Origin of the sequence: Nitrosomonas eutropha, from assembly GCF_003201195.1 — a bacterium.
Lineage (GTDB): Bacteria > Pseudomonadota > Gammaproteobacteria > Burkholderiales > Nitrosomonadaceae > Nitrosomonas > Nitrosomonas eutropha.
Genome location: NZ_QICQ01000016.1, coordinates 1 through 55,686 on the forward strand (window position 1 = coordinate 1; position 55,686 = coordinate 55,686).

The following is a 55,686-nucleotide window of genomic DNA, read 5'->3' on the forward strand; positions in this document are numbered from 1 at the left end:
AAACGGTATTATTACGACTCACACGATCAGTTGAAGGCCCATCTCCATCGCTTTGTGATGGCTTATAACTTCGCCAAAAGACTAAAAGCTCTCAAAGGCCTAACACCCTATGAATACATCTGCAAAATCTGGAAAAATGAGCCAGATCGTTTTATCTTTGATCCATTCCAGCACACCGTGGGACTAAACAACCTAGGCCACGCATCAATCTGATACATGCAAAAGCTATAACGTAGCTCTATTCCATTCTCTTTATTTGCAATCCCCTCTACCACTCATCCTTCAGCATTAATCTTCCTGCACCAGGCGATCTCCCGCCCGGCTGCAGGAATCCTGTCCGGATTCAGATATTTTCCCGTAATTTCTGTAACAAAATAGTCATCAGGCTGTCACTAGCCTGTCACTCGCTATCAGGATAATTCCGACGACTGTATCAATACATCCTCACGATTTTTGAAACAGTCTACAAGAATAATTTTAATTACTATTCTCAGTCATGGTGATCGACGTATATTTCTATACTTTAATAAGAGGATAAAAATCAAACAAATGATGGCGAAAATTACAAGTATCAGGTCATTTGCATTACTCATATTTCTTGTATTACCCACCTTGTCTGTTCCGCTTCCGGTCTGCGCAGAAAAACTTATCCTCTACATGGATACCGTCACCAAACAGCTTTATGCAGAGCCGGGTGAAAACAGGATCAAGCTGGGCGTATTCCAGCAGGTGGAAGAAACAGTATCCAAATCCTCAGCCGAAGAAAAGTCCAGACCGGATGAATCACCCACCAGACATGCTGAAACCAGATCCGCACAAGATAGCGAACAGCGTGTAGAAACGCAGTCTAAACAAACAAACGAACAAATTAAACATGCATCGAGAACCCCTGTACCCTCTGCAGAAAAACCCAAGGAAGAAAAAAAATGGTACGAAAGAATCAGCATCAAGGGTTATACACAATTCCGCTACGGAAAAAGTCTGTGGGGAGACAATGATGGCGCATCCTACTGGCAGGACAAATCTGCCGGACCGGATAAATCATCCTTCTTGATCAAAAGAGCGCGCCTGGCTCTTTCCGGGGATATTACCGATTATCTCTATTTTTACTTACAGGCAGATCTTGCCAGTAGCGCCATCTTAAGGGATGCTTATGGTGACCTATTCTTCGATAAAGGCAAGGAATATCGGGTTAGGGTCGGACAATCAAAAATTCCGCTCGGCTTCGAAAGCCTACAATCCAGCTCAGAGCGTCTCGCACTTGACCGCACCGATGCAATGGACTGTTGTAATGAGCGAGACATCGGTGCATTCTTTATGTGGACGCCCACTCATGTACAAGAGCGGTTCAAAGCAGCGAAGAAACTGAAAGGCACGGGTGACTACGGTATGTTTTCCTTTGGTACTTTTGGTGGCCAGGGGCCCAACAATGTTGACCTGAATAACGGAGTGCACATCGTAGGCCGTCTCACCTATCCGTTCCAGTTTGGAAACGGCCAACTTATTGAAGTAGGCGCATCCGCTTACCACGGCCGCTATGTTCCGAAATATGATAAAACCAAGATTACGGATGTACCTGAAAAAGGTATCAGAGATGAACGTGTCGGGGTGCACGCTATACTTTATCCGCAGCCCTTTGGCTTACAAGCTGAATGGAACTGGGGAAATGGTCCCAGCCTAAGTGACGATAAGAAAACGATTGCCAACCATTCCCTCAACGGCGGCTATGTTCAGGCAATGTATAAATACGATGGATTTCGTTGGGGAACCTTACTTCCATTCGTCAAATGGCAACGCTATAACGGTGCACTGAGACTCCAGGATAATACCCCTCAGGATCGTGTAAGAGACTGGGAATTCGGGGTAGAATGGCAGATTTCACCGGCAGTTGAACTTACAACGGTCTATCATATGATGAACCGCACTGATCTAAAATATGACAAGCAATTCAAGTCTGATGTCGTGAGATTCCAGGTACAGTGGAACTATTTCTAATTTCTAAATAGATGGCCAAAGCGGGAGTTGCAGCAACATGCACTCCTGCCTCGTTTATTGTAGTAATCTTAAGAAGGAATAATTGATACCTGTTACCGAACCGAACGTTCAATCCCGAAAATTACGGAATTGTAATGGCAATTCTGTAATACCGCCTTTCACTAGCTGAATTACTTCCTGTAAAACATCACGTTTTGCACCAGTTACCCGTACAACCTCACCTTGAATGCTCGCCTGGACTTTAAGTTTGCTATCCTTGATCAGCTTGACAATTTTTCTGGCCAGATCGCTTTCCACTCCGGTTTTAACCGTAATTTTTTGCTTTACCTTGTTACCGCTTATTTTCTCAACCTGCCCCTTATCCAGACAGCGCACATCAATCTCTCGCTTGGTAAATTTGGCTATCAGAATATCCATCACTTGACCGAGTTTGAATTCATCATCCGCAAAAAGATAAAGCTCATAGTCGGTCTGCTCGGCACGTGCATCCGAGCCCTTGAAATCAAAACGGGCAGAAACTTCCTTGTTAAGCTGATCAACCGCGTTACGAATTTCTTGTTTATCAACTTCAGAAACGATATCAAATGAAGGCATAACTTCTCCTGGTCAGACTGAAGGATTGAAGAACTGAATGTCATATTATAAGCCTTGCATCCAGCTTCAGTAACACTCTGGAACTCTTGATAAAGCAGGCAGTGCCCTGGTTACCAGGGTAGATAAAACATGGCTTTCGCCAGGATGACAATTGCCAGTACGTGGCAGAAGATGCTCAGGTGTAAGCGCTGTGAACGCCGCCTGTTCAGCAGACCGCGCTTCCGCCATATCATGGCTGTCACGAAATGACCGAAAACGCTGATTGCCAAGATGATCTTGATACTCAATAACAGTCCAAAACTGCTGGCCAGAGGCTGTGCCAGGGTCGCCTGATGTTGCCAGGCCATCCCTATTCCGGCGGAATACAGTACCAGAAGTACCCAGGGCATGATCCTGACAGCACGGTTACCAATAGCGCGTTCAACCTCACGCATGATTTCGTGCGGCAGGTGCTTGCGTATACCTTCGATCATGACGACTTCAAAAAATACTGTTCCCGCAAAAGCGATCGCAGCCAGCAAATGCAGCGTTATCAACAAGCCATAACTCATTGCATGAATCCTCTTGGTTGAATATTCATACGTTCAACGATCAGTGAGGCTGTGCCGGAATATTTCCCGGCTTGATCACCGGAGGCGATTGATCTGCACGCGGCCGGATCAACATTGGAAGAAAACGCCAGAGGTAAAGTACAAAGGCCGATATCCAGATCGCAGACGAACCATGCAACAGGCCTGGCACGTAAGCAGTTGGCAACAGCGCCGCCAGTCGCAGTACAGCAGCCGTGATAATTAACATATACAAAATGACCATGCTGCGATCAGTACGTAATGGCCGCCCCAGGTGACCCAATGCAGTACGGGTAACCATGCCGATAATCAGTATCGCAAAGCCTGCCACGCCGATTACATGCACTGGCCAGGCAGCACGGGAGATCCAGCCTGCAGAATAAGCGGCTGCAACCAGCAAACCAATACCCAGCCCGGCGTATCCAGTATAAAGAATCCACAATAATGGCACCTGTCGAACGGCCCACGGCTTCCAGGCAAGCAGTTGCCACAGAGCAAGAGTCCCGGCGGCTGCCAGCGCGATTGCCGCTGCCGAGGTCCACCCTAACAGCAAGAACACAATGGCGAAAATGCTCGCTGCAAGTTGCCATTGACCACTGCCGGTAAGCATCGGGATCGTCAAACCCTGCACTGCCCGCATAGCGAAAAATGGAATCACCCGGCGTGCAATCAACAGTGCGATCACTGCCATGCACAGCAGGCCGGCATGAAAACTCTCCATCAACAAAGCATAATCCCCTGCCTGTATAAACCACAGAAACAGGCCATCAGCCACACCTAGCCCCAGCACAAGCAGTGGTATACCGTAATTACGCTGGCTGCGTTTTTGATAAATAACTCGGCCCAGCGCCAGTGCCGCTATGCCGAAAAACAGCAGCTCACAAAGTGTTGCGATACCAAATGCTATCGATCCCGGCATCAAAAAACCAGCTCGCGCCACAATCCACAACAGTGTCAACCCGCCTAGCGCACGACCGTGCAACGGATTGATGCCAGTCCAATTAGCACTAGCGGTCAGCAGGAATCCTACTGCAATAGTGGCGACGAACCCCCACAGCATTTCATGTGCGTGCCAGAGCATACCAGCTAACACACCCGTCAGCCATTGGGGTGCATATATCCATAGTGCTACCGAAATAGCTGCCCAGAAACAGCCTGCAATATACAGTGGCCGAAAGCCCAGGCTGAGGAAAGCAGCCCATTGCGGCGCTGGCAGCTGCTTCCTGATTTGTGATGACTCAACCATGAGGCAACCCCACAGGCATCACCTCAGGATGATGACTGATCTGATAACCCATCCACAGACTGCGGGCGATGCGATCAGCCATCATACAAATCTGTTCAGCCATGGCCTGATTCGATTGTTCAGCAGCGGTTTTATGGAACAGCTTGAGCCAGCGCTGAAACAGCTCTGCATTCAGATCAGGCAGGGCTATATGTTTGGGCATTGGCGTACCACTAAAACGATCAGTACCGCGCAAAATAGATGACCAAAAATCCACCATTCTGGTCAGATGGAGGCTCCAGTCATCAATATGTGCGTCGAAAATGGGACCAAGTGCTTCATCATCCCGTACCCGGGTATAAAAAGCGTGGATCAGGCGTGTGATATCTTCCTCAGTACACAACGTAGGATCAGGCATGAATACTTCTCCTGAGCAGAGTATTTATAAGATTGATTTTGAGTGTATCTTATATTTGAGTACCTCAGCAAGCCAGACCATCAGTAATCCTCATCAAGGTTTTCCTTGGCCCGTGACACTGTTGCAACGCATCAATCATGGTGAAATACAGTGGTTTTTCAGAGATTTCTCAAGTATTGCCTGCTGACTTGTCATGATACGATTCTGAATCAGGAGCAATCCAGTCAAGGCCACTTGCTGTCTATCAGGTATCCTTTAAAAGTATTAGTGAGGCAGTCAGCAAGGCAACCACAGGTGATGCAAGCAAAGCGCAGCGAACAGCCGTGAGGCCGGCCCGTAGGGTGAGGCGCTTACGCCGAGCAAATACAGTTTACAAGCAACAAATAAGTATTTTGAGCCTGTTTTTAACGCAGTGATGGCAACGTAGACAGTTTTTCAGAGGATTCCCAGGAAAACTGGTAGCATCAAAATTATCTTTTGGCAGATAAAGAAACCCGGGAAGTTTTCAAGGTTTACAATCCTGCTCATTGTCTCTGTCTCGCGGAAAAAATTATGCAGAAAAAAATTCATCTCATTGCTGGTGCACGCCCTAATTTTATGAAAATTGCGCCAATTGTCCGCGCTTTGCAGCAGCAGGATAAATTGGCCTACAAGATTGTTCACACCGGTCAGCATTACGACCGGGCAATGAACGATGTTTTTTTCGAGGAGCTGGGCATCCCGCAACCAGATATCTTTATGGCAGCCGGCGGTGGCAGCCATTCACAGCAAACAGCAAAAATAATGATCGCCTTCGAGGAATATTGCTTGGCAGAGCAACCAGATGCGGTACTGGTTGTCGGCGATGTCAATTCAACCCTGGCCTGTTCGATCGTCGCCAAGAAACTGCACATTCCGGTTGCGCATGTCGAGGCAGGGTTGCGCAGCGGCGATATGTGCATGCCGGAGGAAATTAATCGCTTGGTGACAGATAGTATTACCGACTGGTTTTTTGTGACCGAGCCGAGTGGACAACAGCATTTGTTACGAGAAGGAAAACCGGCCTCAGCCATTCATTATGTCGGCCATGTTATGGTGGATAATCTGTTCTACCAAGTCGAACAGCTTGTCCGAGTAGACACTTCCGGATTTGAGACCAATCCACTTAAAACGTCACTGAAAGATCGCCCGTATGGCGTTGTCACCATGCACCGACCAAGCAATGTAGACTACCCTGAAACGCTGCAACGTATCAGCCAAGCATTGCAACAGATCGCCAAGCAGCTTCCGCTCATCTTTCCGGCCCATCCGCGCACACAAAACAATCTGAAAAAATTTAATATCGATCTGGGACCCAACATTACACTGATCGGCCCACAGGCTTACATGCCCTTTCTTCATCTCTGGAAGGATGCCACCGTTGTTCTGACTGATAGTGGCGGTTTGCAGGAAGAAACTACCGCCCTGGGAATTCCCTGTGTCACCATCCGGGAAAATACCGAACGGCCAGTCACGGTGGATGAAGGTACCAACACACTGGCAGGAACCGATCCAGTACGAATACAGTCTGCGGTGGACAACATTTTACAAGGACGCGGCAAGCAGGGACGCCGGCCGAATTTATGGGATGGCAATGCTGCACGGCGTATCGTGGAAATACTGACCAGAGAATTGGATCGCCCCTGAATTCAAAATTTCGAATGGTCAGCAAAAATCTGCCCTATTCTTCATAACCAATCTGATGCAAGCATGAAACATTCCCTTACCCCAGTCATTCTTTCCGGTGGCTCAGGCACACGGCTATGGCCACTTTCGCGCCAGCAATATCCCAAGCAATTACTGCCGCTGGTTGATCAGCATTCCCTGCTGCAGGAAACCGTGCGCCGCCTGGATGGGCTGGATGATATCGTTATTCAACCGCCCATCATTGTGTGCAACGAGGAGTACCGTTTTGTGATTGCAGAGCAGCTTCGGCTTATCGGTAAAACCGGCAAGATCATTCTTGAACCATTCGGGCGGAATACTGCGCCTGCTCTGACAATCGCGGCATTAGCTGCTATACAAGAAGGGAATGATCCGATCTTGCTGGTGATGCCATCTGACCATGTCATCACAGATATAGCTGCCTTTCAGACAGCTGTTCACAAGGGTATACTGCTTGCCGAAAGCGGTATGTTGGTTACTTTTGGTATCACGCCTGATACGCCGGAAACCGGTTATGGCTATATTCAGTACGGTACTGCACTACACGAACCGGGTACTTTCCAGATCTCCCGCTTTGTTGAAAAACCAGATCTGGTCACGGCACAGAATTATCTGCAAGAAGGTTCCTATTTATGGAACAGCGGCATGTTCATGATGCGCACATCTGTCTGGCTTGCTGCCATTGATACCTGCCGTCAAAATATTCTGGATGCCTGCCGCGCTGCATGGCAGCCGGAATCAGTAGATGGTGATTTTCACCGGATTGATAAAACTGCCTTTGCTGCCTGCCCCGGCGATTCCATTGATTATGCCGTGATGGAATCACTTTCCACTCATCCGGATACCTTGCCGCCAGGCGCAATCATTCCGCTTTCAGCCGGATGGTCGGATATCGGCGCGTGGGATGCGTTGTGGCACACCCTGCCAAAGGATGAATCAGGCAACGTCGTACGCGGCGATGTGTTATTGCAAGAGTGTTATAACACTCTTGCATTCTCCGAGCATCGACTGGTTGCTTGTATCGGCGTAAATAACGTAGTCATTGTGGAAACTTCTGACGCGATTCTGGTTGCACATCAGGACAAAACACAGGAAGTCAAACATATCGTTGACACCCTAAGGCAGAAAAACCGGCCGGAAACCCGCTCACATCGCAAAATATACCGCCCGTGGGGCTGGTACGATTCGATCGATACAGGTGAACGCTTCCAGGTCAAGCGCATTGTTGTCAACCCTGGCGCCGCATTATCATTACAAATGCACCATCACCGCGCCGAACACTGGATTGTGGTGCGTGGAACCGCACAGGTTACCCGGGCAGACAAAACCTTTCTGGTCAGTGAAAATGAATCCACTTTTATTCCGCTGGGGACACCGCACCGGCTGGAAAACCCAGGACGAGTGCCGCTGGAAATGATTGAAGTCCAGTCCGGTTCCTATCTGGGAGAAGATGATATCGTCCGGTTTGAGGATAAATACGGCAGAAAGGAAAGTTAACAGGCTCGAGCCAGGCTGATACAGCCCGCGATCAGGCAAAGCCACCCGGGAAATTGCTCTGGCAGTCAAGTATAATGCCGTTTTCAAAGACTTTATTTAAAGGAGAAAAAGCATGCCGATCTATGAGTATGCCTGCCATGCATGTGGATTGGAAAAGGAGTATCTACAGAAAATGAGTGATGCTCCGATCGCAAAGTGCCCTTCCTGCGGCAGCACTGATTATGTCAAGAAAGTTTCTGCTGCAGGTTTCCAGCTGAAGGGAACTGGATGGTATGTAACAGATTTCAGAAACAAGAATACTGGCAGACCGGATTCAAAACCAAAAGAGGAATCCGGCACGGAAACTACCAGCACCGATAAGACTGCTGCAAATACCGCGGCGACAACACCGACCACAACCACCGTGCCGTCTGCGCCTGCTACAGACTAGCAGGATTTTTACACAGCAAGGTTATCTGAACCGTTTTTTCATTCAATCAACATTAACGTCACTTATGCGTACTGACTATTGCGGCGCCATCAACACACGTCATCTGGGTAGAACAATTACTTTATGCGGCTGGGTACATCGCCGGCGTGATCATGGTGGGGTTATTTTTATTGACCTGCGCGACCGCGAGGGAATCGTTCAGATTGTTTGTGATCCTGATAATGTTGCAGCTTTCCCGATTGCAGAAAAAATCCGTAATGAATTTGTGCTGGAAATTACCGGCCTGGTACGCCATCGTCCCGAGGGGACAGTCAACCGGGGGATTCCCAGCGGGGAAATCGAAGTATTGGTCAGCACTATCGAAATTTTAAATCCTTCGCTCACTCCCCCGTTCCAGATGGATGATGACAATCTGAGCGAAGCGATACGATTGGAATACCGTTATCTGGATTTGCGCCGCCCGGCGATGCAACACAACATCCGGTTGCGGCACAAGGTCACCATGGCGACACGCGTATTCCTGGATCAGCACGGCTTTATCGACGTGGAAACGCCAATGCTGACCAAATCCACGCCGGAAGGCGCGCGTGATTATCTGGTACCTTCGCGCGTCAACGTTGGCTGTTTTTTTGCACTGCCACAATCTCCGCAACTGTTCAAGCAGCTACTGATGGTGTCCGGGTTCGATCGCTACTATCAGATTACCCGCTGCTTCCGGGACGAAGATCTGCGTGCAGACCGCCAGCCAGAATTTACCCAGATTGATATTGAAACCTCTTTTCTGCAAGAAAATGACATCATGGATCTGATGGAGGACATGATCCGCCGCCTGTTTGCTGATGTGATCAATGTCAGCTTGCCCGACCCCTTCCCCCGGATCAGTTATGCTGACGCCATGTTCCGCTACGGATCAGACAAGCCAGATCTGCGGGTGCCACTGGAACTGACAGAGCTGACTGATCTGATGCAGGACGTACCTTTCCAGGTATTCCGCGATGCTGCACAAAAACCGGGTGGGCGAGTCGCCGCACTACGTGTTCCTGGTGGTGGGGAGCTGTCCCGCAAGGAGATCGATGAGTACACCCGGTTTGTCGGCATTTACGGAGCAAAAGGTCTGGCCTATATCAAGATTAATGACCTGACCAAAGGTATGGAGGGATTGCAATCCCCTATCCTGAAATTCCTGCCCGAGCCTGTCGTGCAATCGATGCTCGAACGCACTCAGGCACAGAATGGTGATCTGGTATTTTTTGGTGCGGACAAGGTCAAAACTGTTAACGATGCCTTGGGCGCATTACGGGTCAAAATCGGGCATGAACGCGGTCTGGCCACAAATTTGTGGCAACCTTTGTGGGTCGTGGATTTCCCAATGTTCGAGTGGGACGAAGAAGAAAAACGCTGGCAGGCCTTACATCACCCCTTCACCGCTCCCAGCCAGGGGCATGAGGATTTCCTGGCAACCGATCCGGGCAAGGCACTTTCCAGGGCATATGACATGGTATTGAACGGCATGGAAATTGGCGGTGGGTCAATCCGTATTCACCGGCAGGATGTACAAAGCAAGGTATTCCAGGCATTGAACATAGCGGATGACGAAGCAAAACTGAAATTCGGCTTTCTGCTGGATGCCCTGCAATACGGCGCCCCACCGCATGGCGGCATAGCCTTTGGTCTTGATCGTATCGTTGCCATGATGACCGGTACAGATTCTATCCGCGATGTGATTGCTTTCCCCAAAACACAACGCGCTCAATGTCTGCTGACGCAGGCACCCAGTACCGTCGAGGAGAAACAATTGCGGGAGCTGCATATCCGTCTGCGAAAGACCGATATCACAACCGATTAGCTGGATTTGTCTGTTGCAAGTCTACAAAATACCCATATCTGTTCTGGTCGTTATCCACACGGTCGATCTGCGGGTGTTGCTGTTGGAACGCGCTGACCACCCCGGTTACTGGCAGTCTGTTACAGGCAGCCAGAATCCGGGAGAAACACTGCAGCAGACTGCTGCGCGTGAAGTTAGAGAGGAAACCGGCCTGAATACTGCCAATTACATCCTCCGCAACTGGGAAATACAAAATCACTATAAACTTTTTGAAGAATGGCGTTGGCGCTACCCGCCGGGAATAACACACAATACCGAGCACATGTTTGGACTAGAGCTGCCGGAAACGATACCGGTTGTCATTTCTCCGCGTGAGCACTTGGGATATATCTGGCTGCCGTGGCAAGAAGCGGCTGACAAGGTCTTTTCTCCCAGTAACGCGCAGGCGATCCGCATACTGGCAAGTGAGCGAAAATCAAAGAAATTCCCGATCAATAGAACTCAAGACGAGACATAGAAAAAAATGGAGTTGGCCGAAGCGCGTGACGATAACAGATACCAGAATCCGATTGTCTTCTGGTAGGCGCGATTGGACTCGAACCAACGACCCCCACCATGTCAAGGTGGTGCTCTAACCAGCTGAGCTACGCGCCTGAAGAAAAAAAGATTCTAACTGAAACAACGATCCGCTTCAAATTTATTGACGACTTCCATTATCAACAATAAATAATCCCGGGAGTTTCCGGGTATTTACCTGTTAAAATACGCCAGAATTTCAATAAAACGAAATATTATGAGTTGTCTGTTTGTAATCAGCGCACCCTCTGGTGCCGGTAAAACCAGTGTAATCCGTACTTTGCTGCAAACGGATATCAATGTAACCCTCTCAGTTTCCTATACCACACGCCCCCCCAGGCGGGATGAAGAGAACGGTCGTGATTACTTTTTTGTTGATCACGCAACTTTCAGGGAAATGCAGGCACATGGTGAATTCCTGGAAAGCGCCGAGGTGTATGGCAATTTTTATGGCACCTCACGCAAGTGGATAGAAGAAACCATGGTGGCGGAACAGGATGTCCTGCTGGAAATAGATTGTCAGGGGGCGCAACAGGTGCGCGAACTCTACCCGCAGGCTGCTTCCATATTTATTCTGCCTCCATCCATGGAAACATTAAAAAACCGTCTGGAGCAACGCGGCCTGGATGAAAGCAAGACCATTGAACGGCGGTTGTCGGCTGCGTGCAGCGAGACCAGCCATCTCAATAGATTTGACTATGTCGTTGTTAATCACGAACTGGAGACAGCAGCACAGGAAATCTCCTGCATTATTCGGGCTGAACGGCTGAAAACAATCCGTCAGCTTGTCAGGCAGCGCGCTCTGCTTGCTGAATTTTCCTGATCAGCCTTACGTTTTTACATTTTTGTAAATTTTTACTGGAGTTATCCATCATGGCACGCATTACCGTAGAAGATTGTCTGAAAGTGATCCCGAACCGTTTTAATATGACACTGGCAGCGACCGTGCGGGCAAGGCAGATATCAGTTGGTTCCACGCCAATGATTGATGCCGGACGCGACAAGCCGATCGTTATTGCCTTGCGCGAGCTAGCACAAAAAAAATACAACGAAAACATACTTAATACAATACGTTAATCAGGCAGCACGATATCCACCAGCGGATACTGCTGTAACCTGCCTCATAGCTCCCCGCTCCCCGCCACATACACATACAAATAAAATCGGTACTACCTGATTGATTCCCTGCTTGAAGACAGCCCCTCTTCTGGCGACATCTGCACCCGTAACTGAATCTCGTTATAAAACGGCGTTATAATCGTTTTTTTAGCCAAATACAAAAAATATGACCACGATAGTATCAGTCCGGCGCGGCCGGCAAGTAGCATTGGGTGGAGATGGCCAGGTCACGCTTGGCGCAGTCGTTGCTAAAGCCAGTGCACGCAAGGTACGCAGGCTTTATCACGACAAGGTTCTTGCGGGATTTGCAGGCGGCACGGCCGATGCATTCACGCTATTTGAACGCTTTGAAGCCAAACTGGAAAAACATCAGGGACATCTCTTGCGCTCTGCAGTCGAACTTGCCAAGGACTGGCGTACTGACCGTATCCTGCGTCGCCTGGAAGCGATGCTGGTAGTGGCCGATCATGAAGCCACTCTCATCATCACAGGAGCAGGCGACGTCATTGAACCGGAACAAGGGCTAGCGGCTATCGGGAGTGGTGGCGCCTATGCGCAGGCGGCTGCACGTGCACTGCTGGAAAATACTAATCTGGGCCCTGCCGAGACCGTTGCCAAGGCGCTGACCATCGCCGGTGATATCTGCATCTATACCAATCAGGTGCATGTCATTGAGCAGCTCGATTAACACCAGGAATTAATCCAAGCCAGGAAAACCTATCATGTCACATATGACGCCACAGGAAATTGTCCACGAACTGGACAAACATATCATCGGGCAGGAAGCCGCTAAACGATCCGTCGCCATTGCATTGAGAAATCGCTGGCGCAGGCAACAAGTGGGTGAGCCACTGCGCCACGAAATCACCCCTAAAAATATCCTCATGATCGGCCCGACTGGTGTCGGCAAGACTGAAATTGCCAGGCGACTTGCCAGGCTGGCTGATGCGCCTTTCATCAAGATCGAGGCGACCAAGTTTACCGAGGTGGGTTATGTCGGTCGGGATGTCGATTCCATTATTCGCGACCTGGTGGAATCTGCCATCAAACAGGCTCGCGAGCACGAGATCAGGAAGAATAAGCCTCTGGCTGAAGATCGCGCGGAGGAACGGATACTTGACGCCCTGCTACCATCGGCACGTGATTCAGGCTTTGATGCCAACCCTAGCGAAGAAAATAACGCAACCCGCCAGAAATTCCGCAAGAAACTGCGCGAAGGTGAGCTTGACGACAAGGAAATCGATATCGAAATTACCATGTCACAAGCCAGCATGGAAATTTTTGCCCCGCCAGGCATGGAAGAACTAACTTCCCAGATTCAGGGTATGTTTCAGAACATGGGTGCCAGCAAGAAAAAGTCACGCAAGTTGCGTATCCGTGAAGCCAGAAAACTACTGACTGAAGAAGAAGCCGCCCGCCTGATCAATGATGAGGAATTGAAACTGAATGCAGTGCAGAATGTCGAGCAAAACGGCATCGTGTTTCTTGATGAAATTGACAAGATTACCAGCCGCTCAGAAGTATCCAGTTCCGATATTTCACGCCAGGGCGTTCAGCGCGATTTGCTGCCGCTGGTAGAGGGCACGACCATTTCCACAAAGTACGGCATGATCCGTACCGACCACATCCTGTTTATCGCCAGCGGGGCTTTTCATCTGGCCAAACCATCGGACCTAATCCCCGAACTCCAGGGACGTTTCCCCATTCGGGTGGAACTGGACAGCCTCAGCGCGGATGATTTCAAGCAAATTCTCACCAACACCGATGCCTGCCTGATTCGCCAGTATCAGGCACTACTGAAAACAGAGGGGATTGAACTGAATTTTTCAGAAGACGCCATCGAGCGACTGGCCGAGATTGCCTTTTCGGTCAATGAAATAACCGAGAACATTGGCGCCAGAAGGCTACATACCGTGATGGAAAAATTGCTGGAAGACATTTCATTCAATGCCACTCGCTACAGCGGAAGCACACATGTCATTGATGCTGCGTATGTTGATGAACGTCTTGGCAAACTCTCGCAGAGCGAAGATCTGGCTCGCTACGTACTGTAACCATTTTCAATGCGCAACGTTGTCATTCTGAGTGGCACAAGAACCGCAATCGGTGATTACGGCAGCGCACTGAAGGATCTGGCGCCCACCACGCTGGCCGCCATCACGATTAAAGAGGCCATCGCCCGTGCCGATATAGATCCCGCAAGCATCGGACACCTGTTTGCCGGGCATGTTATCCCCACTGAAGCACGGGATATGTATCTGGCACGCGTGGCGGCGCTGGAAGCTGGTCTGCCACAGCATGTAGCGGCACTTACTCTGAACCGGGTTTGCGGCAGTGGATTGCAGGCGATTATCTCTGCTGCGCAGGCGGTGCAGTTGGGAGATACCGATGTGGCTATTGCTGCCGGCGTTGAGTCGATGAGCCGTGGCGGGTATCTGTTGCCCGCACTGCGCTGGGGACAGCGTATGCATGACAGTATCGCAACCGACATGATGGTAGGCGCCCTGACCGATCCGTTTGATCAGGTGCACATGGGGATCACCGCTGAACACATCGCTAAAAAATGGCGTATTACCCGCGAGCAGCAAGATCAGTTTGCCCTGGAAAGCCATCAGCGTACTATTCACGCTATTCATAGCGGCTATTTCCGGGAACAGATCGTGCCGGTTGAGGTTTCCAGTCGTAAAGGTACGGTAATATTCGATACAGACCAGCATCCACGCGACAACATCAGTATGGAAACACTGGGAAAACTGCACCCGGTTTTCCGGGAAAACGGCACAGTCACGGCCGGTAATGCATCCGGCATCAATGATGGTGCGGCCGCACTGGTGCTGATGGAAGAACATGCAGCCACACAAAACAATCATCAACCGATGGCACGTCTGGTTGCTTACGGCCATGCCGGAGTAGATCCACGTTATATGGGAATCGGCCCGGTACCAGCGGTTAAGCAAGCGCTGAATCGTGCCGGATTGAAGCTGACTGATATAGATGTAATCGAGTCCAATGAAGCCTTTGCCGTCCAGGCATGTGCGGTTGCCCGGGAACTGGGTTTCGATCCGGATAGAACCAACCCGAACGGCGGTGCCGTGGCACTGGGGCATCCGATTGGTGCATCCGGTTGTATACTGACGATCAAAGCCATTTATGAGCTGCAGCGCATAAATGGCCGCCATGCACTGGTTACCCTGTGCATCGGTGGTGGACAGGGAATCGCTGCAATTTTTGAAAAATACTGATCCGGCTGCCTATCTTATGGAGAAAGATATGTCCACACTGACCCGATCCCCTGCTTGGCAAGCATTGAGCACGCATCAGCCGGATATGGCAAACCGCCCGCTACGCACCCTGTTTAGCGAAGACCCACATCGGTTCGACAAATTCTCGCTGCAATTTAAGGATATTTTGCTTGACTACAGCAAACAGCCGGTTGATGAAACGACAATTCGTTTATTGCTGGCACTGGCCAGACAGCAAAATCTGGCCGACTGGATGGCTCGCATGGCCAACGGCGACAAGATCAACTCTACTGAAAACCGGGCAGCATTGCACATCGCCTTGCGTGCCAATACACCTGTTTTTACAGATGGCGTGGATGTCACACAGGAGGTTAAACGCGTTTTACAGCAGATCGAACGGTTTACCGGAAAAATTCACAACAGCACGCACCGGGGCTATTCCGGCCTGCCAATTACCGATGTGGTCAATATCGGTATCGGCGGCTCCGATCTCGGTCCGGTGATGGCAACCGAAGCACTTAAGCCTTATCATGTGCCGCAACTGCAGGTTCATTGCGTTTCCAACCTTGACGGCGCGCATCTTTCCAGCATATTGCAGCCCCTTAATCCTGCCACAACCCTGTTCATCATCGCCTCCAAAACCTTCACCACCCAGGAAACACTCACCAACGCCCATTCCGCGCGGGAATGGTTTTTGGCCAGCGGAGGCAGTGAACAGGATATTGCAGCACATTTCGTCGCCGTTTCCACTAACCGCGCAGCTGTCAGCCAGTTTGGTATCGATCCGGACAATATGTTTGAATTCTGGGATTGGGTCGGCGGGCGTTATTCATTATGGTCAGCCATCGGCCTGCCAATTGCATTGGCAGTAGGAATGGACAATTTCCGTTTACTGCTAGCCGGAGCGCAGAAAATGGATGAACACTTCCTGACCACGCCTTTTGAGAAAAACTTGCCGGTTATGCTGGGATTGATTGCAGTCTGGCAAATCAATTTTTTTCATGTAACCAATCAGGCAATCCTGCCCTACGATCAATCCATGCACCGTTTTCCAGCTTATTTACAGCAACTGGAAATGGAAAGCTGTGGCAAACGTGTCACTCGTACCGGGGAAGCAGTTGACTACAGCACTGGTGCGGTGATCTGGGGCGAACCCGGTACCAACGGCCAGCATGCTTTTTATCAATTGCTGCATCAGGGCACGCAGAAATTTACAGCTGATTTTCTGGCACCGTGCCAATGCCAGCATTCGCTGCCCGAGCATCACCCTATGTTACTGGCGAATTTCTTTGCTCAAACCGAAGCACTGATGCGCGGAAAAAATGAACAGGAAGTCAGAGCCGAACTGATAAATCAAAATCTGTCTGTCGAAGCGATAGAACGCTTGCTTCCTCATCGCGTGTTTCCAGGCAATCGAGCTACCACCTCGATTTTGTTCAAAAAACTCGATCCAGCAACCCTTGGCATGTTGATCGCACTCTATGAGCACAAAGTATTCGTGCAAAGTGTGATCTGGGAAATCAATCCATTCGATCAGTGGGGAGTAGAACTCGGCAAGCAACTGGCGGGAAAAATCCTGGCTGAATTGGCTGCAGATAAACCGGTAACCGGGCACGATGCATCAACCAACAACCTGATCGATTTTTATAGAACACAACAATAAATCAGAACATATATCAAGCCATGCCTTCCTCTTCCCCTCGCAAAAATATACGGGTGTTATTTGTCACCCCGGAAGTTTTTCCATTATGCAAAACTGGCGGGTTGGGTGATGTCAGTGCCGCATTGCCTGTCGCATTGCGTGCATTGAAAATGGATGCTCGCCTGCTCTTACCCGGTTATCCAGCGGTACTGGCCGGACTGAAATCCAGACGCAAAGTGGCTACATTTGATCTGCAACCCCATTTCCCACCCGCCACACTACTTTCTTCCCGGTTACAGATTAACGAATCTGTCAGTGTGCCTTTATACGTTATCCATTGCCCAGCGCTTTATCAGCGTACAGGCGGAATTTATCTGGATGATACCGGGCAGGACTGGCCGGATAATGCACAGCGCTTCGGCTTATTATCAAAAATTGGCGCGCTTCTCGCCAGTGATGCCAGTCCGCTTGCCTGGGTACCAGATATCGTTCATTGTAACGACTGGCAAAGCGGATTGACGCCAGCCTATCTTCATTTCCATTCGGGAAAAAAAGCAGCCAGCCTGATAACGCTGCACAACCTGGCTTTTCAGGGTAACTTTCCGTCTGATGAGGTAGCAAAACTGGGTCTACCGGATGAAAGTTTCAGCATGCACGGCGCTGAATTTTATGGCAACCTGTCATTCCTCAAGGCAGGAATCTATTACTCCGACCATATTTCTACAGTTAGCCCTGGCTATGCCCGGGAAATCCAGCAGGAACCACTGGGATTCGGTTTGCAGGGGCTGTTGGCTAAGCGCAGCGACGATATTACCGGGATAGTCAATGGAATCGATACCGCCATCTGGAACCCGGCAACCGATCCATATCTTGTGAAAAAATATACCAGCAGGAATCTGTCGGCAAAAGCCGCCAATAAACTTGCCTTGCAGCAGACAATGGGGCTGGAAAATAACCAGGCGATTCCATTATTTGGAACCGTTAGTCGTCTCACACACCAGAAAGGCAGCGATATCATGCTGCAGGTAGCGCCCATGCTGGCTGATCTACCTGCCCAGTTAGCACTGCTGGGAAGTGGAGATGCACTGTTGGAACAACAACTGGCTGCCCTGGCACAAGCTTTCCCTACAAAAATAGCAGTCCGTATTGGTTATGACGAAGCCTTGTCACACCTAATCAATGCCGGCACGGATTGCTTTCTGATGCCTTCTCGTTTTGAGCCGTGTGGCTTGAATCAGATGTACAGCCAGCACTACGGCACCCCTCCCGTTGTACATGCCACTGGTGGACTGATGGATACTGTAGTGGATCTGACTCCTGAAACGCTGGCGGATAAAAGTGCAAGCGGCTTTCACTTTCACGAGATGACTGCTGATTCATTCATGGAAGGAATCAAACGAGCCATTAATGCTTATCACAACACCAGGCTCTGGAAAAACCTGCAGCGTAACGGCATGCAAAAGGATTTTAGCTGGCAGGCATCTGCTTCGGCATATCAATCCATTTATTCGCTGCTCATGCAGAAGAACAGGCCCGCCAGCACTGCGTGAAAGATCAGGATTGACTGAAATCGGATCGACGTCAATGCTATAATTTCGCTGATCTGGCGAACAACGCTGTCAAATTACTCAAGAACATCACTTCTGTGCATCTGATTTTATCCCCCGGGGGAGCAGTTTATTTCCGGCTTGGATCCCATACACCTGGCAATCCTTTATGGACAGCTGTGACGTTTGCGCACAGCGCACCATGCATTTCGATATTCACACATAACATCGTATTTAATCTGTTGGAGGAAGAATGAGTCATACCTTGTATGAAAGCAAAACACCGCGTGTACAACGCTGCGAGCTGGCCGTCCCCGGTTCCCGCCCTGAAATGTTTGAAAAAGCACTGAAAAGCGGAGCGGATTTCATATTTCTGGATCTGGAAGATGCAGTTGCACCGGATGACAAGCTCCAGGCAAGAAAAAATATCATCCAGGCCATCAATGATCTGGATTGGAAAAGCCATGGTGTCACTCTTTCTGTACGTATCAATGGGTTGGATACTCAGTATATGGTGCGCGATGTGGTTGATCTGGTTGAGCAGGCCGGGCACAAGATTGATACGCTGCTGATCCCCAAAGTCGGAGTTTATGAAGATGTCTACATGGTGGAAGCCATGCTCAATCAGCTCGAAATGCAGCAGGGGTTGAAAAACCGGATTGGGGTGGAAGCACTGATTGAAACCGCGCTGGGAATGGCCAATGTTGAAGATATCGCTCGCAAGGGAACTGCGGGACGTCTGGAAGCACTGCATTTTGGCGTAGCTGATTACGCCGCCAGCAATCGTGCCCGCACCACCAATATCGGTGGACTCAACCCGGACTACCCAGGTGATCAATGGCATGCTGCCATCAGCAGAATGACCGTTGCCTGCCGCGCATTTGGTCTGCGGCCGATCGATGGCCCCTTTGGAGACATTCAGGATCCGGAAGGGTTCAAGCTGGCCGCCAGGCGAGCCGCTGCATTGGGTTGTGAAGGAAAATGGGCTATTCATCCTTCCCAGGTTGTGCTGGCTAATGAGGTCTTTACCCCGCCAGCAGCTGAGATTGACAAGGCCAAGCGGATACTGGCGGCAATGAAAGAAGCTGCTGCTCAAGGAAAAGGTGCAGCAGCACTGGATGGCAAGCTGATCGATGCTGCCTCGGAAAGAATGGCAAACAACATCGTCAAAATGGCAGAAGCGATTGCTGCCAAAAGCAAATAAGTATTCAAGGAACCTCTGAAAAATAACTGCACTGAAATCAGACTAAGAATGCTCAGTTACCTGTGTAAATTGTGCTTTTTAGCTGATTTCGCTTTATCTGGCTATCACTCGCACTCTTTTTCAGAGTTTCCCTTAAACCCAACCATTTCATAAAATTCAAGGGAGAAGCTATATTGGATATTCATGAATATCAGGCCAAGGAAATTCTGGCTGAATACGGTATCAAACTGGCTGAAGGCGGATTGGCGTATTCGGTGGAAGAGGCTGTGCAACGCAGCCGGGAAATTGGTAGTAACGTCTGGGTAGTCAAAGCACAAATTCATTCCGGGGCACGTGGCAAGGCAGGTGCTATCAAGATATGCAGATCACACCAGGAAATCGAAACAGCAGCTGAATCCCTGCTGGGCAAGAAACTGGTTACGCATCAAACCGGTCCGACAGGCAAGCTCTGCTCGAAGTTATATATTGAAGCGGGCACAGACATTGCCCGGGAAGTGTATCTCGCGCTCATGATTGATCGCAGCCATGAACGTATCGTCATGGTTGGCTCCGCTCAGGGAGGAATGGACATTGAAACGCTGGCTGTCACAAATCCAGGTGCTATCAAGAAAATTCATATTGAACCGGCTGTCGGTTTGCAGGATTTTCAGGCAAGAACCATGGCTTTTTCCCTGGGATTGGATGGCGAGCTACTCAATCACGCCATCAAAACCATCAGGGGTTGCTATCGTGCCTTGCGTGATCTGGACGCCAATATTCTCGAAATCAATCCGCTGGTTGTCACACGGAATAATGAGCTGATCGCACTGGATGCAAAAATGAGTTTCGATGAAAACGCACTGTTCCGGCGTCACCGGGTTTCTGAGTTGCGCGATAACACACAGATTGATCCGCGCGAAGTTGCAGCAGCAGAGGCCGGCCTCAGTTATGTTGGACTGGATGGAGATATTGGCTGCATGATCAATGGTGCCGGACTTGCCATGGCCACCATGGACATGATCAAACTGGCCGGTGGCGAGCCTGCCAATTTCCTGGATGTGGGTGGTGGCGCCTCCGCCGAGCGGACTGAAAAAGCATTCCGGCTGGTGCTGGCAGACAGCAATGTAAAGGCCATGCTGGTCAACATCTTCGCTGGTATTAACCGCTGTGACTGGATTGCCGAGGGCGTAGTCCAGGCGGTGCGGAATATCGGAACAACTGTTCCTCTGGTTGTACGTTTGTCCGGCACTAATGTGGAAGAAGGCCGCCGCATTATCGCCGATAGCGGTCTGCCCATTATCACCGCAGAAACTCTGGCCGAAGCAGCCGAGAAAGCAGTACACGCACGCAACCAGGTCGTAGCCTGAATAACCGAAACCAGAAAGGGGAACAAAAAGTGGCAATTCTCATTAATGAGCGGACGCGGATCATCGTACAAGGTTTTACCGGCCGGATTGGCACCTTCCACGCTCAGGAAATGATCGATTATGGATCCAATGTGGTAGGAGGCGTAACGCCCGGTAAAGGGGGACAGAAACACCTGGGACTGCCAGTATTCAATACCGTCAGGGAAGCGGTTGAACAGGCTGGTGCGGAAGCCAGTATCGTATTTGTCCCGCCTGCCTTTGCTGCAGATTCCATCATGGAAGCAGCTGATGCAGGAATCAAATATTGTGTCTCCATCACGGATGGTATCCCGACCCAGGACATGATGACCGTCAAGAATTTCCTGCGCCTCTTTCCAAAACAAAACCGGATGGTATTGTCTGGACCTAACTGTTCCGGCACCATCAGTCCAGGGCGTTCCATGCTCGGTATTATGCCAGGGCATATTTACAGCCAGGGGATAGTCGGCGTGGTAGGCCGTTCCGGCACACTCGGCTATGAGGCCGCCGATCAGATGCGGCGACTGAATATCGGGATTTCCACCTCGGTTGGCATTGGTGGAGATCCGATCATCGGTAGCTCACACCGGGATATTCTGGAAAAACTGGAAGAAGATCCGGAAACCAAAATTGCATTGATGATTGGTGAAATCGGCGGCCCGATGGAAGTGGAAGCCGGACTATTCGCCAAAGAAAACATGCGCAAACCTCTGGTTGCCTATATTGCCGGATTAACTGCTCCTTCCGGAAGAAGAATGGGGCATGCCGGAGCAATCATCTCATCAACCGGCGAAAGTGCAGCAGAAAAAGTGGAACAACTGCAAGAACTGGGTGTTACTATCTGCCCGACCCCGTCCATGATGGGGGAAACGGTCGCAAAAGTGCTGGCTGGCCTCTGATTCAGCTTTGGATTCTCCTGTCCCGAGTAAAGAAAATCATCAATAATGATCTTGTTATTAAAATGCCGGAAGAGCATTATTCGCACTAAAATGGATGATTAAGTCATTTCGGGGCTGATTTACTTATACATCAGGAGACAGGAGATATCTTGGCATCCCCACGCGTGGTCACAAAAACTGAATCTGAAGAGCTTTCTCTTCGTCTGGCTGTCCTCATTGATGCTGATAATGCACAGGCTGCTGTCATCGAGGGGCTGCTGGCAGAAATTGCACGGTTCGGTGAAGCCACTGTAAAGCGTATATACGGTGATTTCACTGCTCCTGCCAGCGCTTCCTGGAAAAAAGTATTACAACGACATGCAATCAAGCCCGTTCAACAATTTGCCTATACTACCGGTAAGAATGCAACGGACAGTACCCTTATCATTGATGCAATGGATTTACTCTACACACGCAAATTTGATGGATTCTGTCTGATTACAAGTGATAGCGATTTCACAGGTCTTGCAATGCGGTTGCGTGAAGAGGGGCTCACTGTTTTTGGCTTTGGTGAGAAAAAAACACCTGAAGCATTCCGCAACGCCTGTCACAAATTTATATTTACAGAAATTTTACGTCCAGGCGGCGATACAGAATCTGATATAACCACGCACAAAGCAAGTGATGACTCAAAGAATGCCACTGTTCAGTCAGCCAACAATCAAGCAAAACCAAAACAGGTATTCCCAAAGAAATTTGTGCTCGCTGCACTCGAACAATCAAGTGATGATACCGGATGGGCGCAAATCGGAACCTTTGGGAGCTATCTCACAAAATTGCAACCCGATTTTGACTCCAGACTTTACGGTTATAAAAAGCTCTCGGATCTTGTCAAAGCAAGGATAGATCTTTTCGTGACAGAAGAAAGACAAGCGCCCGGAGCAACCCAAAAGATTTTATATCTTCGTGCAAAATAAAAGAATCCACCAATTCTCAGGTTCTATAGATATCTGGTCACAACCCTACAGTGAAATAATCTGAAAACTTTCCGGCTATAAACCCAGCAGAATATTGACGATTACAACAAAAATGGGTTATCAATTTCTGATAACCCGCTGCTCATACTAAAAATTAGCTGACTTGATGATAGTGAACGCTTTGCATATGCACTGTTTCAACCAGTGTTTTTGCATTTTCTGGCGGAGTGAACTGGGAAATGCCATGCCCGAGGTTAAATACATGGCCATGCCCATGACCATAACTTGCCAGTATTTTTCCAACTTCAGCAGCAATTGCTTCCGGTGAGGAAAACAATACAGCTGGATCCAGGTTGCCCTGCAAAGCTACTTTGTCTTGCGTACGCCGACGCGCTTCGCCAATGTCAATCGTCCAGTCCAATCCGATGGCATCACAACCACTGGCCATGATGGATTCCAGCCACAGCCCACCTCCCTTGGTAAACAGGATATTCGGGATACGTTCGCTGTCATGTTCACGTTTTAATCCTTCCATGATCTGGGTCATGTAACGCAGGGAAAACTCCTGATAGGCGGCATGGGATAGCGCACCACCCCAGCTGTCGAAAATCATCACTGCCTGCGCACCTGCTTCAATCTGGGCGTTCAGATAGACGATCACCGCTTGCGCTGTTACCTCCAGAATATGGTGCAGCAGATCCGGGCGTGTATACAACATGGTTTTGATCTGACGATAATCATTACTGCTTGCACCCTCCACCATATAACATGCCAGCGTAAACGGGCTGCCTGAGAATCCGATTAATGGCACTCGATTGTTCAGCGCCTTGCGAATTTCTGTAACGGCATCCATGACATAGCGCAAATGTGTACCCGGGTCCGGCACGATCAATGAGTGAATTTCTCGTTCTTCACGTAACGGGCGCTCGAAGCGTGGCCCCTCTCCTGTCGAAAAATATAATCCCAACCCCATTGCATCCGGGATAGTCAGAATATCGGAAAATAAAATGGCTGCATCCAGCGGAAATCTGTCCAATGGCTGCAAAGTCACTTCTGTTGCAAGTGCGGGATTTTTGCATAGGGCAAGGAAATCACCCGCACGCGCCCGCGTCTGGTTGTACTCTGGCAGATAGCGGCCAGCCTGGCGCATCATCCAGACAGGGGTATAGTCCACAGGCTGCCGCAGCAGTGCGCGAATAAAAGTATCATTTTCCAGTCTGGTCATTGTCTATATAGATTAAATCTCAAAAAGGTTTATAAATTAACGTAAGAAAAGAATCGTACATAACTGTACTTCTATCATCGTTCAGCGACTAGTGGTCAATCCAGTTTTCGCAACTGTTCATCAAGTTTTTTCAAGGTTGTGCTGAACGTGACCAAGCGCCCTTTTTCCTGCTGAACCACTTTTTCTGGCGCACGTTGGATAAAATCAGGATTGTCCAGCTTCACTCTGGCTTTGCTGATTTCAGCTTCCACCCGGAGTATTTCCTTGTTGAGGCGTTCACGTTCTGCCTTAACATCTATCTCTATTTTCAGCATCAACCTGAAATCACCCACCACAGCAACTGGTGCATCGGTATCCGGTAACCCACCTGGCAGGATATCCACTTCGGATAATCTGGCCAACGCCTGCAAGTGGGGAAAGAAATTTATCAATCGGGCACGATCACCTTCTATCAATAACGGTATACGGTCTGCCGGTGACAGTTTCATTTCTCCGCGCAACGTACGACAAGCATTCACGACTTCCTTGAGTAGTTGAATATCTGCAGCAGCTTGCTCGTCAATACGTAACTGATCAGGTTGAGGATAAGGCTGACACATGATACTGGCCCCCGTTTTACCTGCAAGCGGCGCAACTGCCTGCCAGAGTTCCTCTGTAATGAACGGGATGATCGGATGCGCTTGCCTTAACACCGTTTCCAATACCCGCACCAATGTACGGCGAGTGGCACGTTGCCGTGCTTCATCTTCACTGTTCAACTGTACTTTTGCCAGCTCTACATACCAGTCGCAGTATTCATCCCAGATAAATTCATACATCTCACGTGCAGCAAGGTCAAATCGGTACTCATTGAAAGCCTGTATTACGCTCTGTTCAGCTTGCTGCAAACGACCAATAATCCATTTATCCGCTGGTGAGAAATTCAGTGGCAGCCCTTCATCCAATCCTGTGTCCTTACCCTCACAATTCATCAGCACAAAACGGGTAGCATTCCACAATTTGTTGCAGAAATTGCGATACCCTTCACAGCGCTGTAGATCAAACTTGATATCGCGCCCATGCGAGGCCAGGCTGGCAAAGGTAAAGCGCAACGCATCGGCTCCGAATGCGGGAATTCCTTGCGGGAACTGCTTGCGTGTGGCCTTCTCGATGGATTCCGCCTGCTTGGGATTCATCAGGCCGGTCGTACGCTTTCTGATCAACTCCGTCAGTGCAACGCCATCAATCAGATCAAGCGGATCAAGTACGTTACCTTTGGATTTACTCATCTTCTGGCCTTCCGCATCGCGAATCAGGCCGGTGATATACACTTCCCGGAAGGGTACTTCGCCGGTGAAATGCAGAGACATCATCACCATACGTGCCACCCAGAAGAAAATAATGTCAAATCCGGTTACCAGCACGGATCCAGGCAAGAAGGTTTTAAGCTCAGGCGTCTGTTCCGGCCAGCCCAGTGTCGAAAAAGGCCATAACGCGGAAGAAAACCAGGTATCCAGTACATCTTCATCCTGATGCAGGTTTTCCTTACCAGACAGTTTTCTGGCTTCTTCCAAATCATATGCAACAATTACGTTGCCATCTTCATCGTACCAGGCTGGGATACGATGTCCCCACCATAATTGCCGTGAAATACACCAGTCCTGGATGTTTTCCAGCCACTGGTTATAGACATGCGCCCAGTTCTCCGGCACAAATCTGACCTGGCCGCTTTCAACCGCTGCCAGCCCCTGTTTGGCCAGGCCTTCCATCGCTAGATACCATTGATCGGTCAGCATGGGTTCAATCACCGTATTGGTCCGATCCCCACGCGGAATCATCAGTTTATGCGGGCGAGTTTCAACCAGTAATTCCTGTGCCTGCAGATCGGTAATAACTTTCTTTCTGGCATCAAAACGATCCAGTCCCTGAAATTCAACCGGGGCATTGTCATTGATCTTGCCATCCAGCGTAAAAATGCTAAGTGGTATCAGTTTGTGGCGCAACCCTACCTGATAGTCGTTGAAATCATGTGCCGGGGTGATTTTTACGCACCCTGTACCAAAAGCGGGATCAACATAGGAATCTGCAATAATCGGAATTGTGCGCTCGGACAACGGCAGGCGCACATGATGTCCGATCAGATGCCGGTAGCGTACATCCTCCGGGTGTACTGCCACCGCCACATCACCCAGCATAGTTTCAGGCCGTGTAGTAGCAACAATCAGACCTTTCTCACCATTTTCTGCCCGATGTTCGAAAGGATAAAGAATGTGCCAAAGCGATCCCTGTTCCTCAACTGACACCACTTCCAGATCGGAGACTGCTGTTTGCAATACCGGATCCCAGTTAACCAGGCGTTTGCCACGGTAAATCAACCCTTCTCGATACAGACGAACGAATACTTCAGTTACCGCACGGGAAAGCACTTCATCCATAGTAAAGCGTTCGCGCGACCAGTCACAGGAAGTTCCCATACGGCGCATTTGCCGGGTAATGGTGGAGCCGGATTCTTCTTTCCATTGCCAAACTCGCTCCAGAAAAGCTTCACGACCCATTTGGCGGCGATCCTTTCCTTCCTGATCCAGCTGGCGTTCAACCACAATCTGCGTGGCAATCCCGGCATGATCCGTGCCCGGTTGCCACAATGTGTTGTCACCCAGCATACGATGATAACGGATCAGTGCATCCATCAGGGTATGCTGGAAAGCATGCCCCATGTGAAGCGTACCGGTAACATTGGGGGGCGGCAGCATGATGCAATAGGCATTAACCTCCTCCCGTTTGGCTGGACTAAAGTAGCCAGCGGTTTCCCAGACCGAGTACCAGTGATTTTCTATATCCTTTGGATCAAAGCTTTTTGCGAGTTCCATGACAATCAGACACAAAGTAAACCGGTAGAATGAAACCGGCCATTATAACGAACGAAGGCAAGATTAAATATTTTTGGGCAGCCGTTTCCCCAGAGCTTGAATCAAGGTCAACCGTTCAGCAGGATTCAGACTGATACATGCTTCCCTTAATGCTGCATCAAAAGCGAAATACAACAGCTCGGAAATTTCTGTTGGGGATGGCCATTCATCTATCGTCAGTGTCACCTGATCAGTCAAAACAGGAATCCCGTCAATATCGGGTGCTGACTCGGCAATATCCCCGGGCAATTCACCGGATACGGAAGGAAGCTGTTCCAGGGAGTCAAATGAGCTCACAATAATCTGCTCTACAGGCTGCATGAGAGAAGATTGTTCCTGTCGATGTCTGCGCAACATTGAATCTATTTTATTCAGCAGGATTTCATCTTCCGGTTCCTGCGTTATATCGGGTTGATCATCCGCCACCAGATTGCTCCTGATCAGATAGTAAACTCAAAGTCCGAGAATACAGAGAGCTTCTGCATAGCTCGGAATCAGTTAATTTTCCTCAAGCCGATGATGGCGAATGTCGTGTCCCAACTCTTGGTAGCGCCGGTACCGTTTGCGTGCATGCAGCTTGCTGTCCTCTATTTCATCAACAATTTCAACGACCCGCTTAAAATGTTCAAATCCGGATGGAATTGCCGCATCCAGATTAAGCAACACATCGAAGTAAGCCACTTCCGGCATTTCTAGCTGATTATTCAGGATCACTGGCGTCACCCCCGCCAGTTTGTCATCTGCCTGGCAGTGTGGGACAAAACTGGTTGGAGAAAACGTCCAGAGCAACTTATCAAACCGGTTTGCCAATTCTGCATCCGGAATATAAACAACTGTTTTCAATCCCTGCTGTACTGCTTTCGAACACAAACGACAGGCGATCAGCAATCTGTCGGTTGCGCCCGTGTAAAAATCAATCTGTGTCACACCTGCCCGCAGAAATTAGAATACCAGCTGATTAATGCTGTTGTGCACGATCGATCAGAAATTGTGTTAGTAGCGGAACCGGACGTCCGGTCGCACCCTTCTCCTTGCCGGATTTCCACGCTGTTCCAGCAATATCAAGGTGCGCCCAGCGGTATTTCCTGGTAAAACGTGAAAGAAAGCAGGCCGCGGTAATCGCTCCTCCCCAGCGACCGCCGATATTGGCCATATCGGCAAAATTACTTTTGAGCAGTTCCTGATATTCCTCTCCCAGTGGTAGCTGCCAGGCACGATCAGATGCCTTTTCCCCAGCCTGAAGCAGTTCCTGAACAAGCGGCTCATCGGTACCCATCAGGCCACTGACCACATGCCCCAGGGCGACCACACAGGCCCCCGTTAGCGTGGCAATATCAATCACCACATCCGGATTGTAACGTTCGGCGTATGTCAGCGCGTCACACAGAATCAATCGTCCCTCTGCGTCGGTATTCAATATCTCGATTGTCTGCCCGGACAAACTGGTAACAACATCCCCGGGTTTGGTTGCATTGCCACCTGGCATATTTTCGGTTGTGGGAATGATGGCTGTTACATTGATAGGCAACTTCATTTCCGCTACAGCAGTCAGCGTACCGAAAACACTTGCTGCGCCGCCCATATCGTATTTCATTTCATCAAGATCAACTGCCGGTTTCAGTGAAATACCGCCGGTATCAAAGGTGACACCTTTCCCAACCAGTACAACTGGTTTCTCGATGCCTTCCCGGCCATGATACTCCAGTACGATCAGCTTGGCCGGCTGATGGCTGCCACGTGCCACAGCCAGCAATGCACCCATTCCGAGCGCTTCCATATCTTTTTCTTCCAGCACGGAAAGTTTGAGATTGTATGTTTTGGCCATTTCGCCAGCCTGTTCGGCCAAATAGGTCGGAGTACAGATATTGGGCGCAAGATTACCCAAATCTTTCGTTACATTCATACCACACGCAATAGCTGCTCCCTGCTTAAATGCTTGTTCTGCGCCTGCCCTTGCAGCTTCATCCCCGATAAGAAAGATAATTTTCTGCAGGGATGGCTGACGTTCCTCACGTTTACTTTTGAGCCGATCAAAGCGGTACACACTTTCTTCTACCAGGAGGGTTGACTGCAGTACGCTCCAGGCAGTATCTCTTCCTTTTACAATCAAATCCGCCACACACAAACCGACATCTTTGACCCCTGTCTGATGCAGTGCTTTAAAAGCTGCACGAATGGCCTCCAGGAATACCTTTTCTACGTATTCTTCCTCCTTGCCCAGCCCGACCAGCAACACTCGCTTGCTTCCAATAGCCGGGACGTTGTGCAGCAGTAAAGTTGTATTTGCTCTACCGTCCATGTCTCCCTGGTCAAGCACCTTGGTTAGATAACCTCTGCACATTTCGTCCAAAGCTTTGGCCGCCTCAGTCAACTTACGGGACTCGAACACACCCGCCACGATACAGTCACCATAATATTTCCCCAGATCGCCCGCTTGGATTGCGAAGTCCATGCTTTACTCCTGTTTTATTTGTTTATTTTTGACAATAAATATGAACCGGACTATGGTCATGTCTCTGATTTAAAATTAAAAAACCGAATTCCCTGCCATAATATTCGGAATTATGCTTTTGACATTCAGCACAAATAGGTTTACTTAGCGGCTCTTTTCCAGTATTTCCATGGAATTATATCGGGTAAAATTATTTTTCCCTGTAAATCCGGAATGAGTAAGCAAACGCTCTATTCACGTCCTTGGTAATGGAAACATGAAAGAAAATCTGCTCAAGCAATTGCGGTTCTGTACCAATTTGCCTAGCCTGCCTTCTGTTGCGCTCAAGATTATTGATCTTGCCGGTAAAGCAGATACCAGCCTTACGCAGATCAATCATTATATCTCGCATGATCCTGCGCTTGCCGCCAAAATTATCAAGACAGCCAATTCCCCTCTGTATAAATCCAGATATCCGATCAATAACATCAGCCAGGCTACCAATATTCTCGGAACTTACGGTGTTATTACAATAGCATTATCCTTCTTGCTGGCAGATTCTCTGATAAAACAATCCAGAGAGAAGCTGGGCATGACTGGCAACAATAGCTTCTGGCGCCGCTCGATCACTTCTGCGCTGGCCAGTCGCACTTTGGGCAAACGTCTGGGAATGGACAAAATACTGGATGATCTGTTCCTGGCCGGGCTGCTGCAGGATATTGGCATTCTCGCCTTTCACGCTCTCATGCCTGAGGATTACCCACCGGTATTTTCGCTTACTGAGGACCACAATGCCCTTCTGGAAGCTGAACGCCAAACATTCGATATAGGACATGACGAACTGGGCGCAGCATTACTTGAATACTGGAAATTTCCCAGCTACGCACCTGCCGCCTGCCGGAGCAGCCATACTGCACCAGATATCCCTAATGCTGGCATCAACGAATGTGTTGCAGTATCTGGCTACATTACGGATTATTTCCTGTCGCCTGACAAAAAAGAAAAAATTGATGAAACAACCCGCATAGCGGAGGCCTATTTGGGGCTCGACGGACATGCATTGATAGAAGTTCTGGAAGCCATGCAGAATGATCTGCACCATGTGGAAGAGCTATTTGAAATCACTATCCTGAACCCTGCCCACCTTGACAATATCATCACTGAGGCCCGAGAGTTACTGACAGTGCGAGCTATGATCAAAGTGCGCGAGCTTGAAGACAAAATTCAGCATGACGGCCTGACCGGCGCGCACAACCGCGCCTACTTCGATGGGGCATTCCGGAGTGAATTTCAGCTTTCAATTCAGCAGGGAACGTCTCTTGCTCTGGCAATGATTGATATTGACAACTACAAAACTTTTAACGATACCTATGGGCATATTGCAGGAGACGGTGTGCTGGTAACTGTAGCCAAAGCTATTACTGATCAGATTCGTCAAACCGATATTTTCTGCCGGTATGGTGGTGACGAATTTGCTCTGATACTCCCGGGCACGACTCTTTCGGCTGCACGTCACATCCTGGCAAGGGTCATGGAAAGTATCGCTACAATTGCCTATAAACCGAATGAAGCCAGTACTATCCGCATCACGGCTTCAATTGGCCTGGCTATCAATATGGATAAGGAAAAGTCTTTTGATCTCCAGAGTGAAATGCTGGAAGCAGCCGATAGAGCACTGTATGCCGCCAAGTATGCAGGTCGTAACCGGATTGTTGAATGGAATCCGGCGCTGACTTCACCCTTAAAAACCTGATCGCACCTACCCGGCCGATATTCATATAGTACGACATTCCATGTATAGTGCCTGCATTCGTCACTTAATCAAATTAAAATAATTCTCATGAATCTTATTATTCAAGGTACAGATATACAGAACAATGATTTACGGGCAATTGCCAAACTCGCACAAGCCAGTCAGATTGATCGCATCACCGGGGAAGCTTTCCGGATGATAAATGCTCAACTGCATCCGGATATTCCTGACTATTGTGAAGAGACCAACCTGGATCATGCTTTTGTTCCGGCAGGCAAAAAATTAAGCGATTTTGGTTTAATCTCTATGGATATGGATTCAACCCTGCTCGCCATCGAATCCATTGATGAAATTGCCGACATGCACAATGTCAAACCGCAGGTTTCCGCCATTACTCAGAGCACTATGCGCGGAGAAATCAGTTTTGCCGAAAGCCTTATCCGCCGTACCGCCCTGCTTGAAGGGCTGCCACAGGAAGCACTACAGAAGGTTTACGATGAGCGCGTGCGATTGAGCCTGGGGGCTGAAAAAATGCTGCAACGCATGCAATCCGCTGGTATTAAGACCATGGTAATCTCGGGCGGCTACACTTTCTTCACCGATCGGGTCAAAGATCGGCTCGGGCTGGATTATGCATTCGCCAATACTTTTGAAGTACAGGATGGGAAACTGACCGGACGAGTGTTGGGCAACATTATCGGTTCATCCGGCAAGGGAGAAATCTTGAAACGGATACGGGATGAGCTCGGCCTCAGGAAAGATCAGGTCATTGCTGTCGGCGATGGCGCCAATGATCTGAAAATGCTGGAAGAATCAGGAGTTGGCATTGCCTTTCATGCAAAACCTGTATTAAAGGAAAAAGCAACCTTTTCTCTTAATCACGTCGGTCTCGACGGTATCCTCAACCTGTTTGAGTAAATCAATCCCCTGCTTTATACCGTAAGGCAGGGGGACACCACTCCTGTTTCAATAGCCGGGTTCATAGATCAAAGCTTGCACATTTGCTTCCAGATCCTCAGGCAGATTTCCACCCGCCAGGCTATCCTGCCAAGCCACCTGACAAACTTTGATGGCAATGCCCTGTGAAATATCGCGTACCCGGGCAATATCCGGATAAATTGATCCACGCTCGATTTCCCCAGACAAAACACGATTTGCCAATTCTTCAGCAGCAACCAGAAACATACGTTCAACCACCAGACGCGCACGGCTGGCCATGACACCTAACCCGATTCCAGGATAGATATATACATTGTTTCCCTGCGCCGGGTAATGGGTTCGTTTATTAAATGTTACCGGCGCAAACGGGCTGCCGCTGGCAAAAATAACCCGTCCTTCACTCCACCGGTAAGCCTGTTCAGCAGTACATTCCGTATGCGAAGTTGGATTGGAAAGCGCAATAATCACGGGGCGTTCCTGGCAACGGGCCATCTCGCGAATAACTGCTTCATTGAACGCACCCGCTGTTCCTGTTGCGCCAATCAGCACATCCGGCTGGATAGCGGTAATCGCATCAACGAAACTCATTGCCTCACGTTCGCTCACAAACGGACAAATACGCGGTTTAATCAGCTCATGTGCAGCTGTCACCAAACCCCGTCTATCAACAAAACTAATTCTAGAGTGAGCCTCGGCCTCACCCAGTCCGGCCGCCTTGAATGCCGGCAGCAGCAATTCGGCCACACCGGTTGCAGCAGATCCAGTTCCCAGTAACATGATTTTCAGATCAGCAAACGATTTGTGTGTAATCCGGCAGGAAGCATAGATACCCGCCAGCGTCACTGCAGCTGTGCCTTGAATATCATCATTGAAACACCGAACTGATGCGGCATAGCGATCCAGCAAGGTAAATGCATTCCGACTGCTGAAATCCTCAAACTGGATCAACGCATCCGGATACCGATGCTGTACCGCTTCCACAAATTCATCCACCAGCGATAGATAATCCTGTCCGACCAGCCGGGGATAGGGATAACCCAGATAGAGCGGATCCTCTCGCAGTGCCTGATTACCGGTTCCAACATCCAGCATGACCGGCATACATCGATCGGGATAAATCCCGGCACAAGCTACATACAGAGATATTTTGCCGATTGGTATTCCCATACCATTTGCTCCCAAGTCACCCAGGCCAAGAATTCGCTCGCCATCTGTAACAACGATAATTTGCACATCGGTTTCTGGCCAGTTTTTGAGCCGGGATATAATTTCCCCGCGATCTTCCGGCGTAATGTAAAACCCTTGCGGCTTTCTGAAAATATGTGAAAGCTTTACACAAGCCTCGCCCACAGTGGGCGTATAGACCAATGGCATAATTTCACCAATATGATCGACCAGAGTGCGGTAAAACAGCTGTTGGTTGCGTTCGAGCAGATCATTCAGATAAATGTATTTTTCGATATTGCTGCTTTTGTTGCGCAGATTGGCCAGTACCCGTTGCTGCTGTTTTTTAATATCCGTCACGCCGTATGGCAGTAACCCTTGCAAGCCGTAATGTTCACGCTCCTCTCGGGTGAAAGCGGTGGATTTGTTCTGCACCGGATCGTTCAGTAATGTCTTGCCATATAATGATTTCATGATATTTTCCTGGTCAGGATGTGTTGGATATCACCATCCTCTTGATTACGTCCCAAAGCGGTCAGGCATTGATTTCAACTAGCGTGCCAACAGACACCCGTTCAAACAGATCTAATAGATCGTGATTATGCATCCGGATACAGCCGATCGATCCGGGTTTACCCATCTCCGCGCTGTCTGGACTGCCGTGAATATAAATGTAGCGCCGCATGGTATCGACCGAACCCAGGCGATTAAATCCCGGCTCACACCCTGAAAGCCAGAGAATGCGTGTCAGAATCCAATCCCGATTCGGGTGATTGGCCGCCAGCTCTGATGTATAGATTTCTCCAGTGGGACGACGCCGGACAAACACTGTATTAACAGGTACATTCTGTCCAATCTTGGCACGAATAATATGCTTTCCCAAAGGTGTGTGAAAACTGCCACGTTGCTGTCCAGTACCATTTTTTGCGGAAGAGATTGGGTAACACCTGACAATATGTCCTGTTACATCCTGTAGAGTCATTTGTTGCAACGAAATATCAACGATAATTTTCATGGTGTATCGCGCTCTTTTGTACTGCGCCGGATAATGAAAAACTGTTTCAGCAAGGTACTCGCTTCATCCGCCAGAACACCCTGACTAACCACCAAGTGATGATTAAGCCGGGTATCAGCAGGCAAATCAAGCAAACTGCCACACACACCGGTTTTTGGATCCTCCGCAGCATAAACCAGCCGTTTGATTCTGGCATGAAACATTGAACCGATACACATCACACAAGGCTCAAGTGTGACATACAGCGTACATTCTGGCAGCCGGTAATTTCCCAGTTTGTTGGCAGCATCACGCAAGGCCATGATTTCAGCATGTGCCGTCGGATCCATTAACGTAACAGGACAGTTATATCCGTAACCTGCAATCTGGCTATTTCTGACCACAACCGCACCGACTGGAACCTCCCCTGAGTCGCCCGCTACACGGGCAAGATCCAGCGCCTGACGCATGAAATACTCATCTTCTGCCTGAACCGGCACCCGGATAACCTGTACTTTCATCAGTTTTTTTATGCTAAATTGCTTTCCGGAGAAACTCGGATTGAATCATGACTTATACCAGACAGCCCAATAACACTACCATCCTCCAGGCAGGGGAAGAATTGCGCACCTTGCGTGATTTGTTGCGTTTTGCAGTAAGCTATTTCAACCGATCCGATCTTTTCCTGGGACACGGTCTGCCGACTGCTTATGATGAAGCAGCGCTTCTGATTATGCACGCACTGTATCTGAACGCTGATCAGCTGGATCTTTTTATGGATGCCATGCTTACATACAATGAGCGTGATCAGGTTCTCCGTATCATTGAACGACGTGCCAGGGAAAAAATACCGGTTGCCTATCTGACGCACGAAGCCTGGCTGGGTGATTTTAATTTCTATGTTGATGAACGTGTCATCATACCGCGTTCATTTATTGCTGAATTGCTACATGATCGCCTGTCTCCCTGGGTAATAGATCCACATGACATCAATTCAGCACTTGATTTATGCACTGGCTCCGGCTGTCTCGCCATTTTACTGGCACACGCCTTTGAGCAGGCACAAATCGATGCTGTGGATATTTCTTCCGATGCACTGGACGTGGCATCCATAAATATCAGAAATTATGATCTGATGAACCGGATCAACCTGATCCATGCGGATCTTTTCACCAGGCTGCAAGGTAAAAGATACGATCTAATCATCAGTAATCCTCCCTATGTCAATGCTGTATCCATGGCAATGCTCCCTGAAGAATATCGCCACGAACCCGCTATCGCCCTGGCAGGCGGACTTGATGGGCTGGATATTGTTCACCGAATTCTCAGAGAAGCAGCCGACCATCTGACCGAAAACGGCTTGCTGATCATGGAAATCGGCCACAATCAAGCCGAAATCGAGCAAGCATTTCCCCAGCTGTCCTGTACCTGGTTGGAAGCCAGTGCAGGAGATCAGTTTCTTCTAATGGTGAGACGATGCGACTTGTAAGCGTAGAAAGGAATTTGTCTGGAAGCGAGCTAACTGATCAGCGCCAGTAATCGTTCGACTTCTGTATCGACCAGCTCCAGCCACATACCGCGCTTAAGTCTGGGCGGGAGATTAACGGGGCCAAACCTGACACGCATCAGGCGGCTGACTGTTATCCCCAGCGCTTCGAACATTCGGCGAACCTCACGGTTTCTACCTTCTTTCAGTACGATGCGATACCAGTGATTCGTTCCCAGCCCACCTTCATCAAGCAACTGATCAAATTTTGCTGAACCATCTTCCAGTTCAATACCAGTAGTCAAATGAGTAATTTGTTCCGGGGACAGCTCCCCAACAATGCGAACTGCGTACTCCCGTTCCATCTGGTAACGCGGATGCATCAGGCGATTGGCCAAGGCGCCGTCGGTTGTAAAAATAAGCAATCCGCTGGTATTAAAATCCAGCCTGCCTATTGCTATCCATTTGGAAGACTGAATGTGCGGCAATTTATCGAATACCGATAGCCGCCCCTGTGGATCACGCGCACTGACAATTTCCCCCTCCGGCTTGTGGTAAATGATAATCCGTGGCAAAAGTGCAGGCATGCTAAGTCGGATAATTCTTCCATCAATCCGTATCTTATCCCCGAGCCCAGCTCGATCGCCGAGTTTTGCCGTCGTATTATTGATACTCACACGACCGGCTGCAATCATGGCTTCAATTTCCCGTCGGGAACCCAAGCCATTGCGTGCCAGCAACTTCTGTAACCTGTCAGTTTCGGCAGGAGGTGCAGCGCTGAGGTTCTTCGAGGCAGGAGGTGATCTGTGCGTGCGCCTGGGCTTTTGATTCTTTAGCCGATTAACCGACATGAATATAAGTCCTGTGTTGTAGTCGGTCTGTCAAAAACACGCAGCCAAACAATTTAGAAAGGAAATTTCATTCCTGCCGGCAATCCCAGGCCACTGGTTACACTCGCCATATGTTCCTGTGTTGCAGCTTCTACCCGACGTACGGCATCATTCATCGCAGCTGCCACCAGATCTTCGAGCATTTCCTTATCATCTCCGATCAGGCTGCTATCGATATTGATCCGCTTTACATCATGGCGACAAGTCATGATCACTTTAACCATACCTGCTCCTGCCTGGCCCTCAACCTCAATCGTTGCCAGCTTTTCTTGCATAGCCTTCATGTTTTCCTGCATTTGCTGGGCCTGCTTCATCAGATTGCCCAAATTGGCTTTCATCAATTTACAATCTCCGTTAATTAATTGGTTTAATGGAATAAATATTCAATTTTGCGTCAAATTGTTCGATCAGTTCCTGAACATAAGGATCCGATTTAATCGCCTCAACTGCCTGGGATTGCTTTGCGAGCTTATCGCGATCCTGTAATATAGCTGGAGTAACACCAGTAATACTCCCCAGCGAAAAAATCACTTCAACGGGTTTCCCAAAATGAGACTCCAGTTGAAATTTCAACTTGTCCTGATAGGATTTTTCCAGCAGATGTTTGTGCATTTCTGCCACACACAATTCTATTCTGTTTGCAGAGAAGTGTTTTGCTTCACTGTACTGTGCCAGCATCCGTGTCATCCCACTCAATTCCAATTGGTTTACCAGCGCAAGCCAGGCGTCATTCGGAGAATCGTTCTCTATTGATTTTTCCTGCTTCCTGGAATCTGCAGGCAGCTCAGATTTAATTTTCCGAGTGATATTGGCATTGGTACTTGCGTGCACCGGATGACTGGATTGTTGAGAATGAGGCATAAAGGCCAGCATCCGCATTAATGTCATGGTAAAACCACTGTACTCATCCGGAGCCTGACCAAGATCAGCACGCCCGTGCAATGCAATCTGATAAAACAGTTGAATATCCTCGGGCGTGAAACATTTTACCAAGGCGAGCAACCTGTCACTCTCCGGCTGTTCTTCATCAAGCATCTGTGGAACGGTCTGAACTATTGCCAACCGGTGTAGCAATGCTGCCAGATCCTGCAAGGCAGAATCAAATGATACACTCGCCGCTTCTAGCTGATCAGCAATAGCTAACAATGCCGCTCCATCCTGCTCCGCCAGTGCTTCCAGTAATGCGAACAAATGATCCTGATCCAGCGCTCCCAGCATCACACGAGTATTTTTTTCATCCACTGTGGCGTTACCGAGTGCAATGGCCTGATCTAGCAGGCTCAGAGCATCACGCAAACTTCCTTTCGCAGCTTTTGCCAGCAACTTCAAGGCAGTCGCATCCGCCACAATTCTCTCCATGGAGAGAATCTCGGACAGACGCGTCACGATCAGAGAAGGAGGTATCTGCTTCAAATTGAACTGCAGACAACGAGATAATACAGTAACAGGTATTTTTTGAGGATCGGTGGTGGCAAGAATGAATTTGACATGCTCTGGCGGTTCTTCCAAGGTTTTGAGCATTGCGTTAAATGCTGACTTGGAAAGCATATGCACTTCATCGATCAGATAGACTTTGTACCGTGCCGTAACTGGTGCATATTGTGCGTTATCCAGTAGCTCACGCATGGCATCCACTTGTGTATTGGATGCTGCATCCAGCTCAATCAGATCAACAAAATTTCCTTGATCAATTGCCAGGCAAGCCGCACACTTGCCGCAAGGTGTGGCAGTAACTCCCTGTTCACAATTCAGGGCCTTTGCCAAGATTCTGGCTACCGTTGTCTTGCCAACCCCGCGCGTACCCGTAAACAAGTATGCGTGGTGCAACCGGTTTTGCTCCATTGAGTTGACCAGTGCTCTTACAACGTGTTCTTGTCCAACCAGCCCCGTGAAGTCTTTGGGGCGCCATTTGCGGGCAAGTGCCTGAGAATCCGTCAAGGTTTTTTATCGAGAAGAGATTATTACAACCCGGATTTATTATGAAGCTGCAAAGAAACAGACTCTGCAATCTGTATAAAGACAGGTGGCGAGCCGAACCCCCGGCACTTGTAAAAAATAGCTGTGGCTGCTTCCTTCCGGATCTGACCAGATTCACTATCTTACAATGCGGGGAGGCCCGCCATGCGCTCATTCTACCTTAAGATAGCACCTGAATACAGTATGTTTCAGACTACATAATAAAAAAATAGAACAACGCCGTAACTGCAAAGCAAGCAACTGCCATCAGAAACCTTACAGAAATAAGAATACCGTGGCCGGATTATAAAATCTCCCTTAAGATCCACCGTAGCTTTTCCGGTTTAACTGAGTCTTATGATCCGCGTACCTGCCAGCTTATCATGCAGAAATTGCCGGTCACGATTAAATAAAGCCCACAGCAATCCAAATCCCAGAAAACTAATGCCTATTACAGCCATGAGGTAGCGCACCATCGCCTGTTGCATAGTAACTTTTCCACCATTCTCAGAAACAAGTCGTAACTTCCAGGTTTGCATGGCCAGCGTTTGGCCACCATGGGTCCAGAACCAGATGAAATAGATACCACCAATACACAATAGATAAAACTGAAACAAGGGCCTAAAGTATTCAGCTGATGTATCCCGAAAAACGAGGTGGAACAGGAAGGCCGCGATAAACCATACACCCAGCAGCAACAAAAATTCGTAAGCCAGCGCCAGTATACGACGCCCAAACCCCGGTATTGATCCTTCCATCAGCATATTCTCTTGTACCGGTTATTGATTCTTTCCCAAGGTTTCATCTACTAAAAAGAGGCGTATCACCATTAGAAAAAACACATATTTACCGTCAGGATAGCTTACGACAAACCCACAATGCAGCAGTGAATAACAGCACAGCACCAGCCTGGTGTGCTGTAGCAAACGTCAGGGGAACCGACAATAATAACGTCGTAATCCCAAGCCCTGCTTGAATGAGCAACATCAACAGCAGGAGATGACAAGCCAAGCGACCAGAATAAGACAATGATAACTGTTTTGCCTTGAACCAGAACCATGGTATAGAAAAAATAAGCAACCAGGCAATCAAGCGGTGGTCAAATTGTACTGTAGTGATGTTATCAAAAAAGTTTCGATACCAAGGTTCCAGCACAAACATAGCGGGAGGAATCAGAAAGCCGTCCATCAAGGGAAATGTGTTATACGCCCTCCCGGCATGAATACCCGCTACCAATCCTCCGGACAATACCATAACGAATATCAGTCCAGTCAGCATCCAGGCAAACTTTTTAAGTTTATGTACGGATACCGGGTCTGACAAATGAGTATTTAAGGGAGAAATCAATCCGGTAGCCACCCAGAACATAGCAGCATAAATAACAAAAGCGAGACCAAGGTGTGCAGTCAGCCGATACTGACTGACATAAACATTATCTGCCAGTCCACTCATAACCATATACCAGCCCATTAACCCTTGCAAAGCACCAAGCGCGAATATACCCAGCAGCTTTAAACCAAGTAAACGATCAATCCGTTTGCGCACCATGAAATAGACAAATGGTATGAAATAAACCAGACCAATCAGGCGACCAAGCAAACGATGAAAATATTCCCACCAGAATATTCCCTTGAATTCATCCAGCGTCATACCTTTATTAACTTGTTCGTATTGAGGTATCTGACGGTACTTCTCCAGCAATACTTCCCAATCTTCCTGGCCAATAGGTGGAATCGTTCCAACTATTGGCTTCCATTCAACGATCGATAGCCCGGAACCTGTCAGACGCGTTACTCCACCCACAACAATCATGGCAAACACCAACGCACAGCAAATCAGCAACCAGATAGCAATAGGCATATGATTTTGAGTATATTTATCAGAAATTGCCGAAGGAACGGAGTTAGATGAATTTGTTTGCATAAATATTAATCAGGAATGGCGCATACGCAACAAGCGCTGCTTATCACGTTCCCATTCTTTACGTTTCTCACTTTCACGTTTATCGTATTGCTTTTTTCCCTTGGCAAGGCCAATTTCCAGTTTGATTTTACCTGCTTTATAATGCATATCTAAGGGAACCAGAGTATAGCCCGCACGCTCTACTTTGCCGATGAGTTCTTTGATCTGGAAAGCATGCAACAACAGTTTGCGTGTTTTTACGGGGTCAGGATTAACATGTGTCGATGCTGTCGGCAGCGGACTAATATGACATCCTATAAGAAATAACTCACCCCTGCGGATAACTATGTAAGCTTCTTTTAACTGAACCCGACCGGCACGAATTGCCTTAACCTCCCATCCTTCCAGCACAATGCCGGCTTCATATTTTTCTTCAATGAAATAATCGTGGAAAGCCTTTTTGTTTTGTGCAATGCTCATTCAAAACAGCTGGAAGAAAATATATGCATATAAAAATATTTGATTAGCGCATTAGTGTATCAGTTTTCTGTATCTTTACACCCAGACTATGAGAATACAACATTATGACTGAAATAGAAAAAACTGTATTGGTGGGGTATTCATCTGCCCAAATGTTTCATTTAGTAGATACCGTGGAGAACTATCCCGACTTTCTACCCTGGTGCTCGGGGGCATCAATGAAACTCATGGAGGACAACGAAACAGCACACGCAACAATAAATATCGACTACCATCTTGTAAAACATAGCTTTACTACGAAAAACAAACGCCACCCACCCGACTTGATAGAAATGGAACTGCTTGAAGGGCCTTTTGAAAAGCTTAATGGCTACTGGCGCTTCATTCCTTTAACAGATACTGCTTGTAAAATTGAATTTAAATTACATTACACATTTTCTCACAAACTTTTAGAAAAGCTGATCGGTCCAGTATTTTACATAATAGCCAATAGTTTTGTAGAAGCTTTCGTGGAACGAGCGGAAGAGATTTATGGACCCAGTATTTAGGAAGGATTTTATTATCATAGAGATAGTCGCTGCACTGACCGAACGACATTTTATCAAACGACTTCAAGTTCCAAAAGGAACTTTAATTAATCAAGCAATTAAACTTGCAGAAATGAAAGAGTTCTATCCTGAGATCGATTGCTCAACTCTTAAAATAGGGATTTATGGAAAAGTGGCCTGCTCAGAAACTGTGCTCCAGCAAAACGATCGCATTGAAATTTACAGACCTTTAATCTCAGATCCCAAAGAAAAACGCAAGCTGAAAATCAAGTCAGAATATAATAAAATAAGGAGATCATGATCCCAATAGCTTTTTATGCTAATTTCAATCAGTTAAAAATCAACTAACAGAATCATGGTGCCGCAGAGAGGAGTCGAACCTCCGACTTGCTGATTACGAATCAGCTACTCTACCAACTGAGTTACTGCGGCTTCGTGAAATAATAAAATTGTCAGGCTAATGCGAAATATATTTAGAAGGGACAAATTAAAATCACTCCAATCAATTATTTACCTGGAAATATTGAAATGGAGTGATGTAGCTAAATAGTTATGTTTTAAATATGAAAAAATAGATAAAATCTACAGCTTCAAAAACAGAACTATTAAATCAACGATTAATTACTCAGCAATATTCACAATATCATTATTAGCTTCAGATCTATCCAATAGCTCCACGATAGCCATTGGAGCATTATCTCCCTTCCTGAACCCACATTTAAGAATTCTTAAATAACCTCCGTTTCGATTCTGATATCGCGGTCCCAATTCAGAAAAGATTTTAACAACATTTTCTCTATTTCTTAATCTATCAAATGCCAATCGTTTGCTAGCTAAGGTTGGATTTTTACCTAAAGTAATTACCGGTTCTACTACACGACGAAGCTCTTTAGCTTTAGGGAGTGTGGTTTTTATAATTTCATGTTCAAGCAAAGAATTAGTTAAGTTCCTGAACATAGCCAAACGATGACTAGAGGTTCGGTTTAATTTTCGCAATCCATTACGATGACGCATGTCCCGGTTCCTTTACATAATTTTCTAAGTTAGCTGGCGGCCAATTCTCTAATTTCATACCTAGCGATAAATCACGTGAAGCTAGCACTTCTTTAATTTCGTTTAATGATTTTCTACCTAAATTAGGTGTACGAAGAAGCTCAGCTTCTGTTCGTTGTATTAAGTCTCCAATATAAAATATATTCTCAACTTTCAAACAATTCGCGGAGCGGACGGTAAGCTCTAAATCATCAACTGGCCGCAACAAAATAGGATCAATTGCAGGAGCTCTCGGTTGCTCAGTAGGCAATAGAGTACTCTCTAGATCTGCAAAAAAAGAAAACTGTTCAACCAATACCCTTGCTGCATAACGAATAGCTTCTTCCGGATCAACAGAACCATTTGTTTCAATATCAATAATCAGCTTATCAAGATCTGTTCTTTGCTCCACACGTGCATTTTCTATCGTGTAACTGACACGTCTAACCGGGCTAAATGAAGCATCCAGCAGTATATCACCGATAGAAGATAAACTTTTATCTTCTCGACTGCGATTAACAGAAGGTAAATATCCTCTTCCTTTTTCTACAGTTATTTGCGCCTCAATACGGCCACCGCTAGTAATATGAGCAATCACATGTTCTGGGTTGACTATCTCAACATCGTGAGAAGATTCAATATCTCCAGCCGTGACAATACCCTCCGTATCTTTCTTTAAAGAAAGAACAGTAGAGTTCTTGCTATGAAGTTTTAGTACAACTCCCTTCAAGTTCAATATCAGATCAACGATATCTTCCTGTAAGCCATCTATCGTTGAATATTCATGAACCACTCCGCTAATACTAATTTTAGTAGGAGCACAACCAGGAATGGAAGATAATAAAACGCGACGTAATGCATTACCTAAAGTGTAACCAAAGCCTCGTTCAAAAGGCTCCATTACAACTTTAGCGCGTAAAGGCGAGAGATTATGTACCTCTATAATCCTAGGTGTAAGAAAACTATTCGATGACATATAGGTGCCAATATAAAAAATGCCGATTACTTTGAATAAAGCTCAACTACAAGAGATTCATTAATAGTTGAAGATAAATCACTGCGATCAGGTTTATTCTTATAAAGGCCTTTAAGGTTATCAAAATCAACCTCCAGCCAGGATGGAATGCTACGACGCTTGGCTAATTCAATTGAAGATTTGATCCTCAAATAACTCTTTGCATGCTCAGCCACCTCTATTTGATCGCCTGGCCCTATTAATTGTGAAGGTATATTAGCTTTTTTACCATTTAAAAGAATGCAATCGTGTCTAATTATTTGTCGTGCTTCAGCTCTTGATGCCCCAAATCCCATATTATATGCAACATTATCCAAACGGCTTTCTAAAAGCTTAAGTAAATTCTCACCTGTAATACCCTTTTGTCTATCGGCTCGTTTATATACATTACGAAACTGATTCTCCAACAAGCCATAGATTCTTCTAATTTTTTGCTTTTCTCTTAGCTGCACAGCATAATCGGATAGTCTTGTTTTTCTCTGTCCATGTTGTCCAGGTGGATAATTTCTACGCTCTATTGGACATTTATCACTAAAACACTTGTCACCTTTCAGGAATAATTTTTCTCCCTCCCGACGACATTGACGACACTTTGGGTTTATATTTCTGGCCACAGATTTTCTCCTTCTTAGATACGACGCTTCTTGGGCGGCCTACACCCATTATGAGGCACAGGTGTCACATCAGTAATACTTGTAATTTTAAAACCTGTAGCATTAAGCGCTCTTACAGCCGAATCACGACCAGGTCCGGGTCCTTTAACTCTAATCTCTAAATTTTTAACGCCATACTCCAACGCAGCTCTGCCCGCATGTTCTGCAGCAACCTGTGCCGCAAAAGGAGTACTTTTACGCGATCCTTTGAATCCGACTCCTCCCGATGTAGCCCAAGACAAAGCATTTCCTTGTCGATCAGATATCGTCACAATTGTATTGTTAAAAGATGCATGTATATGTGCAACTCCTTCAATAATATTTTTCTTAATTTTCTTACGGCTTTTTAATGGAGGTTTTATCATTAATTTCTGATCTACTTTAAAATTAAATTGGCGAAAAAATTATCTAGCACGTATAGCTTTACGTGGACCTTTTCTTGTCCTCGCATTAGTTTTCGTTCGTTGGCCCCTTACTGGCAAACCCCTACGATGTCGCAATCCACGATAACTACCAAGATCAATCAACCTTTTAATATTCATAGAGACTTCTCTGCGCAAATCCCCCTCAACCAGCAGCTTCGCAATAGAATTTCTCAATTCTTCTAACTTACCATCCGTTAACTCTTTAAGTTTAATAAACGGTGGAATATCCAAATCCGTACAAATTTTACGTGCTGTCGAATTTCCTATACCATAAATCGCCGTCAAAGCTATGTTAACGTGCTTATTGCTAGGTAAGTTGACGCCTGCTATACGAGCCATTTTTTACCCTATATATTAAAAACGATAATTAACCTTGGCGTTGTTTATGCCTGGCATCGACACAAATAACACGAATAACCCCATAACGTTTAATTATTTTACAATTTCTACATATCTTTTTAATTGATGCTCTAACTTTCATAATAAACTCACGATAATATTTATGTAATGTAATAATTACAGTAACTACTTGGTGCGAAAAGTTATCCGTGCCCTAGTTAAATCGTAGGGTGTTAGATCAACTGTAACCTTGTCACCAGGTAAAATACGAATATAATTCATTCTCATCTTTCCAGAAATGTGGCCTAGTACAATATGGCCATTCTCTAATTTTATTCTGAACGTTGCATTTGGAAGCGTTTCAATAACCTCTCCTTGCATTTGTATAGTTTCTTCTTTTGCCATCACAACCCAACTATCGTAAAAAGTTACCACTGGTTTTAAAGTTAGCTTTCTTCAACAGACTCTCATATTGACCTGACATCACATGAGATTGAACTTGAGCCATAAAATCCATGGTAACCACGACAATTATTAGCAGCGAAGTTCCTCCAAAATAAAATGGAACATTCCATTTCAAAATCATAAACTCAGGTAACAGGCAAACTAGCGTGACATAAATTGAACCAATTAATGTTAACCTCAACATAATACGCTCTATATATTTCGTAGTTTGGTCACCTGGACGTATTCCAGGTATAAAAGCCCCACTTTTTTTCAGATTATCTGCCGTTTCCTTTGGATTAAATACGAGTGCAGTATAGAAAAAACAAAAAAATATGATCAATGCAGCATATAAAGCGACATAAATAGGCTGCCCAGGTGCCAACGTATTACTAAAGTCTTTTAACCAATTTAGAGACAGACTGTCAGAAAACCAACCAGCTAAAGTTGCGGGAAATAAAATAATACTGGAAGCAAATATTGGAGGTATAACTCCAGACATATTTAACTTTAGAGGCAAATGAGATGATTGGCCACCCATCATCTGCTTACCTACCTGCCTTTTTGCGTAGTTTACCAATATTTTCCGTTGGCCACGCTCTATAAAGACAACCAGCGCTGTAATAGCTATAGCTGCAATAAAAATAAATAAGGCAGTAAAAAAATGCATTGCGCCCGTATTTACCAGCTCAAGAGTCCCCCCAACAGCACTTGGAAATCCAGCTGCTATTCCAGCAAAAATTATCAAAGAAATTCCGTTCCCAATTCCGCGCTCTGTGATTTGCTCTCCAAGCCACATGAGGAATATGGATCCAGTTACAAGCGTAATGATTGTTGTAAATATAAAATGCATTCCTGGCTCCACCACTAAGCCAGGCTGTGATTGCAAGGCAAAGGAAATTCCATAGCTTTGTAATGTAGAAAGTAGCAGTGTACCGTAACGAGTGTATTGCGTTATCTTTTTCCTGCCTGACTCACCTTCCTTTTTCAAAGATTCCAAATATGGAACAGCTACTGTTCCAAGTTGCATAATAATAGATGCCGATATATAGGGCATAATTCCAAGTGCAAATATGGAAAATCTTGAAAGAGCCCCTCCCGAAAACATATTAAACATTCCCAGTATTCCACCTTCCTGGGAGTTAAAAAGATCTTTTAATACAACCGAATCAATTCCAGGAACGGGAACATGTGTACCAATGCGATACACAATCAAAGCAAGCAGCAAAAACCACAATCGCTTTTTTAAATCATAGAATCTATCAGACAAAGCAGCTTTTGATTTAGATACCATTTACATCTTCTATAGTTAACTCAACCTGACCACCCGCGTGCTCTACTATATCTTTGACACCTCGAGTTACTCTTAAATCTTTTAGCCTTATGGCTCGTGTACAAGCCTGAGCATCTGCAATAATTTTTACAGGGTAATTAATAGACTTTATAAGGTTGAATTCATGCAATACAGATGTATCAAACTCATTCCGATCAATTAACAACAAACTAGATAGTTTAATCTCTTGTATTTGTTTTTTCCCATAGACCACAAAACCTCTCTTAGGCAATCTGCGTTGCAATGGCATCTGCCCCCCTTCAAAGCCAATCTTATGAAAACCGCCTGCACGCGATTTCTGTCCCTTGTGCCCTCTGCCGCATGTTTTACCTAGCCCGGAACCAATCCCACGCCCCACTCTTCTTCTGGGTTTTGTAGAACCCATACCAGGCTTTATAGTATTAAGTCTCACCTTTATTCCTCTACTTTCAATAGATATGCTGTTTTATTAATCATACCTCTAGTCGAAGGTAAATCCGGCAAAAAAACCGTACGGTTAATCTTCCTTAATCCCATACCTTGTATTATCAATCTATGTCTCTTTTTTGCACCAATTAAACTTTTTACCAAGGTTATTTTTATAGATTTTAATTTTTCCATTTAAATCAGGCCCCAGTAATTTCGTCTATGCTTTTACCTCTTTTAGCAGCAATCATTGCAGGTGTTTGGATTTTATCTAAGCCATTCAGAGTGGCTCGCACTATATTATACGGATTTGTAGAACCCAAACACTTAGCTAAAATATTATGTACACCCATCACTTCAAAAATAGCACGCATAGGACCACCAGCGATAATTCCCGTCCCTTCTGAAGCTGGCTGCATATACACCCTGGCTGCACCATGTCGACCAATTATGGGATGATGAAGCGTACCATTTATCAAGTTAATCTTAATCATTCCACGACGAGCCTCATCCATAGCCTTCTGCACAGCTAAAGGAACCTCCCTAGATTTCCCCTTACCCATGCCGATACCACCTTTCCCATCACCAACCACTGTTAAAGCAGCAAAACCAAGAATTCTACCACCTTTTACAACTTTGGTAACACGATTGACAGAAATCATTTTTTCTTTCAATCCATCAGCCTTTATTTCGTCTTGAGTTTTTGTACCTGTAGATCTCGTTGTTTTAGCCACCGCAATTACCTTTATTTTAAAACTTCATCCCTGCTGATCTAGCTGCATCAGCAAGAGCCTTTATTCGGCCATGATACTTAAATCCAGATCTATCAAAAGCTATTTCACTAATCTGTGAATCAAGAGATTTCTTAGCCACTAATTGACCAATATACCTAGCAGCTTCCACCGTCCCACCGTTTGGATATTGTTTTTTTACCTCCGCCTCAACTGTCGAAGCACTAACAACTACATTATTTGATGAAGGATCCAAAATCTGCGCATAAATGTGATTATTACTCTTATGAACCAACAGCCTAAAACGCTTTGAATTGCTAATTTTAATTCTAGTTGCTTTAGCACGCCTTAAGCGAGCCTGTTTGATCGTATTTAGCAACATTATCTTATCCTTATATTACTTTTTCTTAGTTTCTTTAATTATAACTTTCTCATCAAAATATCGAATTCCCTTTCCCTTATATGGTTCAGGACGCCGATAAGATCTAACATCCGCAGCAACCTGACCAACTTTTTGTTTGTCGATACCTTTGATTAGGATTTCAGTTGGATTTGGCGTTTCTACCTTAATATCTTCTGGAACGGAATAAGATATAGGATGAGAGAAGCCGAGATTCAAATTTAAAATATTGCCAGAAACTTGTGCCTTATACCCAACTCCTACAATGAGAAGTTTTTTCTCAAATCCATTTGTCACACCTCTAATCATATTTGATATCAAAGCATTAATCGTTCCCACTATAGATCTTGCTTGTTTTGAAGAGTTTAAGGCTTGAATAGTTAAATAATTTGAGCTCATTTCAATTTTAGTATTATGCACATCAATTAATTGAAATAAACTTCCCAAAGGTCCTTTTATAGCTATACCCAATTCTGTCAACTGGACTTCCACTAATTTTGGTATCTCGATTGGTTTTGTTGTTGTGTAGAAAGACATTATTAAATTACCTCACGCAACTATGCACAATAACTCACCACCAACTCCTCCAGCTCTTGCCGAACGTTCGGTCATAACACCCTTAGAGGTTGATACAATAGCTATACCCAAACCATGCATCACCTTCGGCAGATTATTTCGTGATGAATACCTTCTTAATCCTGGTTTACTTATCCTGGTAAGTGAACTAATAACTGGTCCGCCGTTAAAATATTTCAAACATATATCTACAGATAACTTTCCATCACTGACTATCTCTTGATAGCTCTCAATATACCCTTCATCTTTTAATATTTTTAGAATTGCTTTTTTTAACTTTGATGAAGGGATCTTTACTTCTTTTTTTTCTGCAGCCTGCGCATTTCTTATGCGCGTAAGCATATCAGCTATTGGATCAGTCATGCACATATATACACCAATTTATATTTTGTTCCAGAAATAACTTTTTTATCACAATTTTCTTCAAAGTCAAAGCTTAACTTTACCAACTTGCTTTAATAACACCTGGAATTTCACCACGCATCGCTATTTCACGCAGTTTAATTCTTCCCAAACCAAATTTTTTATATACTCCTCTTGGCCTTCCAGTCAAGATACACCTCTGACGCAGTCTAACGGGACTAGAGTTTCTAGGGAGTCCTTGAAGTAAATTGCGCGCTGTTGACTTTTGTTCAATATCTGATTTGGTATCTTTTAAGACAGCAATTAATTCTGAACGACGTGTCGCATATTTATTTACTATTTCCATCCTCTTTATATTGCGATTTACTATTGACTTCTTAGCCACATTATTCCTTTAATTTTTAAATGGAAATTTAAAAGCAGAAAGCAAAGCCTTAGCTTCTATATCAGTTTTGGCCGTTGTGGTCATCGTTATATTCAAACCACGCAATTTATCAATTTTATCGTAATCTATTTCAGGAAATATAATCTGCTCTTTAATTCCCATATTAAAATTACCATGGCCATCAAAACCTTTTCCTCCTATTCCTCTAAAATCACGTATACGAGGGATAGCAATACTTACGAGACGATCCAAAAATTCGTACATCTTTATTCCACGCAAAGTTACCATGCAACCAACCGGATAACCTTGCCTTATTTTAAAAGTTGCAATAGATTTCTTCGCTTTCGTAATTATGGGTTTTTGTGCCGAGATCTTTTCCAGATCACTGACGGCATTTTCCATTATTTTTTTATCAACAGCAGCCTCACCAACACCCATATTTAGAGTTATCTTTGTTATTTTAGGAACCTGCATTACAGTTTTATAATTAAACTGCTGTATTAGTTCCTTTATAACTATATTTTTATAATGATCAAATAATCGAGCCATTTTATTCTTCTATCCTTACAAATCTATTAGAGTGCCATCAGATTTAAAGTAGCGTACTTTATTACCTGATTCATTAAACCTAAAACCGACTCTATCCGCCTTATTTTTGTCAGAATTAAAAATTGCAATATTAGAAACATGAATTGGTTTTTCTATTTCAACAATCCCACCAACAATATTTTTACTTGGATTAGGCTTAACATGCGATTTAACTCTATTTACATCTCTAACTATTACTTTTTCTACACTTTCAAACTTAATTACCGTTGATTGCTTACCCTTATCTTTACCTGATAATATAATTACGTTGTCACCCTTCCTGATTTTTTTCATGGCCATAAGCTCTTTACTTTAAATTACTTCGGGAGCTAGAGACACTATTTTCATGAACTTTGCCGTACGAAGCTCACGTGTCACCGGACCAAAAATTCTAGTACCTATAGGCTCTAATTTATTATTCAAAATTACCGCGGCATTCGTATCGAACTTCACCAAAGAGCCATCAGATCTGCGGATTCCCTTTGCTGTTCGTACAATAACCGCGTTATAAACCTCTCCTTTTTTGATACGACCACGAGGTGCGGCATCTTTTACAGCAACTTTAATAACATCTCCGATTCCAGCAAATCTTCGCTTTGATCCTCCGAGAACCTTGATACACATTACAGTGCGAGCCCCCGTATTATCAGCTACTTTTAGTAAAGACTGCATCTGAATCATATTTATACTTCCTGTTAAGATTGATTCTAAATTTTGTACGGTAGGATATAAATAACACTTTTCAATCGAGGGTTATATTCAATTAATCTTTACTACCTTGATTACTCGCCAAGATTTGGTTTTTGATATAGGGCGTGCTTCACTTATAGCTACCACATCGCCCACTTTATATTGATTATGCTCATCGTGAGCATGATATTTTTTTGAACGAGTGATAATTTTTCCATAAAGAGGGTGTTTTACTTTTCTGTCAATTCTTACAGTTACTGTTTTATCTCTCTTATCACTTATAATTTGTCCAATCAGATATTTACTTTGATTGTCTAAATTCATCGCCATCCTCTTTTTCTCGAATAATGGTTTTAATACGCGCTATATCTCTACGCACTTTTTTAACTTGAGACGTATCTGTAAGCTGTTGCGTCTTCAACTGGAACCTCAAACCAAATTGGATTCTTCTTAACGATAAAAGCTCTTTTTCCAAATCTGGCAATCCTTTTCCCTTTAATTCTATTACTTTCATTAAGAAATCAACTCCCTAAATGCCTTATCACAAATACCGTCTGCATTGGTAGCTTTGCAGCAGCCAATCTAAAAGCCTCACGTGCAAGCAGTTCATCAACTCCATCCATTTCATAAAGCACTTTTCCTGGCTGAATCTCTGCAACATAGTACTCTGGATTCCCCTTACCCTTTCCCATTCTAACTTCAGCAGGTTTTCGCGAAACAGGCTTATCTGGAAAAATTCTTATCCAAATACGTCCACCACGCTTGATATGTCTCGTCATTGCACGTCGAGCCGCTTCAATTTGTCTTGAGGTTAATCTTCCACGGCCTATAGCTTTAAGCCCAAACTCCCCAAAACTAACCTTTGCGCCTCTGGTTGCCATACCAGTATTGCGACCTTTATGCTGCTTACGAAACTTGGTTCTGGCTGGTTGTAACATTACTAAATCCCTTGCTTTCGAGCTACTTTAAAATATAGTCACAAACTTAATCTGAGCTGACTCTCAGAGACATTAAGCTTTTGCTTAGTTTTGACGATCCCTCACACTAAGCTGTTCCCCTTTAAAAACCCAAACTTTAACGCCAATCACACCATAAGTTGTTTTAGCTTCTGAAGTTCCGTAATCAACTTCGGCTCTTAATGTATGAAGAGGCACTCTTCCCTCTCGATACCATTCAGTTCGTGCTATTTCTATACCATTCAACCTTCCAGAACTCATTATCTTAATCCCCTGAGCTCCTAATCTCATAGCGTTTTGTATCGCCCTTTTCATAGCTCTTCTAAACATTATTCTTTTTTCAAGCTGTTGAGTAATACTAGCCGCAATAAGTTGCGCATCAATCTCAGGCTTACGTATTTCCTCTATATTGATGTGCACAGGAACATTCATAAGTTTCTCAACATTTTTACGAAGAATCTCAATATCTTCGCCTTTTTTACCAATTACAACACCTGGTCTTGACGTATGTATTGTGATTTTTGCATTTCTTGATGGTCTTTCAATAATGATACTTCCTACAGAAGCATGCGCTAACCTTTTTTGAAGATACTGCCGCACATTAATATCTTCATTTAAAAAAACTGAAAATTTCTTTGTGTTTGCATACCAACGAGAAGACCAGTTTTTTAGAACTGAAAGTCTAAATCCTGTCGGATTAATTTTTTGACCCATGAATTATTTACCTTTTTTCATGTTTACTTAATAAATTTCTATCTATTGCAGACGGTCAAGAAAATATTACATGTTGGTTTTGATATACGATTTCCTCTCCCTTTTGCGCGCGGACTAACACGTTTTAGTGAAGATCCTTGCCCTATAAAAACTCGAGCTACTTTTAATTCGTCAATATCAGCACCTTCATTATGCTCCGCATTTGCTACTGCTGACTCAAGTAACTTTAAAATAATTACCGCCCCCTTCTTGGGACTGAATGTCAAGAGCTTAATAGCCTGATCAACCTGCAATCCTCGAATTTGATTTACCACTAACCGCCCTTTTTGAGCGGATAATCTAACGCTACGTAAAACTACAGATGTTTCCATATATAATCCTATCGCTTAGAACCTGCTGCCTTCTTATCACCAGCATGGCCTTTAAACGTTCTAGTATGAGAAAACTCACCAAGTTTATGACCAACCATGTTTTCTGTTATAAAAATGGGAATATGCTGCCTTCCATTGTGGACAGAAATAGTTAATCCAATAAAATCCGGGAGAATGGTTGATCTCCGTGACCAAGTTTTTATAGGCCTTTTATCATTATTTTTACGAACAACTATGACTTTATTGATGAGATGTAAATCAACAAAAGGACCTTTTGAAATAGATCGGCTCATACTTTTAACCTTTCTTAGAATATCTGCTTCGAACAATCATATTGACTGTCCTCTTGTTTCTTCTTGTCCGAGATCCTTTTGAAGGCGTGCCCCAAGGACTTACAGGGTGCCTTCCAGCGGCAGTTTTACCTTCTCCACCACCATGAGGATGATCAACAGGATTCATCGCCACACCTCGAACTGTTGGACGAATTCCTCTCCATCTTACAGCCCCAGCCTTACCTATTGATTGCAAATTATGCTCGGAATTACCAACCTCTCCAATTGTTGCTCTACAATTTATATGTATCTTCCTAATCTCACCCGATCTCAATCTAATCTGAGAATAGTCACCTTCGCGCGCCATAAGCTGAGCAGAGGATCCAGCAGAACGTGCTAATTGCGCTCCCTTACCAGGCTTTAGCTCGATACAATGAATCACACTTCCAACCGGAATGTTACGGATAGGCAATGCATTACCAGTTTTAACTGGAGAACCTGATCCATTGACCACGTACGAACCCACCTCTATATCCTTTGCTGCAATAATATATTTCCTTTCTCCATCCGCATAGCAAAGTAATGCTAAATATGCACTTCTGTTAGGATCATACTCAATGCGCTCAACCTTTGCAGGAATATCATCTTTATTTCTGCAAAAATCGACAATCCGATAATGATGTTTATGTCCCCCACCAATATGTCGTACTGTTATCTTTCCAGAATTATTCCTGCCTGAATTTTTTTTCTTTTTCTCAGTTAATGCAGAATATGAATTTCCCTTATATAAAAAACTGTTTACAGATCTAACTACTGCTCTTTGACCTGGAGAGGTAGGTTTTGATTTTTTAAGTGTCATTATTTATCCTCAAACAACCTTACATCAGTAAAATCTATCTCGCGGTCATCTTTTAGACTAACAAATGCTTTTTTCCAATCTGATTTTTGCCCTATATATCGGCCAAATCTTTTTTTCTTTCCCTTTACATTTATTATTTGCACGCTCTTTACTTTAATATTCTGTGATTTCCAAATCTGCTCAATAGCTGATTTAATTTCAGCTTTATTAGCATCGCGTGAAACATAAAATATGATTTGCCTAACTTTCTCAGCTAAAAAAGTTGCCTTCTCGGAAATTTGTGGAGCTTTTATTACTTCCAGTGCTCTTTCACTGCCTATATTGATAATTTTCATTGCAATACGCTTTCAATTTTATTTACTGCTTCGCGAGTAATAACAACGTTATCATAAGACAGTAAGCTTACAGGGTCTATTAAGTCAATCTCGACTACTTTTATATTCGGTACATTTCTGGAAGCCAGATACAAATTCTCATCTACTTCATCAGTAATAATCATTACATTTTCAAGTTGATAATTTTTTAATTTCTGCAAAAAAAATTTTGTTTTTGTAGTCTCGACCCGAAATTCACTTATCGCTACTAATTTACTATTTCTTAATAGTTGGGAAAATATCGTACACATCCCCGCACGATACATTTTGCGATTTACTTTTTTGGTAAAGTTTTCTGTTGGCTTATTGGGAAATATTTTCCCACCTCCCCTCCACAATGGATTCGATGCCGCACCAACTCTTGCTCTTCCGGTTCCTTTCTGTCTCCATTGTTTGCGCGTAGAACCGGCAACTTCAGATCGCCCCTTTTGGGCTCGAGTACCGCTTCTGGCATTCGCCAAATACGATGTCACTATTTGATGAACCAATGCTTCGTTATATACCCTGTCAAAAACAGAATCTGATACTTCAATATTAACAACTTGTCCATTTTCGCTTCTACAAGGAATTTTAACCATTTGCTTATACTTATCAGTTATTGTTTATTTGCGTGTTTCACACTTGGGCGTATAAAAACTCCGTTGCCTTTTGAACCCGGAACCGATCCCTTCAAAAAAATCAGACCACGAACAGTATCAACACGTACAACTTCAATATTCTGGATTGTGCTATTTACACCCCCCAACCGACCTGTCATTTTCTTCCCGGGGAAAACCCGACCTGGATCTTGCGCCATACCAATCGAACCCGGAACATTATGTGATCTTGAATTACCATGACTGGCTCTACTCGAAGAAAAATTATGACGCTTTATAGTACCGGCATACCCCTTACCTATAGACACCCCACTTACATCTACTTTTGACCCTGTCAGGAAAATTTCGACGTTTATTTCAGAACCTAATTTTAGGTCGCTATTGATAGCTTGCTGCTCTATTCTAAATTCTTTTATTACTTTTCCTGCCTCTACACCAGCCCGTGCAAAATGACCAGATAGTGCCTTTGTTATTCTATTTTTCCGTCGATATCCTTGCGTCAACTGAATTGCTGAATAGCCATCCCTTTCAGCTGTTTTAATCTGCACCACACGATTTTTCGAAACATCAAGAACGGTGACAGGCACGCTACTTCCAGACTCGGTAAAGATTCTAGTCATTCCTACTTTTTTACCGATAAGCCCTAATTTCATTTGCTTCCCCTACTTTGAGTTTTTGCCTTCTATAGCTAATAAAATAAACTACAGCTTGATTTCAACATCAA

The 55,686-nt window shown here is 45.8% G+C and carries 69 protein-coding genes, 2 tRNA genes, 1 other RNA gene and 2 pseudogenes (1 of these 74 only partly in view); 24 read left to right on the plus strand and 50 right to left on the minus strand.

The window, feature by feature from the left end; translation table 11 throughout:
* Positions 1–213: pseudogene (locus C8R14_RS13740) on the plus strand (IS481 family transposase); the annotation flags it as partial.
* Between the two features lie 336 nt (positions 214–549).
* On the plus strand, positions 550–1,995 hold the full coding sequence (locus tag C8R14_RS07100) for a porin (protein WP_011633737.1): 1,446 nt from the start codon (positions 550–552) through the stop codon (positions 1,993–1,995).
* A 108-nt stretch (positions 1,996–2,103) separates the two neighbouring features.
* Here C8R14_RS07100 and C8R14_RS07105 read toward each other — a convergent pair whose 3' ends face one another.
* From C8R14_RS07105 to C8R14_RS07120, 4 genes are all read right to left on the minus strand, one after another.
* Positions 2,104–2,589, minus strand: coding sequence for a YajQ family cyclic di-GMP-binding protein (locus tag C8R14_RS07105; RefSeq protein ID WP_011633736.1), 486 nt, complete (start codon positions 2,587–2,589; stop codon positions 2,104–2,106).
* Between the two features lie 110 nt (positions 2,590–2,699).
* Positions 2,700–3,140 carry a CopD family copper resistance protein gene (locus C8R14_RS07110; RefSeq protein ID WP_011633735.1) on the minus strand — a complete coding sequence of 147 codons (441 nt, stop codon included), beginning with the start codon at positions 3,138–3,140 and terminating at the stop codon, positions 2,700–2,702.
* Between the two features lie 40 nt (positions 3,141–3,180).
* Positions 3,181–4,404, minus strand: a complete 1,224-nt coding sequence (locus C8R14_RS07115; RefSeq protein WP_011633734.1) for an NnrS family protein — start codon at positions 4,402–4,404, stop codon at positions 3,181–3,183.
* Complete coding sequence (locus C8R14_RS07120) at positions 4,397–4,801, minus strand: group III truncated hemoglobin (protein WP_011633733.1); 405 nt, start codon at positions 4,799–4,801, stop codon at positions 4,397–4,399. The genes C8R14_RS07115 and C8R14_RS07120 overlap by 8 nt, the downstream gene beginning before the upstream one ends.
* Between C8R14_RS07120 and C8R14_RS07125 the strand changes: the two genes are divergently transcribed.
* The 6 genes from C8R14_RS07125 to nudB all read left to right on the plus strand — a co-directional run bounded on the left by C8R14_RS07125 (position 4,800) and on the right by nudB (position 10,753).
* Entirely contained in the window at positions 4,800–4,988 is a 189-nt protein-coding gene (locus C8R14_RS07125) for a hypothetical protein (RefSeq protein ID WP_041353424.1), read from the plus strand. The two genes, C8R14_RS07120 and C8R14_RS07125, sit on opposite strands and share 2 nt — an antisense overlap.
* A 365-nt stretch (positions 4,989–5,353) precedes the next feature.
* Complete coding sequence (gene wecB, locus C8R14_RS07130; protein ID WP_011633732.1) at positions 5,354–6,466, plus strand: non-hydrolyzing UDP-N-acetylglucosamine 2-epimerase; 1,113 nt, start codon at positions 5,354–5,356, stop codon at positions 6,464–6,466.
* 63 nt (positions 6,467–6,529) lie between these two features.
* Positions 6,530–7,981, plus strand: a complete 1,452-nt coding sequence (locus C8R14_RS07135) for a mannose-1-phosphate guanylyltransferase/mannose-6-phosphate isomerase (RefSeq protein WP_011633731.1) — start codon at positions 6,530–6,532, stop codon at positions 7,979–7,981.
* Positions 7,982–8,093: 112 nt separating this feature from the next.
* Positions 8,094–8,411, plus strand: coding sequence for an FmdB family zinc ribbon protein (locus C8R14_RS07140; RefSeq protein WP_011633730.1), 318 nt, complete (start codon positions 8,094–8,096; stop codon positions 8,409–8,411).
* Positions 8,412–8,475: 64 nt separating this feature from the next.
* Positions 8,476–10,257 (plus strand): aspartate--tRNA ligase, encoded by a 1,782-nt coding sequence (gene aspS / locus C8R14_RS07145; RefSeq protein ID WP_011633729.1) that lies wholly within the window; start codon positions 8,476–8,478, stop codon positions 10,255–10,257.
* A gap of 13 nt (positions 10,258–10,270) precedes the next feature.
* A complete protein-coding gene (gene nudB, locus C8R14_RS07150) occupies positions 10,271–10,753 on the plus strand; it encodes a dihydroneopterin triphosphate diphosphatase (protein WP_011633728.1) in 483 nt (160 codons plus the stop codon).
* Positions 10,754–10,813: 60 nt separating this feature from the next.
* Here nudB and C8R14_RS07155 read toward each other — a convergent pair.
* Positions 10,814–10,890: transfer RNA gene (locus C8R14_RS07155), tRNA-Val, on the minus strand.
* A gap of 139 nt (positions 10,891–11,029) precedes the next feature.
* Between C8R14_RS07155 and gmk the strand changes: the two genes are divergently transcribed.
* The 11 genes from gmk to C8R14_RS07210 all read left to right on the plus strand — a co-directional run bounded on the left by gmk (position 11,030) and on the right by C8R14_RS07210 (position 22,785).
* Positions 11,030–11,635 carry a guanylate kinase gene (gmk, locus tag C8R14_RS07160; RefSeq protein ID WP_011633727.1) on the plus strand — a complete coding sequence of 202 codons (606 nt, stop codon included), beginning with the start codon at positions 11,030–11,032 and terminating at the stop codon, positions 11,633–11,635.
* A gap of 50 nt (positions 11,636–11,685) precedes the next feature.
* Positions 11,686–11,889: a DNA-directed RNA polymerase subunit omega gene (gene rpoZ / locus C8R14_RS07165; protein WP_011633726.1), complete on the plus strand. Its 204-nt coding sequence runs from the start codon at positions 11,686–11,688 to the stop codon at positions 11,887–11,889.
* Between the two features lie 208 nt (positions 11,890–12,097).
* A complete protein-coding gene (gene hslV, locus C8R14_RS07170) occupies positions 12,098–12,619 on the plus strand; it encodes an ATP-dependent protease subunit HslV (RefSeq protein WP_011633725.1) in 522 nt (173 codons plus the stop codon).
* A 34-nt stretch (positions 12,620–12,653) separates the two neighbouring features.
* Positions 12,654–13,985 (plus strand): ATP-dependent protease ATPase subunit HslU, encoded by a 1,332-nt coding sequence (gene hslU, locus C8R14_RS07175; protein WP_011633724.1) that lies wholly within the window; start codon positions 12,654–12,656, stop codon positions 13,983–13,985.
* A 9-nt stretch (positions 13,986–13,994) separates the two neighbouring features.
* A complete protein-coding gene (locus C8R14_RS07180; RefSeq protein WP_011633723.1) occupies positions 13,995–15,173 on the plus strand; it encodes an acetyl-CoA C-acyltransferase family protein in 1,179 nt (392 codons plus the stop codon).
* Between the two features lie 28 nt (positions 15,174–15,201).
* Positions 15,202–16,836: a glucose-6-phosphate isomerase gene (gene pgi / locus C8R14_RS07185; RefSeq protein WP_011633722.1), complete on the plus strand. Its 1,635-nt coding sequence runs from the start codon at positions 15,202–15,204 to the stop codon at positions 16,834–16,836.
* A 20-nt stretch (positions 16,837–16,856) separates the two neighbouring features.
* Positions 16,857–18,365, plus strand: coding sequence for a glycogen synthase GlgA (gene glgA, locus C8R14_RS07190; protein ID WP_011633721.1), 1,509 nt, complete (start codon positions 16,857–16,859; stop codon positions 18,363–18,365).
* 250 nt (positions 18,366–18,615) lie between these two features.
* Positions 18,616–19,566 (plus strand): HpcH/HpaI aldolase/citrate lyase family protein, encoded by a 951-nt coding sequence (locus tag C8R14_RS07195; protein WP_011633720.1) that lies wholly within the window; start codon positions 18,616–18,618, stop codon positions 19,564–19,566.
* Between the two features lie 173 nt (positions 19,567–19,739).
* Positions 19,740–20,912, plus strand: a complete 1,173-nt coding sequence (locus tag C8R14_RS07200) for a malate--CoA ligase subunit beta (protein WP_011633719.1) — start codon at positions 19,740–19,742, stop codon at positions 20,910–20,912.
* 29 nt (positions 20,913–20,941) lie between these two features.
* Positions 20,942–21,829, plus strand: a complete 888-nt coding sequence (gene sucD, locus C8R14_RS07205) for a succinate--CoA ligase subunit alpha (protein ID WP_011633718.1) — start codon at positions 20,942–20,944, stop codon at positions 21,827–21,829.
* Between the two features lie 149 nt (positions 21,830–21,978).
* Positions 21,979–22,785, plus strand: a complete 807-nt coding sequence (locus C8R14_RS07210; RefSeq protein WP_011633717.1) for an NYN domain-containing protein — start codon at positions 21,979–21,981, stop codon at positions 22,783–22,785.
* A 154-nt stretch (positions 22,786–22,939) separates the two neighbouring features.
* On the opposite strand, the gene hemE is transcribed toward C8R14_RS07210, so the two are convergent.
* The 5 genes from hemE to C8R14_RS07235 form a co-directional block, all read right to left on the minus strand.
* Positions 22,940–24,010: a uroporphyrinogen decarboxylase gene (gene hemE / locus C8R14_RS07215; protein ID WP_011633716.1), complete on the minus strand. Its 1,071-nt coding sequence runs from the start codon at positions 24,008–24,010 to the stop codon at positions 22,940–22,942.
* 95 nt (positions 24,011–24,105) lie between these two features.
* Positions 24,106–26,859: a valine--tRNA ligase gene (locus C8R14_RS07220; protein ID WP_011633715.1), complete on the minus strand. Its 2,754-nt coding sequence runs from the start codon at positions 26,857–26,859 to the stop codon at positions 24,106–24,108.
* A gap of 63 nt (positions 26,860–26,922) precedes the next feature.
* Positions 26,923–27,324: a hypothetical protein gene (locus C8R14_RS07225; protein ID WP_011633714.1), complete on the minus strand. Its 402-nt coding sequence runs from the start codon at positions 27,322–27,324 to the stop codon at positions 26,923–26,925.
* Positions 27,325–27,396: 72 nt separating this feature from the next.
* On the minus strand, positions 27,397–27,825 hold the full coding sequence (locus tag C8R14_RS07230) for a DNA polymerase III subunit chi (protein WP_011633713.1): 429 nt from the start codon (positions 27,823–27,825) through the stop codon (positions 27,397–27,399).
* A gap of 31 nt (positions 27,826–27,856) precedes the next feature.
* Positions 27,857–29,350, minus strand: coding sequence for a leucyl aminopeptidase (locus C8R14_RS07235; RefSeq protein WP_011633712.1), 1,494 nt, complete (start codon positions 29,348–29,350; stop codon positions 27,857–27,859).
* Positions 29,351–29,606: 256 nt separating this feature from the next.
* Between C8R14_RS07235 and C8R14_RS07240 the strand changes: the two genes are divergently transcribed.
* Together C8R14_RS07240 and serB are read left to right on the plus strand one after the other, a co-directional pair.
* The gene (locus tag C8R14_RS07240) at positions 29,607–31,082 is read left to right on the plus strand and encodes a GGDEF domain-containing protein (protein WP_011633711.1); all 1,476 of its coding nucleotides are present in this window, start codon (positions 29,607–29,609) and stop codon (positions 31,080–31,082) included.
* 87 nt (positions 31,083–31,169) lie between these two features.
* Complete coding sequence (gene serB, locus C8R14_RS07245; RefSeq protein WP_011633710.1) at positions 31,170–32,000, plus strand: phosphoserine phosphatase SerB; 831 nt, start codon at positions 31,170–31,172, stop codon at positions 31,998–32,000.
* A gap of 48 nt (positions 32,001–32,048) precedes the next feature.
* Here serB and C8R14_RS07250 read toward each other — a convergent pair whose 3' ends face one another.
* Genes C8R14_RS07250 through tadA form a run of 3 tightly spaced genes read right to left on the minus strand, consistent with a single transcriptional unit; the run spans position 32,049 to position 34,700 of the window.
* The gene (locus C8R14_RS07250) at positions 32,049–33,662 is read right to left on the minus strand and encodes an NAD-dependent malic enzyme (RefSeq protein WP_256212009.1); all 1,614 of its coding nucleotides are present in this window, start codon (positions 33,660–33,662) and stop codon (positions 32,049–32,051) included.
* Between the two features lie 58 nt (positions 33,663–33,720).
* Positions 33,721–34,200, minus strand: coding sequence for a L,D-transpeptidase (locus tag C8R14_RS07255; RefSeq protein WP_011633708.1), 480 nt, complete (start codon positions 34,198–34,200; stop codon positions 33,721–33,723).
* Positions 34,197–34,700, minus strand: coding sequence for a tRNA adenosine(34) deaminase TadA (gene tadA, locus C8R14_RS07260; RefSeq protein WP_011633707.1), 504 nt, complete (start codon positions 34,698–34,700; stop codon positions 34,197–34,199). Before tadA ends, C8R14_RS07255 begins: the two co-directional genes overlap by 4 nt.
* 47 nt (positions 34,701–34,747) lie before the next feature.
* Here tadA and prmB point away from each other — a divergent pair, with 47 nt between their 5' ends.
* A complete protein-coding gene (gene prmB, locus C8R14_RS07265) occupies positions 34,748–35,668 on the plus strand; it encodes a 50S ribosomal protein L3 N(5)-glutamine methyltransferase (RefSeq protein WP_011633706.1) in 921 nt (306 codons plus the stop codon).
* A gap of 29 nt (positions 35,669–35,697) precedes the next feature.
* On the opposite strand, the gene rluB is transcribed toward prmB, so the two are convergent.
* From rluB to smpB, 7 genes are all read right to left on the minus strand, one after another.
* Positions 35,698–36,516 carry a 23S rRNA pseudouridine(2605) synthase RluB gene (gene rluB, locus C8R14_RS07270; protein ID WP_011633705.1) on the minus strand — a complete coding sequence of 273 codons (819 nt, stop codon included), beginning with the start codon at positions 36,514–36,516 and terminating at the stop codon, positions 35,698–35,700.
* A 53-nt stretch (positions 36,517–36,569) separates the two neighbouring features.
* Positions 36,570–36,893, minus strand: a complete 324-nt coding sequence (locus tag C8R14_RS07275; RefSeq protein WP_011633704.1) for a YbaB/EbfC family nucleoid-associated protein — start codon at positions 36,891–36,893, stop codon at positions 36,570–36,572.
* 16 nt (positions 36,894–36,909) lie between these two features.
* Positions 36,910–38,493, minus strand: a complete 1,584-nt coding sequence (gene dnaX, locus C8R14_RS07280; RefSeq protein WP_011633703.1) for a DNA polymerase III subunit gamma/tau — start codon at positions 38,491–38,493, stop codon at positions 36,910–36,912.
* 84 nt (positions 38,494–38,577) lie between these two features.
* Positions 38,578–38,676, minus strand: an RNA gene (gene ffs / locus C8R14_RS07285) — signal recognition particle sRNA small type.
* A gap of 179 nt (positions 38,677–38,855) precedes the next feature.
* The gene (locus C8R14_RS07290; RefSeq protein ID WP_041353681.1) at positions 38,856–39,269 is read right to left on the minus strand and encodes an RDD family protein; all 414 of its coding nucleotides are present in this window, start codon (positions 39,267–39,269) and stop codon (positions 38,856–38,858) included.
* A gap of 94 nt (positions 39,270–39,363) precedes the next feature.
* Positions 39,364–40,434, minus strand: a complete 1,071-nt coding sequence (locus C8R14_RS07295) for a COX15/CtaA family protein (protein WP_011633701.1) — start codon at positions 40,432–40,434, stop codon at positions 39,364–39,366.
* A gap of 9 nt (positions 40,435–40,443) precedes the next feature.
* Complete coding sequence (gene smpB, locus C8R14_RS07300; protein WP_011633700.1) at positions 40,444–40,893, minus strand: SsrA-binding protein SmpB; 450 nt, start codon at positions 40,891–40,893, stop codon at positions 40,444–40,446.
* 104 nt (positions 40,894–40,997) lie between these two features.
* Between smpB and C8R14_RS07305 the strand changes: the two genes are divergently transcribed.
* Both C8R14_RS07305 and C8R14_RS07310 read left to right on the plus strand, forming a co-directional pair.
* Complete coding sequence (locus tag C8R14_RS07305; protein WP_011633699.1) at positions 40,998–41,441, plus strand: type II toxin-antitoxin system RatA family toxin; 444 nt, start codon at positions 40,998–41,000, stop codon at positions 41,439–41,441.
* Positions 41,425–41,742 (plus strand): RnfH family protein, encoded by a 318-nt coding sequence (locus C8R14_RS07310; RefSeq protein WP_011633698.1) that lies wholly within the window; start codon positions 41,425–41,427, stop codon positions 41,740–41,742. The genes C8R14_RS07305 and C8R14_RS07310 overlap by 17 nt, the downstream gene beginning before the upstream one ends.
* 55 nt (positions 41,743–41,797) lie before the next feature.
* Here the strand turns inward: C8R14_RS07310 and C8R14_RS07315 are convergent.
* From C8R14_RS07315 to rpsJ, 30 genes and pseudogenes are all read right to left on the minus strand, one after another.
* Positions 41,798–41,873, minus strand: a tRNA-Thr gene (locus C8R14_RS07315).
* A 189-nt stretch (positions 41,874–42,062) separates the two neighbouring features.
* Positions 42,063–42,455, minus strand: a complete 393-nt coding sequence (gene rplQ / locus C8R14_RS07320) for a 50S ribosomal protein L17 (RefSeq protein ID WP_011633697.1) — start codon at positions 42,453–42,455, stop codon at positions 42,063–42,065.
* Positions 42,442–43,449, minus strand: coding sequence for a DNA-directed RNA polymerase subunit alpha (locus tag C8R14_RS07325; RefSeq protein WP_011633696.1), 1,008 nt, complete (start codon positions 43,447–43,449; stop codon positions 42,442–42,444). Before C8R14_RS07325 ends, rplQ begins: the two co-directional genes overlap by 14 nt.
* A 26-nt stretch (positions 43,450–43,475) precedes the next feature.
* Positions 43,476–44,102, minus strand: a complete 627-nt coding sequence (gene rpsD, locus C8R14_RS07330; protein ID WP_011633695.1) for a 30S ribosomal protein S4 — start codon at positions 44,100–44,102, stop codon at positions 43,476–43,478.
* A 14-nt stretch (positions 44,103–44,116) separates the two neighbouring features.
* Positions 44,117–44,506 (minus strand): 30S ribosomal protein S11, encoded by a 390-nt coding sequence (rpsK, locus tag C8R14_RS07335; protein ID WP_011633694.1) that lies wholly within the window; start codon positions 44,504–44,506, stop codon positions 44,117–44,119.
* Positions 44,507–44,545: 39 nt separating this feature from the next.
* Entirely contained in the window at positions 44,546–44,905 is a 360-nt protein-coding gene (gene rpsM, locus C8R14_RS07340) for a 30S ribosomal protein S13 (RefSeq protein ID WP_011633693.1), read from the minus strand.
* A gap of 28 nt (positions 44,906–44,933) precedes the next feature.
* On the minus strand, positions 44,934–45,047 hold the full coding sequence (gene rpmJ, locus C8R14_RS07345; RefSeq protein ID WP_074455458.1) for a 50S ribosomal protein L36: 114 nt from the start codon (positions 45,045–45,047) through the stop codon (positions 44,934–44,936).
* Between the two features lie 44 nt (positions 45,048–45,091).
* On the minus strand, positions 45,092–45,310 hold the full coding sequence (infA, locus tag C8R14_RS07350) for a translation initiation factor IF-1 (protein ID WP_011111057.1): 219 nt from the start codon (positions 45,308–45,310) through the stop codon (positions 45,092–45,094).
* A gap of 10 nt (positions 45,311–45,320) precedes the next feature.
* Positions 45,321–46,643, minus strand: coding sequence for a preprotein translocase subunit SecY (secY, locus tag C8R14_RS07355; RefSeq protein ID WP_011633692.1), 1,323 nt, complete (start codon positions 46,641–46,643; stop codon positions 45,321–45,323).
* Complete coding sequence (rplO, locus tag C8R14_RS07360; RefSeq protein WP_011633691.1) at positions 46,633–47,094, minus strand: 50S ribosomal protein L15; 462 nt, start codon at positions 47,092–47,094, stop codon at positions 46,633–46,635. The genes secY and rplO overlap by 11 nt, the downstream gene beginning before the upstream one ends.
* A gap of 2 nt (positions 47,095–47,096) precedes the next feature.
* Complete coding sequence (rpmD, locus tag C8R14_RS07365) at positions 47,097–47,282, minus strand: 50S ribosomal protein L30 (protein WP_011633690.1); 186 nt, start codon at positions 47,280–47,282, stop codon at positions 47,097–47,099.
* Positions 47,283–47,287: 5 nt separating this feature from the next.
* A complete protein-coding gene (gene rpsE / locus C8R14_RS07370; RefSeq protein ID WP_011633689.1) occupies positions 47,288–47,821 on the minus strand; it encodes a 30S ribosomal protein S5 in 534 nt (177 codons plus the stop codon).
* Positions 47,822–47,837: 16 nt separating this feature from the next.
* A complete protein-coding gene (rplR, locus tag C8R14_RS07375) occupies positions 47,838–48,200 on the minus strand; it encodes a 50S ribosomal protein L18 (RefSeq protein WP_011633688.1) in 363 nt (120 codons plus the stop codon).
* A gap of 15 nt (positions 48,201–48,215) precedes the next feature.
* On the minus strand, positions 48,216–48,755 hold the full coding sequence (gene rplF / locus C8R14_RS07380; protein ID WP_011633687.1) for a 50S ribosomal protein L6: 540 nt from the start codon (positions 48,753–48,755) through the stop codon (positions 48,216–48,218).
* Between the two features lie 12 nt (positions 48,756–48,767).
* A complete protein-coding gene (rpsH, locus tag C8R14_RS07385; RefSeq protein WP_011633686.1) occupies positions 48,768–49,163 on the minus strand; it encodes a 30S ribosomal protein S8 in 396 nt (131 codons plus the stop codon).
* Positions 49,164–49,236: 73 nt separating this feature from the next.
* Positions 49,237–49,542, minus strand: a complete 306-nt coding sequence (gene rpsN / locus C8R14_RS07390; protein ID WP_011633685.1) for a 30S ribosomal protein S14 — start codon at positions 49,540–49,542, stop codon at positions 49,237–49,239.
* A gap of 9 nt (positions 49,543–49,551) precedes the next feature.
* Positions 49,552–50,091 (minus strand): 50S ribosomal protein L5, encoded by a 540-nt coding sequence (gene rplE, locus C8R14_RS07395; RefSeq protein ID WP_011633684.1) that lies wholly within the window; start codon positions 50,089–50,091, stop codon positions 49,552–49,554.
* Between the two features lie 15 nt (positions 50,092–50,106).
* Positions 50,107–50,424, minus strand: a complete 318-nt coding sequence (gene rplX, locus C8R14_RS07400; protein ID WP_041353679.1) for a 50S ribosomal protein L24 — start codon at positions 50,422–50,424, stop codon at positions 50,107–50,109.
* A gap of 18 nt (positions 50,425–50,442) precedes the next feature.
* Entirely contained in the window at positions 50,443–50,811 is a 369-nt protein-coding gene (gene rplN / locus C8R14_RS07405; protein WP_011633682.1) for a 50S ribosomal protein L14, read from the minus strand.
* A 78-nt stretch (positions 50,812–50,889) separates the two neighbouring features.
* Positions 50,890–51,144: a 30S ribosomal protein S17 gene (rpsQ, locus tag C8R14_RS07410; RefSeq protein ID WP_011633681.1), complete on the minus strand. Its 255-nt coding sequence runs from the start codon at positions 51,142–51,144 to the stop codon at positions 50,890–50,892.
* Positions 51,122–51,334: a 50S ribosomal protein L29 gene (gene rpmC / locus C8R14_RS07415; protein ID WP_041353422.1), complete on the minus strand. Its 213-nt coding sequence runs from the start codon at positions 51,332–51,334 to the stop codon at positions 51,122–51,124. Before rpmC ends, rpsQ begins: the two co-directional genes overlap by 23 nt.
* 7 nt (positions 51,335–51,341) lie before the next feature.
* On the minus strand, positions 51,342–51,758 hold the full coding sequence (rplP, locus tag C8R14_RS07420; RefSeq protein WP_011633680.1) for a 50S ribosomal protein L16: 417 nt from the start codon (positions 51,756–51,758) through the stop codon (positions 51,342–51,344).
* Between the two features lie 105 nt (positions 51,759–51,863).
* Positions 51,864–52,490, minus strand: a pseudogene (gene rpsC / locus C8R14_RS07425) (30S ribosomal protein S3); the annotation flags it as partial.
* A 38-nt stretch (positions 52,491–52,528) separates the two neighbouring features.
* Positions 52,529–52,861 (minus strand): 50S ribosomal protein L22, encoded by a 333-nt coding sequence (rplV, locus tag C8R14_RS07430; protein WP_011633678.1) that lies wholly within the window; start codon positions 52,859–52,861, stop codon positions 52,529–52,531.
* Positions 52,862–52,869: 8 nt separating this feature from the next.
* On the minus strand, positions 52,870–53,154 hold the full coding sequence (rpsS, locus tag C8R14_RS07435) for a 30S ribosomal protein S19 (RefSeq protein WP_011633677.1): 285 nt from the start codon (positions 53,152–53,154) through the stop codon (positions 52,870–52,872).
* A 4-nt stretch (positions 53,155–53,158) separates the two neighbouring features.
* Complete coding sequence (gene rplB, locus C8R14_RS07440; RefSeq protein ID WP_011633676.1) at positions 53,159–53,992, minus strand: 50S ribosomal protein L2; 834 nt, start codon at positions 53,990–53,992, stop codon at positions 53,159–53,161.
* On the minus strand, positions 53,992–54,327 hold the full coding sequence (rplW, locus tag C8R14_RS07445) for a 50S ribosomal protein L23 (RefSeq protein ID WP_011633675.1): 336 nt from the start codon (positions 54,325–54,327) through the stop codon (positions 53,992–53,994). Before rplW ends, rplB begins: the two co-directional genes overlap by 1 nt.
* Positions 54,324–54,944 (minus strand): 50S ribosomal protein L4, encoded by a 621-nt coding sequence (gene rplD / locus C8R14_RS07450; RefSeq protein ID WP_011633674.1) that lies wholly within the window; start codon positions 54,942–54,944, stop codon positions 54,324–54,326. Before rplD ends, rplW begins: the two co-directional genes overlap by 4 nt.
* Positions 54,945–54,961: 17 nt before the next feature.
* Entirely contained in the window at positions 54,962–55,615 is a 654-nt protein-coding gene (gene rplC, locus C8R14_RS07455) for a 50S ribosomal protein L3 (protein WP_011633673.1), read from the minus strand.
* Between the two features lie 48 nt (positions 55,616–55,663).
* Positions 55,664–55,686: the end of a 30S ribosomal protein S10 gene (rpsJ, locus tag C8R14_RS07460; protein ID WP_011633672.1), read on the minus strand. 286 nt of this gene lie beyond the right edge of the window; the window shows 23 of its 309 coding nt (coding positions 287–309); its start codon lies beyond the right edge, outside the window; its stop codon occupies positions 55,664–55,666.

What these genes read in the sequence shown, in the direction of transcription:
- rpsM (WP_011633693.1), bottom strand. Translation starts at nt 44,905, where the DNA reads ATGGCTCGTATAGCAGGCGTCAACTTACCTAGCAATAAGCACGTTAAC.
- prmB (WP_011633706.1), top strand. Translation starts at nt 34,748, where the DNA reads ATGACTTATACCAGACAGCCCAATAACACTACCATCCTCCAGGCAGGG.
- aspS (WP_011633729.1), top strand. Translation starts at nt 8,476, where the DNA reads ATGCGTACTGACTATTGCGGCGCCATCAACACACGTCATCTGGGTAGA.
- C8R14_RS07255 (WP_011633708.1), bottom strand. Translation starts at nt 34,200, where the DNA reads ATGAAAATTATCGTTGATATTTCGTTGCAACAAATGACTCTACAGGAT.
- rplF (WP_011633687.1), bottom strand. Translation starts at nt 48,755, where the DNA reads ATGTCTTTCTACACAACAACAAAACCAATCGAGATACCAAAATTAGTG.
- rplE (WP_011633684.1), bottom strand. Translation starts at nt 50,091, where the DNA reads ATGGCTCGATTATTTGATCATTATAAAAATATAGTTATAAAGGAACTA.
- rluB (WP_011633705.1), bottom strand. Translation starts at nt 36,516, where the DNA reads ATGTCGGTTAATCGGCTAAAGAATCAAAAGCCCAGGCGCACGCACAGA.
- C8R14_RS07125 (WP_041353424.1), top strand. Translation starts at nt 4,800, where the DNA reads ATGAATACTTCTCCTGAGCAGAGTATTTATAAGATTGATTTTGAGTGT.
- C8R14_RS07115 (WP_011633734.1), bottom strand. Translation starts at nt 4,404, where the DNA reads ATGGTTGAGTCATCACAAATCAGGAAGCAGCTGCCAGCGCCGCAATGG.
- pgi (WP_011633722.1), top strand. Translation starts at nt 15,202, where the DNA reads ATGTCCACACTGACCCGATCCCCTGCTTGGCAAGCATTGAGCACGCAT.
- smpB (WP_011633700.1), bottom strand. Translation starts at nt 40,893, where the DNA reads ATGAGCATTGCACAAAACAAAAAGGCTTTCCACGATTATTTCATTGAA.
- hslU (WP_011633724.1), top strand. Translation starts at nt 12,654, where the DNA reads ATGTCACATATGACGCCACAGGAAATTGTCCACGAACTGGACAAACAT.
- rplW (WP_011633675.1), bottom strand. Translation starts at nt 54,327, where the DNA reads ATGAAAATTATCAATATAGGCAGTGAAAGAGCACTGGAAGTAATAAAA.
- rpsS (WP_011633677.1), bottom strand. Translation starts at nt 53,154, where the DNA reads ATGAGCCGATCTATTTCAAAAGGTCCTTTTGTTGATTTACATCTCATC.
- C8R14_RS07310 (WP_011633698.1), top strand. Translation starts at nt 41,425, where the DNA reads ATGGACCCAGTATTTAGGAAGGATTTTATTATCATAGAGATAGTCGCT.
- C8R14_RS07110 (WP_011633735.1), bottom strand. Translation starts at nt 3,140, where the DNA reads ATGAGTTATGGCTTGTTGATAACGCTGCATTTGCTGGCTGCGATCGCT.
- C8R14_RS07325 (WP_011633696.1), bottom strand. Translation starts at nt 43,449, where the DNA reads ATGTCATCGAATAGTTTTCTTACACCTAGGATTATAGAGGTACATAAT.
- rplB (WP_011633676.1), bottom strand. Translation starts at nt 53,992, where the DNA reads ATGACACTTAAAAAATCAAAACCTACCTCTCCAGGTCAAAGAGCAGTA.
- rpmJ (WP_074455458.1), bottom strand. Translation starts at nt 45,047, where the DNA reads ATGAAAGTTAGAGCATCAATTAAAAAGATATGTAGAAATTGTAAAATA.
- C8R14_RS07305 (WP_011633699.1), top strand. Translation starts at nt 40,998, where the DNA reads ATGACTGAAATAGAAAAAACTGTATTGGTGGGGTATTCATCTGCCCAA.
- rplX (WP_041353679.1), bottom strand. Translation starts at nt 50,424, where the DNA reads ATGAAAAAAATCAGGAAGGGTGACAACGTAATTATATTATCAGGTAAA.
- rpsK (WP_011633694.1), bottom strand. Translation starts at nt 44,506, where the DNA reads ATGATAAAACCTCCATTAAAAAGCCGTAAGAAAATTAAGAAAAATATT.
- rplV (WP_011633678.1), bottom strand. Translation starts at nt 52,861, where the DNA reads ATGGAAACATCTGTAGTTTTACGTAGCGTTAGATTATCCGCTCAAAAA.
- gmk (WP_011633727.1), top strand. Translation starts at nt 11,030, where the DNA reads ATGAGTTGTCTGTTTGTAATCAGCGCACCCTCTGGTGCCGGTAAAACC.
- C8R14_RS07240 (WP_011633711.1), top strand. Translation starts at nt 29,607, where the DNA reads ATGAAAGAAAATCTGCTCAAGCAATTGCGGTTCTGTACCAATTTGCCT.
- C8R14_RS07235 (WP_011633712.1), bottom strand. Translation starts at nt 29,350, where the DNA reads ATGGACTTCGCAATCCAAGCGGGCGATCTGGGGAAATATTATGGTGAC.
- serB (WP_011633710.1), top strand. Translation starts at nt 31,170, where the DNA reads ATGAATCTTATTATTCAAGGTACAGATATACAGAACAATGATTTACGG.
- C8R14_RS07120 (WP_011633733.1), bottom strand. Translation starts at nt 4,801, where the DNA reads ATGCCTGATCCTACGTTGTGTACTGAGGAAGATATCACACGCCTGATC.
- rpmD (WP_011633690.1), bottom strand. Translation starts at nt 47,282, where the DNA reads ATGGAAAAATTAAAATCTATAAAAATAACCTTGGTAAAAAGTTTAATT.
- rplN (WP_011633682.1), bottom strand. Translation starts at nt 50,811, where the DNA reads ATGATTCAGATGCAGTCTTTACTAAAAGTAGCTGATAATACGGGGGCT.
- rpsQ (WP_011633681.1), bottom strand. Translation starts at nt 51,144, where the DNA reads ATGAATTTAGACAATCAAAGTAAATATCTGATTGGACAAATTATAAGT.
- rpsH (WP_011633686.1), bottom strand. Translation starts at nt 49,163, where the DNA reads ATGTGCATGACTGATCCAATAGCTGATATGCTTACGCGCATAAGAAAT.
- C8R14_RS07135 (WP_011633731.1), top strand. Translation starts at nt 6,530, where the DNA reads ATGAAACATTCCCTTACCCCAGTCATTCTTTCCGGTGGCTCAGGCACA.
- tadA (WP_011633707.1), bottom strand. Translation starts at nt 34,700, where the DNA reads ATGAAAGTACAGGTTATCCGGGTGCCGGTTCAGGCAGAAGATGAGTAT.
- C8R14_RS07220 (WP_011633715.1), bottom strand. Translation starts at nt 26,859, where the DNA reads ATGGAACTCGCAAAAAGCTTTGATCCAAAGGATATAGAAAATCACTGG.
- C8R14_RS07290 (WP_041353681.1), bottom strand. Translation starts at nt 39,269, where the DNA reads ATGGAAGGATCAATACCGGGGTTTGGGCGTCGTATACTGGCGCTGGCT.
- C8R14_RS07100 (WP_011633737.1), top strand. Translation starts at nt 550, where the DNA reads ATGATGGCGAAAATTACAAGTATCAGGTCATTTGCATTACTCATATTT.
- wecB (WP_011633732.1), top strand. Translation starts at nt 5,354, where the DNA reads ATGCAGAAAAAAATTCATCTCATTGCTGGTGCACGCCCTAATTTTATG.
- C8R14_RS07180 (WP_011633723.1), top strand. Translation starts at nt 13,995, where the DNA reads ATGCGCAACGTTGTCATTCTGAGTGGCACAAGAACCGCAATCGGTGAT.
- hslV (WP_011633725.1), top strand. Translation starts at nt 12,098, where the DNA reads ATGACCACGATAGTATCAGTCCGGCGCGGCCGGCAAGTAGCATTGGGT.
- C8R14_RS07105 (WP_011633736.1), bottom strand. Translation starts at nt 2,589, where the DNA reads ATGCCTTCATTTGATATCGTTTCTGAAGTTGATAAACAAGAAATTCGT.
- infA (WP_011111057.1), bottom strand. Translation starts at nt 45,310, where the DNA reads ATGGCAAAAGAAGAAACTATACAAATGCAAGGAGAGGTTATTGAAACG.
- hemE (WP_011633716.1), bottom strand. Translation starts at nt 24,010, where the DNA reads ATGACCAGACTGGAAAATGATACTTTTATTCGCGCACTGCTGCGGCAG.
- C8R14_RS07275 (WP_011633704.1), bottom strand. Translation starts at nt 36,893, where the DNA reads ATGAAAGCCAATTTGGGCAATCTGATGAAGCAGGCCCAGCAAATGCAG.
- C8R14_RS07140 (WP_011633730.1), top strand. Translation starts at nt 8,094, where the DNA reads ATGCCGATCTATGAGTATGCCTGCCATGCATGTGGATTGGAAAAGGAG.
- rplR (WP_011633688.1), bottom strand. Translation starts at nt 48,200, where the DNA reads ATGTTGCTAAATACGATCAAACAGGCTCGCTTAAGGCGTGCTAAAGCA.
- glgA (WP_011633721.1), top strand. Translation starts at nt 16,857, where the DNA reads ATGCCTTCCTCTTCCCCTCGCAAAAATATACGGGTGTTATTTGTCACC.
- rplQ (WP_011633697.1), bottom strand. Translation starts at nt 42,455, where the DNA reads ATGCGTCATCGTAATGGATTGCGAAAATTAAACCGAACCTCTAGTCAT.
- C8R14_RS07295 (WP_011633701.1), bottom strand. Translation starts at nt 40,434, where the DNA reads ATGCAAACAAATTCATCTAACTCCGTTCCTTCGGCAATTTCTGATAAA.
- rplC (WP_011633673.1), bottom strand. Translation starts at nt 55,615, where the DNA reads ATGAAATTAGGGCTTATCGGTAAAAAAGTAGGAATGACTAGAATCTTT.
- rplD (WP_011633674.1), bottom strand. Translation starts at nt 54,944, where the DNA reads ATGGTTAAAATTCCTTGTAGAAGCGAAAATGGACAAGTTGTTAATATT.
- rplP (WP_011633680.1), bottom strand. Translation starts at nt 51,758, where the DNA reads ATGTTACAACCAGCCAGAACCAAGTTTCGTAAGCAGCATAAAGGTCGC.
- rpmC (WP_041353422.1), bottom strand. Translation starts at nt 51,334, where the DNA reads ATGAAAGTAATAGAATTAAAGGGAAAAGGATTGCCAGATTTGGAAAAA.
- C8R14_RS07195 (WP_011633720.1), top strand. Translation starts at nt 18,616, where the DNA reads ATGAGTCATACCTTGTATGAAAGCAAAACACCGCGTGTACAACGCTGC.
- secY (WP_011633692.1), bottom strand. Translation starts at nt 46,643, where the DNA reads ATGGTATCTAAATCAAAAGCTGCTTTGTCTGATAGATTCTATGATTTA.
- rpoZ (WP_011633726.1), top strand. Translation starts at nt 11,686, where the DNA reads ATGGCACGCATTACCGTAGAAGATTGTCTGAAAGTGATCCCGAACCGT.